Here is a 57,671-nt window from a genome sequence, read left to right as displayed (position 1 = left end):
ATCCGGCGGCCTGTCTTGGCCTGATAGTAGCGCAATGACTCGATTACATCATCAAACGGATAGCGGCGGTTAACCGGCATCAGCTTGGAACGGAGCGTATCATTAGGCGCATGAATCGAGATCGCCAGATTGATCTGCGTATCCTCGTCAGCAAACTTGTAAATATTCGGCACAATCCCGCTGGTCGATACTGTAATATGGCGCTGGCCAATATTCAGACCCTTCTCATGGATCATGAGGCGCAGGAATCTCATGGTTGCGTCGTAGTTCTCGAAAGGTTCGCCGGTGCCCATGATAACAATACTGCTGACGCGTTCGCCGCGGGCATCAAGAATCTGCTGGGAACGCACTACCTGGGCCACAATCTCCCCTGCGGTCAGATCGCGCTTCAGACCTCCAAGCGTCGATGCGCAGAAGGTACAGCCGATCCGGCAGCCCACCTGGGTAGTTACACATACGCTGTTGCCGTAATTGTGCTTCATGATAACTGTCTCAATCGCATGATCATCATGCAGACCAAACAGGAATTTCACAGTACCATCTTTGGATTCCAGCTTCGTAATTTCAGTCAGAGCCGAAATACTGAACTGTTCCACCAGCTTGCCGCGCAGTGCCTTGGAGAGATTGCTCATGGATTCAAAATCATTGACCCGCTTCACATACAGCCAGTCAAAAATCTGTCCGCCGCGAAAAACCGGCTCTCCGTTATCCTTGGCCCACTGCTGCAACTCTTCTAAAGAAAAATCATATATTAAAGGTTTCATTGTTTTTAGCACCTGTTCTTTCGTAAAGTATATGCGTATTATTTCTCATTCTTCCTATTTTAACACAAATTCCAGAGCCGGTAAAAGAAAAGCCCGCCGCGCAAAACCTCTGCGGGGCGGGAAGCTGTAATTCCATGCAGAAATCACTATATTACGAGAGTCGCTCCAGCCGGGCAATATAGAATCCGTCGCTTCCGAAATGATGGGGAAGCAGCTGTATTCCATCGCCTGCGGCAATTGCGGTTCCCTCAAGCCGTTCCCAGACGGCGGTCTTGAAGCTGACCGGAGCGAACCCGGGATTATGCTCCAGGAAATCCCCGATAATCCGGCTGTTCTCCGCCTGCTCGGTAGTACAGGTGCTGTAGACCAGCACACCGCCAGGCTTCAGGAGCCCGGCGACCGACTGCAGCAGTTCATGCTGCAGCGCAGCTACGCTGTCCACATCTCCGGGCTGCTTCCGCCACTTCAGATCCGGCTTGCGCCGGATCACCCCAAGCCCCGAGCAAGGGGCATCCAGCAGAATCCGGTCGAAGGATTCCGGCTGAAGAGCGGCACCCAGCTGCAGTGCGTCGCCGCTTAAGGTAGCGATGCATTCCAGACCCAGACGAGCCGCCTGATCTGCGATAAGCTTCGCCTTATGCTCATGCAGATCATTGGCCAGTATAGATCCTTCGTCCTTCATCAACTCGCCCATATGCGCGCTTTTGCCTCCGGGAGCGGCACAGCAGTCCAGCACCTTCATTCCTGCTTCAGGAGCTACAACTTCAGCCACCAGCATGGAGCTTTCATCCTGCACTGAGAGATATCCGTCCCTGTACCAGGAAGTCAGAGCCATATTGCCGCCGCCCTTAACAATCACCCCGAAGGGGCTAACCTTCGATTCAGAGGCCTCAAGACCCGCTTCGAGCATCTCGGCCAGCAGCGCCTCACGGCTGATCATAGTTATATTCACGCGGACACTGACCGCAGGCGCTTCATTATTCGCGGCACACATGGCCTCCGCCGTGTCTGTGCCATATTCTGCAGACCAGCGCTGCACCATCCACAGCGGATGGGAATGAACAATAGAGATCCGCTCTTCCCGGCTGAGTCCCTCCGGCAACACCGGCAGTTCCCCGGCCCGCAGCACGCTGCGAAGCACGCCGTTAACCATCCCGGAAATCCCCTGATGACCGCGTTTCTTGGCTATATTCACAGCCTCATTAACGGCTGCATGCGAAGGAACCCGGTCCAGATACATAATCTGGTACAGGCTCAGACGCAGCAAATTACGCACCCAAGGCTGAAGCTTAGCTACTCCCTTGCTCACGAAACCCTCCAGAACATAATCCAGAGTAATCATCCGTGAGATCGTGCCATACACCAGCTCAGTAGCCAGTCCGGTATCTTCACGGCTGAGAGCGCCTTTCTGCAGGCTGCTGCCGAGCAGCAGATTGCTGTAGGCCCCCTGCTGCTCTACGCGGACAAGAACATCAAGCGCAACCTCGCGTGCAGAAGCTGCCGCCGGCGGTTTGCCGCCCGGCTTCTTCTTGCCTGCTCCTCTGGCTTGACCACCCGGAGCTGAGCTCCCGGAAGCCGCTGACGTATTGCCGCCAGAGGGATTACGCGGTCCGCCGCCTTTGCCGCCCGCGCTCAACCCAGCACCGTGCCGGGCTTAAGACTTGCGCCGCGGCTGAAATCTGCCGCACTCATCGCTTTTTTGCCGGCAGGCTGTACGGTTGTCAGCAGGAGAATCCCGTCGCCGGTCTTCACTTCAACCCCTCGTTCGCTTACAGACAGCACTGTACCCGGAGCAGCATTGCCGTGCCGCACTCATCGCTTTTTTGCCGGCAGGCTGTACGGTTGTCAGCAGGAGAATCCCGTCGCCGGTCTTCACTTCAACCCCTCGTTCGCTTACAGACAGCACTGTACCCGGAGCAGCATTGCCGCTGGCGGAACTGCCGTTATCCGGCTTCGCCGCCGCCCATACCTTGAAGGTCTCGTCATTCCATAGGGTGAAGGCACCCGAGAATGGTACCAGTCCGCGGATACGGTTATAGGTTGCCAGTGACCCGGCCGTCCAGTCGATCCGTTCATCTTCGCGGCTGAGATTCGGCGCATAAGTTGCTTCGCTGTCATCCTGCACCGTCGCCTCTACACGTCCAGCCGCGAGGCGCGGCATTTCCGCCTTCAGTAAATCACGTCCGGCAATGCTCAGCTTCCCGAACATGGTGCCTGAGGTATCCTCGTCCTCGATCGGCACCTCTACCCGCGAGATCATATCTCCGGTATCCAGTCCTTCCGCCATATACATCAGCGTCACACCCGTTACCTTCTCACCGTTAATGATGCAGCGCTGGATCGGGGCGCCGCCGCGGTATTTCGGCAGCAGTGAGCCATGGACATTCACACATCCGTTCTTCGGCAGCTCCAGCACACTCTTCGGCAGAATCTGCCCGTAAGCCGCTGTAACAATCAGATCCGGCTCATAGGCAGCCAGTTCAGCTACCGCCTCCGGGCGCCGCATCCGTTCCGGCTGAAGAACTGGCAATCCCAGTTCAAGTGCAGCCTCTTTCACAGGTGAAGGGGCAAGCGTCTTCTTGCGTCCTTGCGGACGGTCCGGCTGGGTAACCACAGCGACTACCTCATAGCCCTCCTCCAGCAGCATCCGCAGGGAGGGTACCGCAAAAGCCGGCGTTCCCATGAACACTATCTTCATTTCATTCACTCCTCAGTTTCACTGCGTTCTGCTGTATACTCATATACCTTCTCGGCGATATCCGTGAACAGCACACCGTTCAGGTGATCGATTTCATGCTGAAAAGCCCGTGCAAGCAATCCGCTTCCGGTAATTGTAACTTCGTTGCCTTCACGGTCCAGACCGCGTACGGTTACTGTCTCTGCACGGCGTACATCGCCGTTCAGGCCGGGGATACTCAGGCAGCCTTCAGGTCCGAACTGCTCCCCGTCCATGCTGATAATCTCAGGGTTAATCAGCTTGATCAATCCATGCTCTTCATCGGCATCGATTACGATCAGACGCTTTAGAATTCCAACCTGCGGAGCTGCGAGACCAACACCTTCCGCGTCATACATCGTATCCGCCATATCGTCGAGCAGTTTTTGCACATTCGGGGTTACGGTTGTTACGGTCTTAGCTTTCTTGTGTAATACTTCATCCGGTTCTTTCACGATCAGCCTGATTGCCATTACAAAAACACCATCCTTGTTCTGAACATGTCTATAGTATATAAAATGAAATCATTCTTTCATTTCATAGTAAAACACCTTACCCATTGTAACACGCCGGGAGATTACATCAACATCTGCGGGTCCACATCAATGCTGATCTGCAGTCCTTTGTCACGGACAGAGTCCTCCAGCTCCTCGGCCACCTGACGGGCCAGTCCGATCGCATCAATCGCACCGCGCCATTTAATAATACACTGGAATCTGTAACGGCCTTTGAGCCGCGGCAAGGGTGACGCTACGGGACCCAGCAGATCCAGTGCATCCGAGGAAAGCTTATCCAGACTGCCATACCAGCGCAGCTGCCTTGCTTTGCCCTGGATATTCAGGGCATAATTCTCCGCCAGCTTCAGCAGCAGCGGAAGCTGCTCATGCGACAGCGTAACCAGAATCAGCCGGCAATACGGCGGATAATGCAGCTCCTTGCGGTGCTTCAGCTCATCCCGCACGAACGACCTGTAGTCATGACCGCTGGCATGGATAATCGAATAATGCTCCGGTGTATAAGACTGCACAACCACTTCGCCAGGGAGCTGATGTCTGCCCGCTCTTCCGGCAACCTGTGTGAGCAGCTGGAAGGTCTTCTCGGCCGCCCGGAAATCCGGCAGGTTCAGCGCCGAGTCCGCAGTGATAACACCGACCAGGGTAACATCGGGGAAGTCTAGTCCTTTAGCCACCATCTGCGTTCCCAGCAGTACATCGGCCTTCTTATCCCTGAACTGGTTGAGCAGCTTCTCATGTGAACCCTTCTCTGTGGTTGTATCCACATCCATGCGGATGACGCGGATACCGGGAAACAGCTTGCCAAGCTCCTCTTCAACCCGCTGGGTCCCTGTCCCGAAGAAGCGGATATGCTCGCTGCCGCATTCGGGACACAGCTTAGGTGCCGGCTCGGCATGGCCGCAGTAATGGCAGCGCAGATTGTCGCTGCGGCTATGATAGGTCAGCGAGATATCGCATTCCGGACAACCGGCGACATATCCGCAGCTCCGGCACATGACGAAGGTAGAGAACCCTCTGCGGTTCAAGAGAAGTACCGTCTGCTCCCCGCGTTCCAGCCTGCTCACCAGCGCAGCATGCAGCCTGCGGCTGAACATCGAGCGGTTGCCTTCCTTCAGCTCGTCGCGCATGTCGACCACTGCCACCTTGGGCAGCTCGTTGCCGAGTGCGCGGCTAGGCATCTCCAGCAGGATAGGCGAGAAATGAATATCGCTCTGTGATCTGGCTGCGTGATAGCTCTCCAGCGAAGGCGTAGCCGAGCCCAGAATCACTACTGCCCCGCCCTGTTCAGCCCGGCGGACCGCGACATCACGGGCATGGTATTTCGGATTTTCTTCCTGCTTATAGGAGCCCTCATGCTCTTCATCCATAATAATGAGGCCCAGATTGGCAAACGGAGCAAACACTGCCGAGCGTGCGCCGACAGCAACCATCGCTTTGCCCTCACGGATCTTGCGCCATTCGTCGTAGCGTTCGCCGACAGACAGCCGGCTGTGCATTACCGCCACCCCGCTGCCGAACCGGCCTTTGAACCGTTCAACCATCTGTGGAGTCAGGGCAATTTCCGGCACCAGCACTACAGCCTGACGCCCTTGCTCCACACAGCGCTGAATGCACTGCAGATAAATCTCCGTCTTCCCGCTGCCCGTTACCCCGTGCAATAAGAAGACTTCATGCGTTTGCTGCTCTACAGTTCCCACAATCCGCTTATAGACAACCTCTTGCTCCGCTGTCAGCGGCAAGGGTGTGCTCGGCTTGAAATCGCGTCCCTGATAGGGGTCGCGGTATACTTCAATTTCACTAATCTCAATATACCCTTTGTCCTCCAGAGCCTTCACCGTGCCGGCCGTAACCTGAAGAACCGACAGCACATCCTTGAGCGGCATGGGAAGTGTTGCCTCCATATCGATCAGGAAGGACAGGACTTCCTTCTGGCGCGCCGAACGCGCCGGGAAGCCGGACAGGGATTCGCGTGCTGCGGAGAGGCCTATGGCCAAATCAACCGCCTTTAGCTTCTTCTTGCCCATCTTATCCTTGATCGACTGGCTCTCCGCCAGCACACCGCGCCGCACCATGAACTTTACAGTCTCAGCAGCCTCCGGGAAGGTGCGGGTCAGCAGCTTCATGGATACTTCCCCGTGGCGTCTGACGAAGTCAGTAATCTCCTGCTCTTCGTTGTCAGTCTCCAGGAAAAGCGGAAACAGCTCATCTCCGGGAGTATCGGCTGCTGCCTCTGTATCACCTAGCGAGATCAGCCGCTCGGCTTTGCCCTTCAGGGCAGTCGGAAGCATAGCCTGCAGTGCGGAGATCCGTCTGCAGGCATATCTTTGGCTCATCCAATCCCCCAGCTCAACCAGCTCCGGCGACAGCGGAGGCAGCAGATCGAGCACTTCCACAATCGGCTTCATTCTTGATACGCTGCCGGTCTCTCCCGATTCCAATGATACAACAAAGCCCTGAACCGTACGGGGTCCAAATGGAACCGCCACTCTACTGCCCACTTCAATCCAAAGCTTCAGTGAATCTGGAATCAAATAGTCAAACGGCCGGTCGGTGCTGCGCACAGGAACATCGACAATGACCTTGGCAATATCCATTATAACAAGGCTCCGGCAACACGTTCAGCGGCAAGCTGCAGTACCCGGCGCGCCACCTCATCCTTGGAAGCTAAGGGAAGATCCAGTACCAGGCCGTTTGCATCATAGACCGACACAATGTTGGTATCCGTGCCGAATCCGGCACCTTCTACAGCAACATCATTAGCGACAATCAGATCCAGGTTCTTGCGCACCAGCTTGTCCTTGGCGTAATATTCCGCATTTCCGGTTTCCGCGGCAAACCCGATCAGGAATTGCTTATCCTTTATTTTGCCGAGACTTTCCAGAATATCGGTAGTTTTCACCAGTTCAAGGGTCATGGTGTCACCGCTCTTTTTGATCTTGGACTCCGCGCTGTGTCTCGGGCGGTAATCTGCGACAGCCGCCGCTTTAATGAGAATGTCGCAATCGGCCCAGCGTTCCGTGACCGCTTCATACATATCCTGCGCCGATTCCACGCGGACCAGCCGGATATCGGCATCGCGCGGCGGCGCTTCATCCGTACGCGCGGCGATCAAGGTAACCTCTGCCCCCATGGCGCGTGCTGCCCGCGCCAGCGCGAAGCCCATTTTTCCGGAGGAATCATTGGAAATGTAACGGACAGGATCGATACGTTCAACCGTACCGCCAGCGGTGACAACTACCTTTTTACCCGTTAGCAGTCCGGATTTCCTGTCATTCTGCAGCGCAAAGAAGTTCTCCACAACCTTCACGATGGCTTCCGGCTCTTCCAGCCGCCCTTTGCCCACGTAACCGCAGGCCAGCAGTCCTTCGCCCGGTTCAATAAAGTGTACCCCCCGGTTGTATAGTGTATCGATATTGCTCAATACCGCCGGATGCTGATACATGTGAACATTCATCGCAGGAGCCACCATTACAGGAGCTGTAGCGGCAAGCAGTGTAGTCGACAGCATATCATCTGCCAGCCCATGCGCCATTTTGGCAATAATATTCGCTGTAGCCGGTGCGATCAAGACCAAATCGGCCGAATCCGCCAGATCAATATGCGAGATGGAGGACGGGTCGCGTTCCTGAAAAGTATCGCTGTATACCCGCTGCTTGGACAATGACTGCAGTGTCAGCTCCGTAATGAACTGCTTGGCCGAAGCAGTCATAATAACATGAACCTCGGCGCCTTGCTGGGTAAGCTTGCTGGTTAGGGCCGCCGCCTTATAGGCAGCAATGCCTCCTGTAATTCCGAGTATAATCGACTTTCCTTGTAAACTCTTCAAACTGATCTCCCCCCTGTACCTCAATCTGTGCCCATTGTATATGCCGCTATGAAAAGAAGAAATGAAAATCTTCATATTTACGTCAAAAGGAAGCTCCGCTTCATTATTTCCTTATAAATAGAGAAAAAAATAACAACCTTCCGGTTGTCAGGAACAGCCCGGTGCGGGCTATTATCTATTTCATTGTGCAGCTTAACTGGCTTAACTCAAGAAGAAACGGCTGCGCCATCCCTAAGCGGGATGGTTTCCGTTTCTGCTGTGAGCCTTGAGCCGGAACCTTGAGACTATTCTTCGTCGCCGCGGGTTACGATAATGCGGTCTTCATAGATCTCTTCAAGCGCAACACCAACATACTTGTGCGATCTCGGGTTCTTGATATCAGTCTTTCCGCCTTCACGGAGTGCTCTAGCCCGGCGGGCTGAAGCGACAACCAGGGAATACTTGCTGTCGACCTTGGTCACCAGTTCGTCAATGGATGGATATAGCATGTAAAACACCTCTTCATCTTTTACTATAAATATGAACCAATCCTGTAGAACCTATCATCTCACCTTACAATGTTCGGCGATAATAATGCTTTCTATTCGCTTGCAGGCCAGATCGATCTCGTCATTCACTACTGCGTAATCATAATGCCGGATCAGGCCGATTTCATCCTCTGCAACAGACATGCGGTGATTAATCACATCAGGATGCTCCGTACCGCGTCCGCGGATACGGTCCTTCAACTCGTCCATCGACGGAGGAAGAAGGAAGACAAAGATGCCTTCTGGGAATTTGTCTTTGACTTTGAGAGCTCCCTGAACCTCGATTTCCAGAATAATATCTCTTCCGCTCTCGAGTGTTCTCTCCACAAAGTCACGCGGAGTACCGTAATAATTGCCTACGTACTCCGCATATTCGAGCAGCTGGTCACCTTCAATCATGTCCGCGAACTGCTCTCTGGATTTGAAAAAATAATTGACGCCGTTCTCTTCACCTGCACGCGGTGAACGCGTGGTGGCGGAAACGGAATAGACGAGTTCAGGCATCTTCGGCCGCAGCGCAGTGCATACCGTACCTTTGCCGACGCCGGAAGGGCCGGATAATATGATCAGCAATCCTTTTGACATAGTACACTCCATTTGTTGTTATTCGTCGTTATCGTCATCTTTGCTGGATAGGCGGTGTGCAACGGTCTCCGGCTGAACGGCCGAGAGAATGACGTGGTCGCTGTCTGTAATGATGACGGCCCGCGTCCGTCTTCCGTAGGTGGCGTCGATCAGCATATGCCGGTCTCTGGCCTCCTGAATAATTCGTTTGATCGGTGCAGATTCCGGGCTGACAATGGAAATAATGCGGTTGGCCGACACGATATTCCCAAAGCCGATGTTGATTAATTTGATTGCCATGTTCCGGTTGTTCCCCCCATAAGTTACATCTTTGCTTGTTTCAGGTCCCTGTTATTCTAAATTCGCCGCTTGCTCGCGTATCTTCTCAAGCTCCGCCTTCATGTCAAGCGTGAGATTCACGATGTCCAGATGATTGCACTTGGACCCGATGGTGTTGGTCTCCCTGTTCATCTCCTGAATGAGAAAATCAAGTTTGCGCCCTGCAGGTTCACTGCCAAGCAGCAAAGCCCTGCATTGCCCGAAATGACTGTACAGCCGGGTAAGCTCCTCATCTATACTGCAGCGGTCGGCGAAAATAGCAATGTCCATGCCGAATTTATGCTCATCCCATGGGAAGTTCCCGTCATTCAGTCCGCTGAGCCGCTGCCGCAGCTTCTCGCGGTATTCATGCACAACCAGAGGCGCAAGCCCGGTTATCCCGGCATGCAGCTCTTCCAGCCGGTCAAGCCGGCGTGACAGATCAGCAGCCAGATACCTGCCCTCACGGGCACGCATCTCCAGCAGGGCCTCCAGACTAAGGCGGATCCCCTTCTCGAGGAGCTCTGTAACTTCTTCAGAGGGAGCCGCAGCAGCAGTCTGAATCTCTTCCTTGAATTCCATAACACCAGGCATAGAAAGTATATCACGGAGAGTCAACTCTCCCTGGAATCCATACTCCCGTCTTAAGGCCTCTGCGGCGTCCAGATAGGACTTCACCAGCGTGCGGTTCAGCGCATGCGCGTCAGCCGCACCCTCGGTGAGTTCCCTATTAATGATGACATCTACCCGTCCCCGTTTGATATGGGCTTGAACCAGCCGCCGCACCATATCCTCATAACCCGTCCAATCCCGGGGCATCCGCAGCACAACTTCGCAGTAACGGTTATTCACCGATTTGACTTCGAAACTAATCTTGTGTCCACCGAATTGCAGGGATGACTGACCGTATCCGGTCATACTAAATGACAACGGAATCACATCCATTACACTATTGTAATTGATTCTTACTAGCGAAACAAGGGGGACAATCTGCGTCCCTGCTTCGCCCAGACATACTCCAGCAGCTGTACACTCATATCATAGAACATAAAGGGTGTAATCAGATAGATGCCGTTAAAATGCGCAGTCGCCGCATCCAGCAGCTCCTTGGCAATGAGAACGCCTTCCGCGCGCCCCGCTTCGCCTTCCAGTCCCTGCATGCGGCTGCGGACCTCGGGGGAGAGCTGAATTCCCGGAACCTCATTATGGAGATATTCAGCGTTCCGGCCGCTGGCCAGCGGCATGATTCCGATAAAGATCGGAATATCCAGATGCTCTGTGGCTTTGGCAATCCGGGCAATTAATTCAGGATCATAGACAGGCTGGGTCATAATGTAATCCGCACCGGATGCGATCTTCTTCTCCAGCCGCTCCACCGCCTTGTCCAAGTGCTTGACATTGGGATTAAACGCAGCACCGATCACGAACTTCGCCTTCTGTTTGAGCGGCTTGCCCGAGAAGGCCACACCGTCATTCAGCTGTCTGATCATACGTATAATTTCAAAAGAGGTCAGATCATAAATCGAGCTGGACCCGGGCAGATCACCGAAGCGCGCCGGATCACCGGTTACAGCCAGTACATGGTCAATGCCAAGAGCGTCAAAGCCCATTAAATGCGACTGGGTACCAATCAGATTGCGGTCCCGGCAGGCAATATGCACCAGCGGCCGCAGCCCTGTACGGGCCTGAACCAGATGTCCCAGTGCCATATTGCTCATCCGGGTAACCGCAAGCGAGTTGTCTGCCAGCGTCAGCGCATCCGCGCCGGCTCTGCGCAGCGCTTCCGCTCCCCGCATGAACTTCGCGATGTCAAGATCACGCGGCGGATCAAGCTCTACGATCACTGTATGCCGTTCCTTCACCAGATCCACAAGCGTCGGTTCTGCTCCGCCCTGTCCTTCATCCTCACTAAGATGCTCATGCACAGAAATCCGTTCTGCCATTCTATGTTCATCAGGTTCCGGAAGCGGCGTAACCGCATAATCCTTGAGTGCAGCGGAAATTTCCGCAATATGCCGGGGAGTGGTGCCGCAGCATCCTCCGATGATCCGGCTGCCCATATCCGCGAAGACCGGAGCCATCTGGCCGAAATATTCCGGTGATGCCCCGTAGCGGTACTGGCCGTCCACATAATCTGCTACCCCCGCATTGGGATAGATCGATACCGGAAGCACAAGCCGCCCCTGAAGAGTGCCAAGCGCACGCTTGATGCCGTTCGGCCCGGTGTTGCAGTTGAAGCCGATTACATCCGCCCCGTCCTGTTCCAGAATGCGGAACGCCTCAGGCAGAGTCAGCCCGTCCAGTGTGCGCGCCGAGTCATCTACAGCCAGCTGGCAGATTACAGGAAGCCCGCTGAGCTTGCGGACGGTTCTGAGTGCCAGGTGAAGCTCCTCCACATCATAAAAGGTCTCCAGCATGATACCGTCCGGCTGCTCTTCCAGCAGCGCAGCAATCTGCTGCGAGAAAAACCGCTTAAGTTCAGCCGAGGACAAATTAGCCCGTTTGCCGGCGCGTATAGATCCCACAGCCCCGACTACATAGCCGGTCTCTCCGGCTGCACGGCGGGCAATGCTCACCCCGGCGCGGTTGATCTCCCCAACCTTCGATTCCAGCCCGAATTTGGAGAGCTTATCATAGTTCGCCGAATACGTGTTACTCTCCAGCAGGACTGAACCGGCTTCCATGTAGCTCCGGTGCACATCCTCAATCACCTCCGGAGAGGTCAGATTCAATTCCTCATAGGAGATGCCTACAGGAAAACCCTTTTGATATAAAAAGGTTCCCATCGCCCCGTCTCCGACCAATACGTTATTCTCCCATGCAGAGCGCAAATCCGGCTTCACCGTAAGAACCTCCCCTTTTTTGTCATTAGTTTCATACTAATGTAACATAAAACGGGATGGATGATAAGCTTTGATCAGCGGAAACAGACGCCCTTTGCATGGCATACCGGCAAATGATTCATACTACTCCTATTCTTTTACAGAGGAGCCTGTCCAATGAAAAAAAACACCCGTAAGCTGCTGCTGCGCAAATATGCCGTCATCCTGCTGCTGTCCGTCCTCTCGCTGCTGTATCTGTACCTGGGGGACTGGCTGTTCGGGTACGGGCTGGATAATATCGGCTACATTATCGATTACCTCCTCTACACTGCTTCCGAGAAGCTGACTGCAGCTGTGCTGGTCCTCTGCATGATCGTGCCGGATGCCGTCTACTGGATACGCGGAACTCAGCCCGGACGCGGTGCAGAGAAATGAGCCCGGACTGCTGCCATCACTACCAGCACTGCCGGAACAACCAGCATGAAAAAAGGATACACCAAATATAAAAGACCACCTCCCTCATCCAGATGCTCTATAAAGCTGCGGGCATCCAGCATGGAGGTGAACAGAATAATCAGCGCACAAGGATACAGCATCCGGCGGAAAGGCATATGGAACAGCTCCGAAATACCGACCAGCGCAGCGGCAAAGAACACGGCCATTTTGAAAAACACCCCGATAATCAGCACCATTACTACAAAAATATCCACACGCTGGATAAAATCCGAGATCGAAATCTTGCTGATCGTCGGCATCAGCGGCAGCGGGGAGCGCTCCACAATATCCTCACCCAGGACTGAAATATTCAAGGCCATAGTGAAGCTGAGCAGAATGGCGGAGAAGAGGATACCGGCGGCGATGACCCAGGGTCCTTTTTTGACATTGGACAAATAGGGCATCAGCATGGTGAAGCAAATCATCTCCCCGAACGGAAACATGTAATTCTGATGCGCCACCGAGAACAGCACAGGCTGAAGGCCATTCTCAAGCACGGGCAGCAGTCTGTGCAAATTGATAGACCCCGAGAGCACCAGCATAATTGTGCCGAACAAGCCGATCAGCATCACGACAAGCGCAAAAACCACCGAAGTCCTGCTCAGCACCTCCACGCCTTTATGCAGCACATACGCCCCCGAGAGCACCATCAGCGTGCTGAGAATGAACAGCGGAGTGTTGTGCATGGTTGCCATAGCGAGCATAGTGCTGCCATCGCGCAAATCCCGGGCGGCAAGGTTAATGTAGAGAATGATGTACAGTATGGCCACCGGAGTTCCGATATATTTGCCGAGCAATTGCCGCGTATAGGCGGTAAAAGGCATGTCGGGGTGCTTGCGGTACAGATAGGCATAACCCGTGAACACGATCAGACCGGCCACACAGCCGACCAGAATCGAGAGCCAGGCATCCCTGCCGGACTCCATGCCCAGATTGACAACCAGTGCCGTTCCCAGCTCAAACAAAACGGTCAAGCAGAAGAACTGGCCCAGTCCGATTTTGATCGTCCCCATATGTAGACCTCCCCGGTTTTATTTGTTGATCTGAAAAGAGTTGCTGCGCATATCCGTATGCCGGATGACGGCATCTGCGTCAAATTGGACTTCACAGGCTGCGAAAATATCCTCCCAATGATCCTTGACCTGCTTCCAGCCGCGCGGATGGTTCCGCTGCAGTACCTGGCCGAAGCCGAGATAATCGCTTTTGAACTCCCGTGCTGAAGCAATTGCTGTCTTAATCTGCTTGATCGTTTCCTCCGTCAGCTGTTCAGACAATCCCTCCAGTACCTCCGGTGAAGTAAGGTCCAGGGAATTGGCAGATTCCTTAATCGCAGCCTGTTGTCTGATTTTCACGATAATGACCGGATGCTCCGGATCTGTAACAGCCGTATTCAAGGTTACCTGGGAATGATAGACATTGAAAGACAGATAGCCGCCTTCCTTGTCTCTGATTACAACGGGAAACTCTTTGATTTTGTTATGCAAAAGAACGGTGCCCAGCGCGGCGTCGCCTTCCAACCAGCCTTTCATCTTATCGTCCTTGAACGCTGCCAGTCCTGAAATTCTCAGAATGGTCCGGGGCTCAATGCTTTTCAGGTTATCATTGGTGTCAGCGCCCCCCCTGCTTCCGCTCGTAAACACCCCATTGATAATAGGTCCGCCTCCTGTGAGCTGAACCCCGCGGATCACATCATCCACCTCCATCCGGAAGTTGTAGCCGAACTGCTTCGAAGTCGTCTCCAGCTTCTCCACCAGATCATTTGCGGGGATTTTGCTGAACACGGTCATCGTTGACATCAGCTCATGCGCCGGCTGTCCTTTGGCGATAAAGATCAGACTGGTGAGCCTGGTATCACTCTCCCGCTCCAGCACATCCAGGATATCCTTGATCCCTTCACGGGCAAGCTCCTCGGACACCACCAGCACCCGTACATGCCCCAGGGATAAGAAACGCGCTGTTTGCCGGGAAGCATCGGCCAGTGCCTCGAACATCGTCCGGCCGGTACCTGTGTACATGGCAACCGGGGAAATCCCCCGGGCATTCTCCCCGGATATTTCCTCAGCAACGATGACCTGAAAAGACAGCCGGTATTTCTCGGCCTCGGTCGGACCCCGGTCGATGGCAACCCCTGAGACGATGGCACGGCGGTTAAGCTCCACATTGTCCCAGCAGCCGGTAAGCAGGAGCAGCGGCAGAAGAACCAGCAGCAGTCCAGGGAAGACGGTTATCTTAGTCATCAGTTTCATGTTGTTCACCTTCGCCCTGCTGCCTGGCAGCGGTATTATTCTTGAGAATGAGCGGAGACAGCTGCTCGTCATAGCCCGTCGTTAGCTGCATGTATTCAGGCAGCTCTGCGCGCATCTGCTGCGGTGATTTGCGGGGGCCCATCAGCCAGAGCGGCAGCCTGAGAATCGTATCCTTCTGCCCTTTGACCGAAAGAGGCACGAACGGGGATAAGTAGGGAATGCCGAAGGTACGCAGGCTGTTCATATGTGCCACTAGTACAATCAGTCCCAGCGTAATCCCGTAGAAGCCGAACATGCTTGCCATGATCAGAAAAGCAAACCGGATAAGTCTCCCGGCAATCGCCATGTTATAGGCCGGAATGGCAAAGCTGGCAATCCCGGTCAACGCTACCACGATAACCATGATCGGTGTAATGATCCCCGCTTCCACCACAGCGGTTCCCAGGATAAGCGCACCGACAACGGATACCGTTTGCCCGATGACACGGGGCATCCGCACACCGGCTTCCCGGAGAATCTCAAAAGCCGTTTCCATCAGCAGCACCTCCACAAAAGCCGGGAAAGGCACATTCTCCCGCTGCGAGAGCAGATTGATCAGCAGTGTTGTCGGTATCATCTCATAATGATAGGTAGTCAGTGCAAGATAAACGGAAGGGCCGAGAATCAGGACCAGAAAGCTGACATAACGGATGACCCGCATCAAAATGGCAATATCAAAACGCTGGGAATAATCCTCCGCAGACTGAAAAAACTGCGTGAACACTGCCGGAAGAATCAGGACAAACGGGGTGCCGTCGACAATAATGACCACTCTGCCTTCCAGCAGATTGCCTGCCGCCACATCCGGCCGTTCCGAATTGTATATGGTAGGAAAAGGGGTGAACGTCTTATCCTGAATTAATTCTTCAATGAAACCGGACTCCAGCACTTCATCTAAGGCAATCTTACGCAGGCGTTCCCTGACCTCCCGGATCAGATCTTCCCCAGCTATTCCCTTCATGTACATCAGAGCGACATGGGTCTGTGTTTCCGTACCTATCTTCATGTATTCCAGACGCAGCTTGGGCGATTTGATCCGGCGGCGGATCAGTGAGATGTTCGTGGCTACCGACTCTACAAAACCATCCTTCGGCCCCCGGACCACAAGCTGCGAGGAAGGCTCGCTGACCGAGCGCTGCTCTCCGCCCCGGGTCTCGCAGATAATAGCTGTCCGGTATCCCTCCAGCAATATAACGGTGTCGCCTGAGAGAACGGCCAACATGATATCCTTCCATTCCTCCTGCAGTACCGCGTCGCCGATTTCCAGGGCGCGGTTTAGAATCAGCTGCGGGAGGGGGGAGCGTCCGTCGCCGGGCTCTGCGGTGAATATGGGGGCGGACTTAGCAGCAGACTCAGCTGTGGCGTTAATTGCAGCTTCTGCCGGAGCTGCGGTGCCGGTTGAAGCCGCAGGATCACCATGGCTGGTCTCCGGTGCGGCTTGATCGCTGGCTGTTACCATGTCGTCCGTATCGTCCGGGAACAAGCCCTCCGTATTGCCCAGCAGCGAGCCAATTACAAATTCGTTTACGGCCACCGTATCGGCCAATCCGCTGAGATGAATTGCCGCCGCTTCAATCCGGCGTTCTCCGCCGATCTGGATTCTGCGGACTTTGAGATCCGGACTGCCGCCAAGCTCAGACTGCATATTATCCAGGTTCCGGGCAACGTTATCGGACAGATATGGAGTTCCGCCTTCAGCTGTCTGGTTCGCCGGAGCTGCAGCTGTTGTCTGTTTATGTTTATTGGACCATGACTTCATATCCGCCTCACCCCTCCCTTGCTCATGCAGAGTTCTATTATTCGCGGATCTCCTTGCCATTATTCGGCTGGGTTCCCTCCGGGCTGGAGCTTAGAGGTATCCATGGGCTGAATGGAGATTCTTAAGTTCACGCCACTTAAATTCACGCCACACCGGCAAAATGTTGCACGTATTACAGCTTTGGCTCATAGATACCCGGGCATTCTAGAGGATTGTTGTATGAAATACAGGAATTATCTCGCAAAGTGGCTTGGTGGAGGCGAAATGCTGCTTTTCGTACAACAATTCCGGATATGTACCGGAATAAAGAGGGAAATGTTGTATTTCGGGAAGGATTTTAAAAAATGGCGGACTGTGTGCGGTCAGCGGAATTCATCAGGGAATTCGTGCTCCAGCAGCAGCTAAAAGTCCAAATCCCACCGGGCTGAAGGCCCGGCGGGTGAAGGCCCGGCGGATGCAGAAATCCCCCGCAAGCTCGCAGCTCGCGGGGGATTCCAGATCTATTGCTATTGGTGTTTAATCTGCTATCCGTATCAAATCCGGTTTAAATATCCACCGAACCGGTATACACCACCTGTGCAGGACCTGTCATATACACATGATTATCTTCCTCATTCCACTCGATGAACAGGTCGCCGCCCTTCAGGCTGATCCAGGCTGAACGGTCTGTTACCCCGTTCAGTACGGAGGAGACCAGAGTGGCACAGGCTCCGGTTCCGCAGGCCAGTGTAGGTCCGGCTCCGCGCTCCCAGACACGCATATCCACATGTCCGCGGTCCACAACGGTAGCGAACTCCACATTTACTTTGCGCGGGAAGAGCGGATGAACTTCCAGCTTCGGTCCCCACGTGCCGAGGTCGAAGGATACAGCATCATCTACATAAATAACCGCATGCGGATTGCCCATGGAAACAGCGGTGAATTTGAATTCCTTTCCGTCCGCCTCAATCGGCTGATCCAGCACAGGCTCTGCATCGATCGCTACAGGAATCTGCAGTCCGGACAGAACCGGCTCGCCCATATCCACGGTAACAGTCTCCACCACACCATCTTTTACCTTCAGGGACACTTTCTGTTCACCGGCACCAATCGTTTCGATCACAATCTGCTCCGATTCCACCAGTCCGTGCTCATACACATATTTGGAGACACAGCGGATGGCATTGCCGCATTGCTCGGCTTCCGAGCCGTCAGAGTTCATAATACGCATCATATAATCACCGCGCTCTGAAGGCAGAATGTATACCAGACCGTCAGCGCCGATGCCGAAGAACCGGTTGCACAGCGTAACTGCCAGCTCCGAAGCATTGCCCGGCAGCTCATCCTCGCCGAATACAACTATAAAGTCATTGCCTAGTCCGTGCATCTTAGTAAATTCCATTATATCGTCCACTCCTAAAAGTTTTGTCAGCCTAATTCAGAAGCATTAGCTGAGTTTTGTTTGAAATATGCCAGCCGGTTCATCGTAAACCAAGCTTCCCAGTGTAACCAGCATACCTTAAAGGAGTGGAGTGATGCTATTGATTTTATGCCGAAAACTTTGTACTTTTTATCATTTGCCGTCCGCCGCTGCGGCTGCGGTTCTTCTTGCCGCCCCAGACGCTGCCCGCACCCATCAGGAAAGTCGGGACACCGGCCATCACCAGCACCAGGCACCATTCGCGGAAGCTGAGCGGAACGGTCTTGAATACCGGCTGCAGGAACGGCAGGTACATTACGGCCAGCATCAGGATCACAGACGACAGAACGGCGAGCACCAGCGCTTTGTTCTGGAACGGATTCCGGTGGAATACCGACCGGGAGCTGCGGCAGTCGAAGACATGGATGAGCTGGGCCATAACCAGTGTGGCAAAAGCAACCGACTGCGCCCGCACCAGCTGCTGTGCATTATCCGGAGCAATGCGCAGCGTCAGCCAGAATGCGGCCAGGGTGCAGAGGCCGATCAGCAGCCCGCGGCTGACGATCTTCCAGCCCAGACGGCGGGCAAAGATATTTTCCTTGGCTCCGCGGGGCTTGTGCTCCATTAAATCCTTCTCAGGCTGATCTACCCCCAGCGCCATCGCCGGCAGTCCATCCGTGACCAGGTTGACCCAGAGAATCTGGATCGGCACCAGCGGCAGCGGCAGCCCCAGCATCATCGCGAAGAACATCGTCAGAATCTCGCCGACATTCGAAGCCAGCAGATAGCGGATAAACTTGCGGATGTTCTCATAGATATTCCGGCCTTCTTCAATGGCCGCAACAATCGTCGAGAAATTGTCATCCCCTAAGATAAGTGATGATGCTTCTTTGGTTACATCCGTGCCGGTGATACCCATGGAGATTCCGATATCCGCCGCCTTGATAGCCGGAGCATCGTTCACACCATCCCCGGTCATCGCTACCACATGGCCCTGGCGCTGCAGCGACTTGATAATCCGCAGCTTATGCTCAGGAGATACCCGGGCGTATACATAGACGTTATCGGACACTTTGTCGAGTGCATCATCGTCCATCCGGGTAAGCTGGCTGCCGGTCAGGACAGTTCCCCCACGCTGCAGAATGCCGAGCTGATGGGCAATTGCTTCCGCAGTCGTTCCATGGTCCCCGGTAATCATCACTGTTTTGATTCCGGCCCGGCGGGTAACTTGAATCGCATCGCGCACTTCACGGCGCGGCGGGTCAATCATTCCGGCAAGCCCTACGAAGACAAGCTGGCATTCCGCTTCTTTCTCGCTGCCGGCCACTTCTCCTGTACGCATCTCGCGGTATGCCATCCCGAGTACGCGCAGAGCACCTCCGGCCATTTCCTCATTGGCCTCCAGCACCTTCTGGCGCAAGGTTGGCGTACAAGGAACTACTCCGCCTTCCCACAGCATATAGGAGCAGCAATTCAGCAGCACATCAGGCGCGCCCTTGGTGCAGATCATCCGTCCGCCGGGATGGCTGACGATCACAGACATCAGCTTGCGTTCAGAATCAAACGGAAACTCCGTTTCCCGGGTATAGGTAACAGCAAGCGTTTGTGCGGTTAACCCCATTTTGGCAGACAAGGTCACCAGCGCGCCTTCTGTCGGATCCCCCTTAAGCTCCCACACAGACTGGGTGTCCGCAACCTTATCGGCTTCTGCGCCTTTGCCCTTCTTCTTGCCGCGTGTATCGGCGATAGTCTCAAAAATCTCCGCATTGCTGCATAAAGCCCCCACCTGCAGCATCCGCCGCAGACTCTGGTCATTCTTCAGATCTACAGGCTTGCCTTTATGGAGTACATGTCCTGCAGGCGAATAACCCTCCCCGGTCACTTCCAGACTCCGTCCGCCGTTCCACACCCGCGTTACCGTCATTTTATTCTGAGTGAGCGTCCCCGTCTTATCCGAGCAGATGACCGAGGCACAGCCCAGGGTCTCTACGGACGGCAGCTTCCGGACGATGGCCTTGCGCTTGATCATCCGCTGGACGCCCAGGGCAAGAGCAATGGTTACAATCGCCGGAAGACCTTCCGGAATGGCTGCTACGGCCAGACTGACACCTGCCAGGAACATCGCCGGCGCAGGCTGTCCATGCAGAATCCCTGCAAGGACAACGACAATCGTGAGGCCCAGGGAGACATAGATCAGAATCTTGCCAAGCTGCTCCAGACGGTGCTGCAGCGGCGTTTCCTGGGTTTCCGTATTCTGGATCAGGTCCGCAATCTTGCCCATCTCGGTATTCATGCCGGTGCGGACGACGACTGCCCGGCCTGTTCCCCGGGTCACCATCGTGCCCATGAAGCCGATATTCTTCTGGTCGCCAAGCGGGATCTCTTCGGCATGGATCGCCTCCGCATGCTTGGAGACCGGTAAGGATTCCCCCGTCAGTGCCGATTCCTCGGCGTATAGGGCGCTGCACTGCAGCCAGCGGACATCCGCAGGGATACGGTCTCCGCTCTCCAGCAGGACGATATCACCGGGCACCAGCATTTTGGCTGCAATCACTTCCTGCTTCCCGCTGCGCAATACCTTGGCAGACGGGGCAGACAGCTGTTTCAGTGCCCGGAGCGAACGCTCTGCGCGGAACTCCTGTACGAAACCGAGTACCCCGTTAAGCAGAATAATGGCAACAATCGTAATCGCATCGAGATATTCGCCAAGCAGGCCGGATACCAGTGTCGCACCCATCAGCACCAGCACCATGAAATCCTTGAACTGATTGAGCATGAGCGTAACAGGCGATACCTTTTTGCCCTCCGACAGCTCATTGTACCCGCTCTCTTTACGTCTCTCTGCAGCATCCTCAGCGCTCAGACCCGCTCCCGGATGAACGCTGAACATCTCCTGCAGCTCCTCTGCACCGAGGTGGTGCCAACTTTTTTGTTCCATGACTTATCTTTCCCCTCCCGGTCGTTTCTTGACTTCCGGCGGCACACAGCTTTTCCACCTGTTCATGTCCAAGTGTATTCATGGTCGTCCCAAATTATCACCGCATCCGGTTTCTCCTTTTGCGCGAACGAGTGAAAGTATGGCATCATAGAGAGAGTACATTATTTTTAGGCGACAGGAGAACTTTATCATGGCATTAGACGGCATCGTTACCAAAGCGATCGTGCATGAGCTTCAGCCCTTCATCGGTGCACGCGTCGGCAAAATATATCAACCCAGCACACATGACCTGATCTTCACCCTGCGCGGTGCGGGCGGCGGCGGCAAGCTGCTGCTGTCAGCGAATCCGACCTACCCCCGGCTGCATCTGACCGAGAGAAGCACTATCAATCCGGCGGAAGCGCCAATGTTCTGCATGCTGATGCGCAAGCATTGCGAAGGCGGCACCATCGAGAGCATCACGCAGGTGGGCATGGAGCGGATCATTCATATGACGATCAGAACCCGGGATGAGCTGGGAGATGTCTCCGCCAAAAAAATCATCATTGAGCTGATGGGACGGCATAGCAACATCATTCTGACCGAGCTGTCCACCGGCACGATTATCGACGGGATTCATCATGTCACCCCGTCGATCAGCAGCTACCGGGTCGTTATGCCGGGAGCGGCCTATACCGAACCGCCGCAGCAGCATAAGCTGAATCCGCTCGGCATAAGCCAGGCCGCTTTCATCTCGTTGATGGCTTCGGCTGAAGAAGCAGCCCTCTACGCTGCAGAGCATCCGGAGGAGCCTGAGGAGGATATGATCGAAGGCGAGATTGCGGGGCTTCTGGCCTCGCTGGAAGAACCGAAAGCCGACGGCTCCGGCGGCCCTTCCCCTTCAGCCGATCCGGCGGGCTGGCTGGTGCATGCTTTTAACGGCCTCAGTCCGCTCATTGCCGGTGAGATCGTCCACCGCTACAAGGCACTCGGGGGCGATGCCCAGGAGTTCAGCAGCGGGGTAAACCACCCGGAGCAGCTGTGGGAAGCCTTCAATTCCGTAATGGAGCCGGTAAGGGAGCTCCGGTTCTCGCCGGTCTCCGGCTTGAATGCTAAAGGCAAGCCCATCTTCTCCGCCATACCGTTGAAGCTGATGGGCGGGAATGTGAAGCAGTACAGCTCAATCAGCACGTGTCTGGAGGATTATTACGGGGATAAAGCGGAGAAGGATACCGTGAAGCAGCGGGTAAGCGACCTAATCCGTTTCCTCGGCAATGAGCGCGGCAAAAACATCAAGAAGCTTGCCAATCTGCAGAAGGATCTGGATGAAGCCCAGGACGCCGACCAGTTCCGGATCTGGGGCGAGCTGCTGTTCGCTTCCCTGCACACTTTGAACAAAGGGGATAAGACGGCAAAGCTAGTAAACTATTACGATGAGAATCAGGCAGAAATCACTGTTCCGCTAGATCCGCTCTTAAGCCCTACGGACAATGCGCAGCGCTATTTCAAGAAATACAACAAATATAAGAACAGCCTGCGGGTCATCGGCGAACAGCTGCTCAAGACCCATGAGGAAATTGCCTACATGGAGACGCTGCAGCAGCAGCTCGCCCACGCCTCACTGAATGATATCGAGGAAATCCGCGAGGAGCTGGTGACCCAGGGTTATCTGCGGGACCGCAGCAAAAAGGGCAAAAAGAAGAAGAAGGCGACCCGCCCTACCCTGCAGGTATTCACCTCTTCCGAAGGCATAGATATTTACGTCGGCAAAAACAATCTTCAGAACGAATATGTCACCAACCGGCTGGCTTCGGCGAACGATACCTGGCTGCACACCAAAGACATTCCGGGTTCGCATGTGGTCATCCGCAGCGAGGAATTCGGCGATGCCACCCTGGAAGAAGCTGCACAGCTCGCCGCCTACTTCAGCCAGGCCAAGCAGTCGAGCAGCGTTCCGGTAGACTGCACCCTGATCCGGCATGTCCGCAAGCCCAGCGGAGCGAAACCGGGCTTCGTCATATACGATCATCAGCGGACGCTATTCGTGACACCGGATGAAGAGCGTATCAAGGGTCTGGCCAGCGTTCTGCGAAGCTAGTCCCGGGAAGCCAAACAACCTCCAGCCACAGGCATCATCGCCAATGGAATGGAGGTTGTTTTTGGTATTGCCGCCCTCTAATTTCATAGGGCAGGTATTTTCACAGGCTGCCGGCCCTTCCTTAAGCGGATCGCTTTCCATTCAGGTTCAGGCTCAGCTTCGGGCCGCCTTCAACTGCTCCAGCACAGCTGTGGATACATGGACACTGCCGATATCCCCGTGAAAAATCACGCCATGCCGCGCCCCATGGAAATCCGAGCCGCCGGTGACCAGCAGGCCGAATTCCTCAGCCAGCGCAAGATAACGTTCATGCTCCGCCGGACCATGATCGGAATGGTAGACCTCGATTCCGCGCAGAGCACCGGTCTCCAGGATCTTCCGCACCAGTTCATCATCCCCGTAAATGCCGGGATGGGCCAGCACCGCTGCGCCGCCCGCTTCCTGTATCCAGCGGCAGGCGGTTTCCGGCGTGATGCGCGGAGGCGATACATACGCCGCTGCACCTTCAGCCAGATATTTATCAAACGCATCCCGCATGTCCGCTGCTGCTCCAAGGCGCACCAGCTCATCGGCAATATGCGGCCGGCCGACACTCTCATCCGGCTTCAGCTCCCTGCCCATGCCCGATAACACCTGCTCCATGCTGATCTCAATCCCCAGCCCGCGAAGCTTGTCTATTATTGCCTCATTTCGCCCCAGGCGGGTATTCCGCTGCTGTTCCAGCCGGGACAGGAACAGCTCCTGCTCCGTATCGATATAATAGCCGAGCACGTGAATCTCTTTCCCTCCGGCCCGCGTGCTGATCTCTACACCGGGAACCACCGTAATTCCCAGCCGCTTACCGGCTTCCAGCGCTTCTGCAATACCGCTTACGGTATCATGGTCGGTAATGGCTACCGCCGCCAGCCCTTTCTCATAAGCCAGACGCACATTCTCAGCCGGAGGCTGCATACCGTCAGAAGCCTGTGTGTGGCTATGCAGATCACATCTTCCCGACGCGATCCCCTCTTCGATTCCCTGCGTATATTCACTGATATTATTCTTCTCTTCCATATGAATCCCCCTCTATTTCTCCAAGTGTATCTTGTCTGCGGCGTTCTTATTCAGCTATTGCCCGTCCGCATGCTGGCGCAGGAAGGTTAGAAACGTTACAGCCGAAATCGGCAGCAGCGTCGACTTCAGATGAATCGCGTAGAACTGCCGTTTGAATGAGGCATCTGTGAGATTGACAATCTTCAGCAGTCCGAGCGCCACCTCATGCTTAACCGATGATGTTGAAATAATCGTAATTCCAAGCCCGGCCTCCACAGCCGACTTCACTGCGCCTGTACTGCCCAGCTCCATCACAATCCGCATGGCACCGGGATCAAGTCCCTTCGCTACCAGCTGCTCCTCCATCACCCTCCGTGTCCCTGAGCCCTGCTCACGCAGCACGAACGGATAACCGAGCGCATCGCTCAGGGTAACTTCAGCCTGGTCCGCCAGCGGGTGGCCCTGCGGAACGATCAGCTTGAGCTCATCGCCCATGACGGGCTCGATGACCATATCCGGATGGGATACCGGCGCTTCGATTAGCCCGAAGTTCAGCTGGTGTTTGTTAATCTCCTCCATAATCTGCGTGGTATTCATCACCTTCATCATGATTGAGATGTTCGGGTATTCCCTGCCGAAGGGACCGAGCAGGCGCGGAAGCACATATTCACCGATCGTCAGGCTCGCGCCCAGCTGCAGCCGGCCCTCCAGCATATGGGTGAAGGCTGACATCGCCTGATCCGTCTCCCGCATCAGCTGCATACTCCGCAGCGCGAATGGCATCAGCGTGCGGCCGGCTTCGGAGAGCATTATTTTTTTAGTCGACCGGTCAAACAGCTTGGCTCCGAAATAATCCTCCAGCGCCTGAATCTGCATCGTCACTGCAGGCTGTGTCATATGCAGCGTCAGTGCCGCCGCCGAGAAGCTGCCCCGTTCGGATACGGTATAAAAAATATGTAGCTGGTGAAAGTTCATGCTTTTCTGACTCCTTTTCAAAATAACCACACAAAGTGGCGATTTGCTTCGGGTGAATGCCTATTCTTCAAAAAAAGGGCACGCAGCCTTAAGCCGCATGCCTTCGTTGACTTACATCCCTTCTACTTGCGTCTGCGGCGCTTCTTCATCAGCTTCATGCGGCGGGAGTGGCGCAGCCACGAATAGTACTTCTTGAGATCCCGCAGCTGGGGAGTCGCCGAAATCCGGCCGAGAAACGACACTACCACCATGACGTACAGCGGCTCACCGGAGAGCGAAGTCACGCCCTCAAGCTGCCTGAAATCGACCACAATCACCGTATCGCCGTCGATCAGATAGGCATTATACTCACTGTGCGAATAGGGTTTCACCCTGTTCTGCTTCAAGCATTGCCAGATCCATGCCGTCACTTCGCCGTTCCCGTCATCCTCCTCTGCGACCCGGTCCGCATAGCGGCTCTTCGCATGCTGGGTAAGCACGATATCGGCAATCCCGTAGTCATTCAGCACGATATGGAAGGGCTCATACGCCTCCCACCATTCCATCCCCTTGCCATGCATTGTCATCACACTCCACGTAAAAGGGTCTTGGCATGCTCTTATTGTTGTCAATCTTACCGCATTGATGTCTGTTGTTCAAGCATACCGCCCTCCCCGTGAAGCATACAGGCGTGAGTCTTAGTGTCCGATCTTGTGCAGGCTGATATCGCTGTCATCAACATAGCTGCTGCCTTTGATCATTTTGCAGCTTTTTTTGAAGCGGGCCGCCTCTTCGGACAGGTCCTCGACCGAAGCGAATCTGCGGCAGCGGTTGGTTACAACGGCGATGGAGATCGAGACCAGCGGAATTTCCTCCATCCGTCCTGAACGGCTCTCGGTCAGCACAAACTGCCGGGCCAGATGCTCGGCATGATAGAAATCTTTTACCACCATATCGAACGCCCTGATGATGCTCCTGCAGCACTCCTCATATTGATAATGGCTGATGAAGATAATAAAGTCATCCCCGCCGATATGTCCCAAAAAACCGTCCAGATGCAGCGCCTCATGCTTCAAAAGCTCCGCCGTAGCCTGAATCATCCGGTCGCCTTCCTTAAACCCGTATGTATCGTTGTAGGCCTTAAAATGATCCAGATCAATGTAAAGAACACTGAACTGCTCCTGCAGCAGCGATTTAACCATCCACTCTGTAATACTGACATTGCCCGGCAGTCCCGTTAACGGGTTCAGAAAGCTGGCCGCCACCGCCTGAATTTCCGCAAAATTAAGCAGCAGATCCCGCACGCTCACCGCTCCGAACAATGCGTTCCCGTGGGTGACGATCACATAGTCGTACAGATTCTCTTCGTTCCTGGCCATAGCCAGCCTGCTCACATCAATAATCGGCGTCTTATAATCCACCACAAGCGGATTTCTATCCATCACCAGCTCCACGGATCTGCCCATATACAGCGTATAACCATACAGTGTACCGATTTGCTGATAAAAACGGATTCTCATGATGAGCGCTACCGTACAGCCATTCTCAGTTACTGCGACGCCTTGGAGCTGTGGATTCTTTTTGAAAATCTGATCTACAAACTCGCATTTGTGATGGATCGTAATTTCCGGAATCTGCTCGGCGATTTCACCAATTTGAAGAAACATGCCTGTATCCTCCTCTTCCTGGAAACGGCTGTGCCGAAGACGGGAATCCTCCATGTTCAGGCAGATGGGCCGGTCTTCCAAGCGCATAACCTTGACCAAACTCCACTCCCGCCATCTGCAAAAAGAGCAGCTCCTGCGCCGTCTCGATGCCTTCGGCAATCACCCGGGTAGACGAGCGGTCCGCGTATTCCCTGACCAGCTCCAGCAGCTCCTGCTGTTCCCTGCTGCTGTGAATTCCGCGGATCAGCGACTTGTCCAGCTTAATGAACTCCGGTTTCAGGTAGACCAGCGTCTTGAGGCTATTGTAACCGGAACCGGCATCGTCAACGGCAATGCGGAAGCCCTGTTCACGATAATGGGACAACACTTTCTCGAATCCGATATAATCCTGCACCGCCTGACGTTCCGTCAGCTCAAACACCACACGCTCCGGCGCAAGTCCCAGCTCCTTCAGGAGGGTAAGAGTTTCACCGCTTTTGTGGCGGGAATCATTCAGCACCCCCGGATGCACATTAACAAATACCAGTTTATCACCCGCAGCATCCGCCTCCGGCAGCCGCTCCATATAACGGGACAAGGACATTCTCCGGCAGTACTGCTCGAATCTGAACATCTGCTCTGTCCTTCCGGCAAAATCATAGAAATGCTCGGTGCTCGGGAACTGCGGGGAACTGGGCGGGCGGTTCAGCACTTCATGTCCGATCGTTGTCCCGCTCCGCAGATGCAGAATCGGCTGAAAGTATGTATCCAGCATTTCCTTATCCATAATATCAAGCAGCATAGATAATCTGCCCAGCTCCCTGGCTTCTTCCCTGAATCTTCCGCTCAGATGCTGAAAGTATTGCGGCAGCGCCGCCAGCTTGCGGGACAGTGTCCCTGATTTATTCATTTTATCACCTGTATGTTTTCTTCGTGAATTTTGTCACTCTCTCTCCAGCATAGTCCGGAAGTATTAAGCAGGTATAAACTATGGGCGGCAGTCAACGGTTTATGGCAGTAATTTAGGACAGGCCCGGACTGGTATAGCGTCAGATATACACTAGTGAAAATCACTTAGGCAAATCGCCTGCTGAGGGTCTGCAATGACCCGGACATGATATGTGCCTAGGAGTATCCGGTATGCTTAATTGCACTTTGTACAACTAAATCCTCTGACTTTGAACCCCCTCAACGTTTAGTTGTATTTCGTGCAATTAAAGTGACTGTAGCAGAAGGTTTCCACCCATTTTGGCAGATTTAGTTGTACAGGATACAGTTAAACGATGCAAGCACATCTTTTCGCTGTTTTTAACTGCACAAACTACAACTATCACTGAATACCCAATTGAAACTGAATACACAAATTGCTGCATTAAATGAACTGTTGTACTAACCGGAACATATTCAAGGTATTTCCGGGTACAGCAAATAACCTCAGGCCCGCATTGGCGGAATGAGGTTAGGTTAGAAACACAAAGGAGCATGAGACTTATAGGATGCGTTAGAATTAAAGCTCAGTTACAGCTCCAGGCCGACCCCGCTCATTCTGAGCTCCAGCATCCTGGCGATCAGACTACCCAGATGGGCGCCGGCCTCTACCGGAGGAGTACCTCCCTGATGAATGTTGGATAGAACCATCCGCTGGGAATCTGTCATTCCGGAACGCGGCCTGTAGCCAAGATAAGCACTCATGGACCGGGAGGTGATGAGCCCCGGACGTTCTCCGATCAGCATTACAATCACTTCGGGCTCCAGAATATCGCCAATAGCATTCATACAGCCGACCCTGGCCTTCCGCACAAAAAACGGCGTCCCCGCAGCCAGCCCGTGAACCGCCAGAGAGTCCAGCAGCGCCGGATAGATATCCCGCAGGTTGCTGTCAATGGCATCGGCACTTAGTCCGTCCGACACCACAATCTGCACCTGCGGAGCCTGGATACAGCGCTCCCGCAGAAGCCGGATACTGCTCTCCGGCAGCTGCCGGCCCAGATCCGGCCGTTTCAGGTACAGCTCCTTGTCCGTCACCTCTGAGTCAACCGCAAACAGCTCCAGCTCATCCAGCAATGCGCTGCTGACGCTGCCGTATACTGAATCGACTGCAGCCGCATGATCCAGGCGCAGCTGCAGCTGCTCACGGGTCGTCGGCCGTGTTCCTGCCCGGCCTGTGCCGATCCGCGCCGGTGTAGCCTTACGCAATCTTTCCATTCCCTCCGGATCGTGGAATGCCATGCTTGCCCCTCCTTCGCTGTTTAAATGAATAACGTGGGATCACCGGCAAGTGCAGTCAGTCGGCCATTCTTCAGGATGCCCATTTTGTCCGCCCAAGCCGAGAACTCTGCCCCCGGCTGCAGACGCAGCAGCTCCCGTACAGTAGCAATATCATGAAAGCTGGTCGACTGGTAATTCAGCATGCAGTCATCCGCCATCGGTACCCCGATGAAGAAGTTTACTCCGGCGGCCGCCAGGAGGACAGCTAAGTTATCCATGTCATTCTGGTCTGCCTTCATGTGGTTCGTATAACAGACATCCACACCCATCGGGAGTCCCTGGATCTTGCCCATGAAATGATCCTCAAGCCCGGCCCGGATTACCTGCTTGCTGTCATACAGGTACTCGGGTCCGATAAAACCGACGACGGTGTTCACCAGAAACGGCTTGAATGCTTTGGCCAGACCATAGCAGCGGGATTCCAGTGTAAGCTGATCCACACCGTGATGACCGCCCGCTGACAGCTCTGACCCTTGCCCCGTCTCAAAATACCAGCGGTTCTCCCCGCTGGCCGTGCCGGACTCCCGGATCAGCTGATCCGCCTCCTGCAGAAGCCGCAGATCAATCCCGAAGGATTGGTTGCCGCTCTCTGTACCGGCAAGACTCTGGAAGATCAGATCCGCCGGAGCCCCCTTGGATATGGCTCTCATCTGGGTGGTCACATGGGCAAGCACACTGTTCTGCGTCGGTATGCCCCATCTGTGAATGACCCTTTGGTTTCGTGGAGGAGGCGGATAATATTGTCTGTTGTATCAATGACAGGATTGATACCGATTACCGCATCCCCGATGCCGTAGCTCAATGCTTCATAGATGGAAGCCTTCATCCCCAGCGGATCATCCGTAGGATGATTGGGCTGGGCCCGGCTCCCGAGCCGCCCGCGTTCTCCCAGCGTAGTATTGCAGCGGGTAATCACTTCACACTTGGCCGCGGCCTGGATCAGATCCAGATTGGACATCAGCTTGGCAGCCGCAGCGGCCATCTCACTATTCAGGCCTCTGCCGATCCGGCGCACCTCAGTCTCAGATGCAGCGAGCAGCTGTTCCCTCAGCTCTCCAACCGTCCAGCTGCGGATCGTTTCGTAGACCGCTTCATCCACTCCCTCTTCGATCACTCTTGACACCTCGTCAGTCTCTGGAGGCAGCAGCGGGTGGCTGCGGATATCCGCCAACGTCAAGCCGGCCAGCACAAGCTTGGCTGCCATCCGTTCGCGGTCGTCCGCTGCAGCGATTCCGGCAAGCTGGTCCCCGGACTTTTCTTCATTCGCCTTGGCAAACAGCTCCTTCAGATCATGAAACCGGTAGCTTTCACCAAGCAGAGAGACGGTCAGTTTCATCGCACTTCATTCCTTTCCGCCTAATTCGTTGAACTAAAGACCAGGGTCTTGACGGCAACCGGTATATAATCCCCGTCCGCCGGGATTCCAATGTCAATATAATCGCCATGTGCCACAGTAATCTGGTCCAGACAGACGCAGGCTTGCCGGCCTTGGGATAGCAGATAGATACAATTGCCCAAAGCTTTGGCAATGTCATTCTCACAGATCAGGATGCAAAGCTTCAGCTTATACTTCCGGGAACACCCGGTCACTGCTTCAGCAATCCGGCGTAACACAGAATAGGAGCAGGGGGTGATTTCCGGGATGGCGATTGCAAACTGCATTTCTTCCGGTTCAATTGAACCGTGCCTTATGGCTCCCGCAGCAAAAGCAGCTTCTATAGAGGCTAAAATCTCATCCGGCTGCTCAACGTCCTGGACCTGTACGGGCCCGACCAGCTCTACAACGGGAATATTCCGCAGCGGCAGCAGGTTGGGGTCTGCATAAACCGTTGAACCGCTGAGCTGCAGGGTATGAACACCTGCACCAATCACTGTAGCCCGCTGCGCGCTTGGAGCGGCCTGCAGCTTCACCGGGTAGTGTTCGGCGGCCTTTTTAATGGCATGAGCCAGCAGCGGCCCGATATCCCCATACCTTGCAGTCTCCGCGATATTGCGGGGAGCGGCCTGCTCCATTAATGCACCCACACCCCCCGAGATCCAAAGCTCCGTAACTGTAGCCTCTCTTGCAAATGCAGCCGGAAGGTCCGGGTGACCATAGATTAATGGACAGGCTTGCGGATCACTGCCCTTAAGCAGGACCTCCAGCAGCAGTTCACTCCATCTCCGGGTGATCTCCTGCAGCACAGGCCAATCCGCCTGCTCCCCCTCTTGCAGCCACAGCCCTTCCCGGTTCAGCCATTGCCGGGCCGCGGGATATATTTTCGCTACGGTTCCAGCCTTATCCAGCATAATCAGCCGGCCGCCGATATGAAAGTTCAAGGTTCCTATGCAACTTCCGCTGTTGAAATATGCCGCGTTTGCCGTACCGCCTCCGATATCCACATTGACTATCGTCCCCGCCGCTCTTCGCGAATGAGCTTCCGCTCCAGCGCCTTTGCCCGCAAGGACAGCCTCCAGATCCCCGCCTGCCTGGGCAACCACGAACTCTCCCGACTCCCCCGCCAACTGATGGAGGATGGAATCCGCGTTCGATCTTACCGCCGTTTCTCCAGTAATAATGACAGCCCCCGTATCTACCTCCTCAGGCTTCAGTGCCGCGCTGTGGTACTCTGCCGACAGAATCTGCTGTAATGCCGGAAGATCGATTTGCGATTCGCCTATCAGCGGTGTTAGATGCATTGGGCTCTCATATATAATATTCCGCTCCGTGATATGATATTGCGGCAGCATGGACACACCATATCTCCGTCCGACCGTAAGTCTGCTGAAGACTATTTTAGTCGTACTTGTTCCAATATCAATTCCGACACTGGTTATTTCACGCTTCGGTTCTATGCCGTTCCCTCCCGCCTGCAGCAGTGCCAAAATAAATGCCAAAGTATAAAAAAAGACGCCTTATCAGCCTTGCATCGCTCTGCCATGCGTGCCTATTACGTCTGTGCCCTCTGTTGTACTCGTTGCGTTGTATTTATTGTGTTGTATTTATTGTATAGATCTATTGCAGATAATCCCAGTAGGATCAGCTTGCTTTCCTTGAGGATATAGTAAGTCACCGGCGATTAGATGTCAATTTAGTTAACATTCCCCCTGCAAAATATCATCCATCCCGCTTTCGGCGGATTCAAAGGTATTCATACCCCACATTGTATTCGGTTTTTCGCATACATCCGGCTCGTCTACCCTATCATTGGAGCATTGTATTCGGTTTTTCGCATACATCCGGCTCGTCTTCCCCATCATTGGCACATTGTATTCGGTTTTTCGCATACATTTGGCTCATCTACCCTATCATTGGAGCATTGTATTCGGTTTTTCGCATACATTTGGCTCGTCTACCCTATCATTGGAGCATTGTATTCGGTTTTTCACATACATTTGGCTCGTCTTCCCTATCGCTAGAGCATTATTTACGTGATCATAAAATATATTAAATTCAAAAAAACAGACGCCAGCGGCGCCTGTCCAATATGGCTATATTTGAATTTACAAACCGTAATAACGGGACTTGTCCGGGCCATTGCTGGTGTATTCAGTCTTGAGTTCATTGCGGTAGGAACGCTCAATCTTACGCACGTAGGAAAGTCTGCGGACATTCTTCATAACTTCCTCGGCGCGTTCCGCGTTCACATACATTACCGCATAGTGCATTTTTCGGGAAACATAGTGCAGTGTTCCGTATTTCTCCAGGTTACGCGCTGCCTTGACGTCGCTAACCCAAACGATATAACCTGTCCGTTCCGCAAACATAAGCTCATCCGCCTTTCTTTCTCTATTCTCAATACGGCCAGCTTATCCGCAAGAGCATTTGCCTCCGCTGCCGCATCCGCCTTTGGGGGACGGGTCATTGCTCGGAACCTTGATGCTGTCCGATACCGAGAAGGCGATTGCTTCAGACATGGAGTGAAGAATATCATCCAGCGTCTTCTCCGCATTCTTGAAGCGGACAACCTCTTCGAACTGTTCCAGCTCCCGCTCTACTAACTCAACCTCATCCTTGGCCGAATGATAGTTCGGGTGAAAATGTCCAAACCGCTGTGTCTCCTCAAACAGCTCCTTCTTGCTCTGCAGCCGTTTGACCATGGCCTGGATTTCGGGGCTCTGATCGACCCGCCCTTTCCAGTATAAGTAATCCGACACTTCGGCGGATTGGTTAATCATATCGCCTAATTCATAGGCGTATGTCAGCACTTCGGCCATATCGACCGTATTTAATTCCGCTACGCTCATGAACTTCAACTCTTTTCTGCATTAATGTTCTACCGCAAACGGTAGACTACCTTATCATAACATATCCGGCTGCTACAGAAGAAGAGGAATTTCTCTGTTTGACCGGATGCAGCAGCTTCATTTCCTGCCAGTCTTCGGCGGCAAGCTGAATCTGCTCTACAGTCCCTGAACCTGAACGCAGCAGATTCCCCCGTACTCTCCACGGGCGGCCGCTTATTTGCTCCGGAATGAAGTCTGCTGTTTGGCCCTGCACGGAAATTCTAACCTTGATCCCCCAGCCCAGCGCCTGCTCCATTACCTTCTGCGCCGTAGTCACATGGTACTGCCTCCACTGGTTGAACCACATTTGCGGAACGGCATCTTCACCCGGAAGCAGCTCCGGAAGCAGCTCCTGATCCTGCGCTGTCCCCGCCAGTGGCAGGAGCTTCGGATACGCTGCAGCACCAAGCAGTCCCCGTTCCCCGGCAGGAGAAGGAAGCTCATAACGGAATGCTGCTGCGGGCCGTTCAAAAGGTCCAAACGGGTTGTACGGCTGCAAGGCCTCCTCCCGGCCGCCGATGATTCTTGGCGGAGCCAGCCCGGCTGCAGCCAGCTCCTTGCGCAGCTGGCCGACAGATTCCGGGCGAACGATGAAGTGGAGCGGGCCAATCCGGGTCAGAATATCCTGCAGCCGGGGATGCGCAGCAATATCTCCGCTCTCCTGTTCACCTGCACAGGACAGCAGAATAACCTCGGACAATGATGTCCGCCCGATTCCCTTAGCCCACTGCCGCAGCGACAGCTCCACCTGCTCCGGCAGGCCCCCCTGAGCATGCGCGGTAAGCCAAGCAATGGCATTCCCGGGAGGACAGCCCAGCTCCGCTGCGGACTCCAGCATTTCCCGGGTCAGCCGGAAGCTCCAGAGGTCCTGATTATGCAGCAGCTCGGCGTATCCTGCCAGGGTCCAGCGGATGGTATACGGAACTTCAGGCGGGACCAGCACCTCGAAATCCGGCTGGACAACGAACCTGCCGGCCGCAGGTACAGCAGATTCTGCAGGCAAGCCCCAGTCCGCGCCAGTCTCCCCTGACTTCAATGAGCTGCCGGAGAGTACCTCCTTCTGCACCTGCTCCTGCTCCTCCTGCTCATGGTCGCCTTCTGGTACAGCAGATCCGCCGCAGGCTTCATCTGGTTGCGATTTCTCCGCTTTCACAATACCTGTATCTTCTCCGCTTACCTCCGGTTCTATTGTACCTGCCGAAGCTCCGTCCAGTTGCGGCTTCACTGCCTTCCACCGGAAGCAGGGCTCTCCCTTGGCTGAATAACCCAGGTCACACCAGCCGAAGCCTGCCAGGCAGCGGAGCCAGGCAATGGCGGACGCATGAAGCTCCGAACCGTCCGGCCCGGCATCAGACTGTACCTTGGCAAGGCCGCTCTGTATCATCCAATCCAGAAGAGGCGGCACGGCAAACCATTCTCCCGGGGGAAATTCCGCCGTGGAGATCAGATGTCTGAAATGCTGCCCGGCAGGCTCCGGAGAGCCATAACGGCTGATTACAATGCGGTATAGCGTATCGGTCATCTCCTGCTCGGTCAGCGCCAGCCAGCACTGCAGCTTCGTTATGTCTATTAAATATCCGCTGCTGCTGCGGCTGATCAGACCCAGAACAGCCATCAAATCTACGATAACCGTTACCGGAAGCGGGTAAGGCTCAGAACTGGCCTGGTTGAGCTTAAGTCCAGCAAGATGCTCCTCCTGCATCGACAGCTGGCCTGCCAGCAGACCGAGCTGCTTCTTGTGTATGAGTCCCTTGGCCGTCAGCGGCAAGCCCTCACGCGCTGTAAATAACAGCCCCCGGAACAGCTCGGCAGCCAGACCCGTGCAGGCAGCAAGCTGGGCCTGTATATCTGTTTCTCCAAGACTCTGCGGACGGGCAGGCCAGAAGCTCCGCCCGATCCGGGGGAACCTGTGCTGCGGAATCTGATACAGCTTCTCTCCCCACATTTTCTGGCGCAGCTCCAGCATTCCTGCCATGAGCAGCTCATTCAGCGCCAGCTCCTGCTCAGCACGGCACAGGAATGCCGGCCGCAGCCGTTCAATGGTATCCGCCGCCCAAGGGCTAGCTGCATGTTCCGCACAAATCGCCTGGAGTACTGCCTGCGCTTCCGGCGTCAGCTTCTGCACATCTGGATCAGGCTCCTGCCTCCTCATAGAATAGCCTCCTCCGCGGATTCCAGCATTCTGACTGCGTAATCGTAGCCTTGCTCGGTTAAGAACATCCTGCGCCGCAAGGCAAATTCCTGCTCCCTGCTGTCCCCCGAGACCAGCGTATAGAAATACGCCTTGTTGTCGCCCGGCTTTGGCCGCAAAATACGCCCCAGCCGCTGAGCCTCCTCCTGCCGCGAGCCAAAGGCTCCGGATACCTCAATCGCCACCGAGGCATCCGGCAGATTGACGGCAAAATTAGCCACCTTCGAGACAACCAGCAGCGGCAGCCGCCCTTCGTTGAAGGCGGCATACAATGCGCTCCGTTCCTTCTGTGTAGTTTTGCCGGTAATAAGCGGCGCGCCCAGAGTCTCCGCCAGCTGCTCCAGCTGGTCCAGATACTGGCCGATTACCAAAATCGCCGCCCCGGCATGTGCCGCAGCAATCGATGCCGCGGCCGCAGCCTTAGCCTGATTGCCGGCCGCCAGGCGGAACTGTTCTTTCACCCCGGCATAGATATATTGCTGCCGCAGCCGCTCATCCATCGGGACTATCACTTCTGTACAATCCACTGTCGCAATCCATCCCTGCCTCTCCAGCACCTTCCAGGGCAGATCGTAACATTTGGGCCCGATCAGGGAGAACACATCACCTTCCCGGCCATCCTCCCGGACCAGCGTTGCTGTAAGACCCAGCCGGCGCGTAGCCTGAATGTCTGCCGTAGCCCTGAAGACAGGAGCCGGGAGCAGATGGACCTCGTCATAAATTATGAGCCCCCAGTTCCGCTCATTGAACAGATTCATGTGGACAAACGGCCCTCCCTTGGCTGTACGGTGGGTCAGAATCTGATAGGTGGCGACCGTGACAGGCCGTACCTCCCGCTTCTCACCGGAATATTCCCCGACTTCATCCGCGCTCAGGGTCGTCCGCTGCAGCAGCTCACTCCGCCACTGCTCGACCGAGGTGGTGCTGGAGGTAAGAATCAGCGTTTCACACTGCAGATGCTCCAGGACTGCAATCCCTACTACCGTTTTGCCCGCACCGCAAGGCAGAACAACAACACCGCTGCCGCCGATGCCCCCAATCCCCTGGAACTGCCGGACAGCATCCCTCTGATAATCCCGGAGCCCGAAAGCCTCCCCGCTAATTCCGGCCCCCATCCCCGCTTCCTCTGTCCAGGCAAGCTTCAGCTCCTGCCCGTCCCGGAAACCGGCATAATCAAGCACCGGATAACCAAGTCCTGTTAATTCCTGCTTGAGCAGCCCCCTGTTGCTCTTCGGACAATAGCTCTGCAAAGGGCCTGCCCTGTGCCAGCCCAGCTCTTTCAGAATCAGGCTGTCCTCCAGTTCATCCAGCAGTCCGGCCTGATCAGCTGAGAGCGTGATGAGCAGCGGATCAGTTTCATGCGTGCGCAGCTGCAATCTTCCGTACCGGGACATCAGCTGCCTGATTTCACCCTCAAGGCCGGAGGGAATTCCCCAGCGTGACAGCCTGCGGAGCTTAGCAATAACCGCTTCTGCCTCCTGGCCTCCAGCCGCTGCATTCCACAGGGACAACGGCGTTATCCGGTAGGTGTGATAGACCGGAGGGCTTTTGACAAGCTCGGCAAAATCAGCCAGGACCGCCCTGGCTTCCTCATATCCGGGATGGCCGCATTCCAGCAGAATGGTCCGGTCGTTTCTGGTAATGCACGCACCCTTTCCATCAGCATTCATAGTATTCCCTCCTTGTGATCTACAGTGTTTAAGCTTTAATACAGCAGGAAATGGATTCTCCCCCTAAACAGGTAGCACAAAATAACCCCACAACGTGGGGCTTTCTGCTTATTAATTTCAATTTTGAAAAAGCCCACCTCCGTGTAACGGACATGAGCTTTCCATAACCCTATTTAATGCAGCTGCCGCTGGGAGATTCCGCTTAACGCCTCTGCTGCCTCATCCGCATAAATCCTTTTCACCGCCAAGTCGCCAAGCGACACAATTCCGATCAGCTTCTTGTCACGGATCACCGGAATACGGCGGATTTGTCCTGAAGCCATCAGTTCCGCAGCCTCATCAACAGAAGCCGTCTCCGAAATGGAGATAACCTCCCGGCTCATGACGGTTTCAACGGCTGTGGAGCCGGGATGCTTGTCCGCATACCCTCGGAGTACAAGATCACGGTCCGTGATTACACCCAGCAGCGTTGCACCGTCAGCCGAATCTACTACAGGAATGAAGCCCGTCCCGTAATCTCTCATTTTGACGGCAACCTCATAGATATTATCGAGCAGCGTGACCGAAGCCGGATTGGCGGTCATTACTTCCTTGACTGTCTTCAAGAATGAACCCTCCTGTCTGCCATGTCACCATGCCATTTGAGAGTAGTTTTTCCTCAAGCGTCAAATATTATACAAATACATTATTGTTCATTCAGACAGGAATCGGCCATAGCCACCAGAAGCTTTGCCCCATAGAGCATGGCATCCTCGTCAAAGTCAAATTTGCTGTGATGATGCGGATAGACGGCATCCTTGGCAGGATTGCCAGCGCCCACAAAGATGAAGCAGCCGGGGATTTCCTTAACATAATAGGAGAAGTCCTCCGCAGGCATAATTTTCTCCATCAGCATAACAGTTGCGCCTTCTCCCAGTGCTTCCGGGGCGACACGGTAAAAGCGGTTAAATTCCGCTTCATCATTCACCAGCGGCGGATACCCCATCAGATAATCGACAGTCGCCTCTGCACCATACGCTGCTGCGATGGAAGCCGTCATCTCCTCGATTCTGCGGCGGATCAGATAGCGCGTCTCTTCATCGAACGCGCGCACAGTCCCCGTAATCCGGCAGCGCTCGGCAATAATATTCTGGGCAGATCCGCCTTGAATCGTCCCTACGCTGACCACTGCAGGACGCAGCGGATCTACAGTCCGGCTGACAATGCTCTGCAGCTGGGTAACAAGAGCCGCCCCTGCCACAATGCTGTCCACCGTACGGTGCGGCATGCCGCCGTGGCCGCCCTTGCCGATAATATCGATGAAAAATTCATCGGCGGAGGCCATCAGCGGGCCTGGCGCGCTGCCCACGGTACCTAGTGGAAACGGCGTCCACAGATGCAGTCCATAGACGGCATCAGCACCATCCAGCACACCTTCTGCAATCATCCCCATTGCACCGCCCGGACAGACCTCTTCCGCCGGCTGGAACAGGAAACGGATCTCGCCGCGGATATCTTCACGGCGTGCACTGTAATACGCAGCCGCAGCCAGCAGCATTGCCGTATGCCCGTCATGTCCGCAGGCATGCATAACCCCGGGATTCTGCGAAGCATATTCCCGTCCATTTTCTTCAGTAATCGCCAGGGCATCCATATCTGCACGCAGAACAACCGTTCTGCCGGGCAGTGCCCCTGTAAGTATACCTGTCAGTCCGTAGCCGGACCCGCTTCTTCTAACTTCAATCCCCAGTTCGGACAGTCTTGCTCCGACATAGGCGGATGTCTCCTTCTCCTGGTAAGACAGCTCCGGATGGCGGTGTAAATGGCGGCGCCATTTCACCATCTCCGGCAGCAGCTCCTCTACCGCTAACCTCTCCATAATTCTCCATTCCCTTCTCCGGCAGCATACTTCGGACAAGCCTGCAGTCTGACTCTTCTGTGTAAAGACCGGCCGCAGCATGCCATATATCTTTTATTGTAGCAGAAACACAAAAAAGTGGGTATCAATAGGCCCGCTCTACCTTGCACAACCCCGTGAAACATACTATCATGAGGAGGAACATCGCAAATTTTAATTACAAATGTACCATTATACTTCATACAGGGGAGTTGTGCGCTATGATATTTGAGAACACGGGCCTCGAAGGATTGAAGAGTGACCTTCTTTATCTGGACGAGAGCGCAACCAAAGCCGGGTTTATCCGCTGGCAGTGGGAATACTACCGCGCTACATACGACTGCAAGATAGAAGACCGCCAGAACGGCGGCGAGTACTTCCTGCGGATCAACACCCGCGCTGTGGAAGGGAAGCTGGAAAAGGCGGATGCCATACTGGCCATTGAAGCCGTCTACTTGGGCAAAGCCACTTTCCCCCACGGTCTGGATTATGAATCCACGGTGCCTCAGGCGGTACTGGATACCGCAACGGAGCATATTCATCAATTGAAAGAGCTGCTGGAAGCTTGAGTACCGCAAAGGGAAAGACAGCCTCCAAAGCCAGCCTGCCCAAAAGAGGAACGCCCGATTTCCAGTTGCTTATTCTTACCCTGCTGCTCGTCGGCTTCGGTCTGGTCATGGTCTTCAGCGCGAGCTCCAGCTTAACCCTGGCCAGTGAGAAATTCAGCTATGACGCTTTTTATTTCGTGAAACGCCAGTTGGTCTGGGCCGTGTTGGGAAGCTTCGTCATGTTCACTGTGATGAATATCCATTACAGCAAGTTCAAGAAATGGTACGCTCCGATCTTCGTCATCACGCTGGTCCTCCTGCTCTTCGTGGCTACCACCGAGAGAATTAACGGAGCCAAGAGCTGGATGAACATCGGAGGCCTTGGCATCCAGCCTACCGAGCTGGCCAAGATCTCTATCATTCTGTACCTGTCAGCACTCATCACCAAAAAAGGTGAACGTTTGCGGGATCTTCGCACCGGATACATTCCTGTGATGATCATCGTCGGTATTGTGGCCGGACTGATCATGATGCAGCCGGATCTGGGCTCTTGTCTGATTCTCGTGGCTACCAGCGGTCTTGTTATCTATGCCGGCGGTGCGAGCATGAAGCATATTCTCGGCTCAATCGGCTTGCTGGTCCTGGGTGTCGCACTTGTCATGGGAGCCAAGACAGCCATTGACTCCCTGTCGCCGCCGACCGAGAAGGCAACAGCCAATCAGGATTACAGACAAGGCCGGATCGAAGCCTTCCTGGACCCCGAGAATAACTCGGAAGGCAGCGGCTATAACATTATGCAGTCACTGATCGCTTTAGGCGAAGGCGGGACACAAGGCTCCGGTTTCGGTCAAAGCATCCAGAAGCTGCACTATCTGCCGTACCCTTATACGGATTTTATTTTTGCCATTATCGGTGAAGAGCTCGGATTTGTAGGAACCTCTATCTTCCTGTTGCTCTATCTGTATTTCATCTGGAGAGGCATTCTGATCGCGCTGCGGTGTACAGACCCCTTCGGCACACTGGTCGGCATAGGTGTGATGGGGCTGATTGCGATTCAGGCCTTTATCAATATAGGCGGTGTGACCAACACTATTCCGCTTACGGGAGTTACGTTACCCTTCATCAGCTACGGCGGCTCTTCCCTGCTGGTCACCATGCTCTGTATGGGGATTATGCTCAGCATCTCCAGGGAAACCAACCGTCCCTCCAAAGAGGAAGTCGTCAAGTCCGTCACTACCGTCAGACAGGTGCGTGCGAATAGCCGTGCCAGCACGCGTGCCCGTTAAGTGGCTGCATCCTGACCGGTTGAATAGGGTATAACAAAAGGCAGTCCGAATGAACTCCCCGGACTGCCTTTTGTGTACCCGCTATGCTCCTTAAGCAGTTAGCGCTTACGAGATCTCATCGTTCTTGAAGGCCACGCCTTCAACCTTAACATTTACCTCTACGATATGAAGCCCTGTCATGCTCTCCACAGCCTCGCGGACATTCTGCTGCAGCATCCGGCACACTTCGTGAATCGGCGTTTCATAGAGAACAATAATGCGCAAATCCACTGCCGCTTCCAGCTGGCCCACTTCAACAGTAACGCCCTTCTGCACATTCTTACCGCTCAGGCGTTTCGCCCATCCCTCAGACAAACCGCCAGACATGGCTGCAATTCCGGGAGTCTCCAAAGCTGCCAATCCGGCAATTTTCGAGACAACATCATTCGATATCCGTATATTTCCCATTTCAAGTTGAAGTTGTTCTGCCATGCCATATCCCCCCTACACTCATTATCAATTATTGTAATTCGAAAACAGGCTAAAAAGCAAATGACTTTCTCGCATTCCCGTTTACAGTCAGGAACAATTTGGGTATATTGATTATGAATTCAACCTACATACAGAGACTGGAGTGTGCTTTACCTTGAAAAAATGGATCTCGCCGGCGCTGCTGGTCATCACCTTCCTCCTCAGCGCCATCGGACATTATGCGGACTGGGACCATACCCTGCAGTTCGTATTGTCCGCTATCTCGGTTATCTTCGTGGCCGGTTTCCTCGGCCGGGCGACAGAGAGCGTAGCCCACTATGCCGGTCAGCGGCTGGGAGGGTTCCTTAACGCCACATTCGGCAACGCTGCCGAACTGATCATCGCCTTCTTCCTGGTCAAAGAAGGACTTTTCGACATGGTCAAAGCCAGTCTCACCGGCTCGATCATCGGTAACCTTCTGCTGGTGCTGGGACTCAGTATTTTTGCCGGCGGTATGAAGTTCAAGGTTCAGAACTTCAATGTCACGCTCGCCGGGCTGAACGGATCGCTGATGATTGTTGCCGTCATCGCCTTGTTCGTTCCCGCCATGTTCTTCAACACCCACTCTATCACAGAGAAGGATACAGATGTACTCAGCCTTGTCGTCGCCGGCCTCCTGATTGCCGCTTACATAGCCTGGCTCGTCTTCTCTATGATTACGCACAAGAAATATCTCGCTGATGTAACGGATGCCAGTGCAGAAGAGCTGCCTAATGAGCATGCTCCGGTCTGGTCCAGAAACCGTTCGATCCTCTATCTGGTGATTGCTACGGTTATGGTCGCTTTCGTCAGCGAATGGCTGGTCGGCACCCTGGAGACCCTGACAGAACGCTTCGGCTTCAGTGAGCTGTTCGTCGGTGCATTCCTGGTGGCAATCATCGGTAATGCCGCCGAGCACAGTGCAGCCATTATGCTGGCCATGAAGAACAAAATCGGCGCTGCGGTAGAGATTGCCGTAGGAAGCAGTCTGCAGATTGCCCTGTTCGTTGCACCGGTGCTGATCTTTGCCAGCTATTTCATGGGCAACACCATGTCCATCGTATTCACCACCATCGAGATTGTAGCTATTGCTGTATCGGTATTTATCGCCAAGTCAATTATTCAGGACGGCTCAACCAACTGGTACGAAGGTCTGCTGCTGCTCGCGGTATATCTGATTCTCGGTGTATCGTTCTATCTGGTATAACAACTCTGCACAAAAAAAACGCACATGAGCGGACTCCCGGGTCCCCGTGTGCGTTTTTATGAATGACCGGAATTACATCTCCCGCTCCTCAGCCTTCTTATTGAGTGCTTCGTACAGTACAGCCAAGTTGCGTTCCAGCTTGCTCAGGACCTGCTTGCCCGTGAATTCAGGCACCAGCCCGGCTCTGACCGCAAAATCAACCTCTCTGGAGAAACCATACATCTGGGTATCCAGCACTTCCTCATAGAGAGGGCAGTAACGAGTCGCCAAATTCTCCATCTGCACTTCAATAAGCTTCTCAATTTTATTGGCATCTTCTTGTAGAAGATTGATTGCTTTGATATTAAGCTGTTCCTGCAAATCCGATGAAGTCATGCATTATCCCCCCTATGTCCAAAAGTTACAGCTTCTACTGCTTATTATACTTAATATTAGTCGAAATCAGGACCTAATACAAGAATTCAGTTTACGATTCGTGAAGAACGGACAAATATTACGGGTTACACAGCAAAAACGCCCTGCCGCAAGGCCGGACGTCTTCGGAAATAATGGATTACTCCGCTACAACTGTAAAGTTCAAATTGTGCTTAGCAAATACTTCGCTCATTGCTTTCTTGGCTTCCTCGGCATCTGCGCCGTGTACATGAAGCTCGTAGCTTTGGCTGGATACCAGAGTAGTGAACAGACCAAGGATACTCTTAACATCAATGTACTTGTTGTCCGCTTGTAGAACGATAGATGAATTAAACTGGCTGGCTGTTTGTGCAATATCCACGATTGCCGCATTGTTACTGGACATAGGAATCCCTCCGCAACTTGATTATAAACTTAAGTTCATTTGTAACCAATTCCATGATACATTGAATCCGCTTACTCACGCAAGGTGTTTCTTGAAAACAAGCTTGCAGGCTTGCATTTCAGAGCTTTGTATTACATTTTATTTCAGATTCTCGGGATTCAGACCTTCAAGCTCCGGCAGCACAAAAATCCCGTCCTTGCGGATCAGCACATCGTCAAAGTAAATCTCTCCGCCGCCGTACTCCGGACGCTGAATGAGCACGAGATCCCAGTGAATGGACGAACGATTGCCGTTGTCAGTCACATCATAAGCCTGGCCCGGTGTAAAGTGCAGGCTGCCTGCGATCTTCTCATCGAACAGAATGTCCTTCATCGGATGCAGAATATACGGGTTGAAGCCAATGGCGAATTCGCCGATATAGCGCGCGCCGTCATCGGAATCGAGTATCTCGTTCAACCGCACCGTGTCATTACTGGAGGCTTCGATGATTTTGCCGTTCTCAAACGTAAACTTCACATTCTCAAAAGTCACGCCGTTATAGAGAGTCGCAGCATTGTAGCTGATCGTCCCGTTCACAGAGTCACGCACCGGTGCGCTGTAGACTTCACCGTCAGGAATGTTCTTCTGGCCGGAGCATTTCTCTGCGCCGATGCCTTTGATGGAGAAGGTAAGCTCCGTTCCGGGACCGGCAATCCGCACCTTGTCCGTTCTGCGCATAAGCTCAGCCAGCGAATCCTGGGCTTTGTCCATTTTGGCATAATCCAGATTGCAGACCGCAAAGTAAAAGTCTTCAAAAGCTTCGGTTGTCGTATTGGCAAGCTGCGCCATACTGGCATTAGGGTAACGCAATACTACCCATTTGGTATGCTTGACGCGTTGTTCGCTATGTACCGGGTGGGAATAGAGTGAATTGTAGAGCTTCATGTTCTCTTCCGGCACATCAGCCAGATCATTGACATTCTCACCGGCACGGATGCCGATATAGCAGTCCATCTGCTTCATCCGGTTCAGGTCGATCTCTGCCCAGGTCTGAATGCCTTCAGGTGTAGCATATTTAAGCATGCTGCGCAGAACTGTACGATCCGTCAGCTGTACAAATGCACGGCCTCCGGCTTTGCCCACTTCTTCTACAACTGCTTTAATTAAATCTCTTTCACTGCCGATCATTTCGACGAGCACATTCTCGCCGGGTTGTACGTTTACGGAATACCCTACCAGGTTCGCCGCAAGCTTCTGAATTCGTGGATCATTCATGTTTCTCTCTCTTCCTTCCTCATGCTGAAAATAAATATACCGTTATATTGTAGCACGCCCGTTAAAGAGCGCAAGCTCTTACGGCATGTGAGCTTTCATTGATAGCCATAGAAATCAACCTGTGTGATGTAAGTTTCTTCAGTAACCACTCCCGCACTGCCGGGGGAGGTTGTCGTCCGGTTACAGGTCAGCCGCGCGGGCAGATTGCGCTTCGCATCTACCTTGAGATAATAAACCGTTCTGATACTGGCTTGCTTCAGTCTCTGCTGCAGTTCAGCCTGCTTCTGCTCCCACAATGCTGCGCGTGCCTCCAGCTCCTTAGCGGGCTCCCCAGCAGCCGTTCCAGCGGCAACTAGGCTAGCGGGCCGTATCGCCTGCATCTCCCGGTCCAGCTCCGCCGACAGCTGGCTGCGCGCTTCCTCCGGCGTCAGTTCAATGCGCAGCACGCGGGTTCCCCTGGCACTCCCCGCCTCCTCGGTTACCGTCTTCTCCCGCCCCTCCAGCTCTTCCAGCTGCCGGAGCGGGTTCAGCGCCTCCAGCGGATTGCTCTCCTGCAGAGCCGCTGCCTGCTGCGTCTTCCATTCACCGTCTTCTTTCACCAGTCTGGTGTAGTAGACCGGAACATCCCTTGAGCCCCGCTCAAGAGGATGAGGAGCTGATTCGCCGGCGGTACCCGGCTGGCTCCCGTCCGGCAGCAGGGAATATAAGCTGACCTTGTTATGGTCCGCCACCTTACCTCCATAATAGAGTGAGGATTCCGGAACCGCCTTGCCGCCGACCAGCAGCGCTGCCGCCCCTTCGAAGGAAACGCCGTCACTGCCGTCCATCCCGGCCAGCACGAGACTCAGATCCTCCGCAGCCGGTCTGTCATTCATGACGCCGCAGCCGCTTACAGGAATCAAGCAGATCAGCAGGACAAGGGAGAGGATTCCTGCACGGGACAGCAATAATTTCACCATGGCATTCAAGACCTCCGGTCGGATTAACATTCATTCTTCCTAGGGTCTCCCTGATTGCAAGGCTTATACGCAAATTAACCCCACAAAGTGGAGCTTAGGCTTCGATGATAGCTCAAGTACTTTGCGGGGACCCCAAAATAAATAAAAGAACCCTTGAGGCTTAGGCCCAAGGATTCTTTGCGGTATTCTCAACGATTTTGTTATCAATCACTACCTGGTTCCGGCCGTTGTTCTTGGCTTCATACAGCGCCATATCCGCCCGGTAGAACAGCGATTCTACACTCACGCGCTCATCTGTCCAGCTCCACTCTGCAATACCGCAGGACACGGTTACAAGCGGTTCCGTCTCCCCCATCACCCGCTTGCGGATGCGCTCGGCCACAAATACTGCCTGCTGCACCCCAAGCTGGGGCAGATACACGGCAAGCTCCTCTCCGCCCCACCTGGCGGCGATATCCCCCTGGCGGATCGAGGACTTCACAATTTCACTTACCTGCTTCAGTATCTTGTCACCCTTCTGGTGGCCGTAAGTGTCATTGACCGCCTTGAACTGATCGATGTCAACAACAATCAGCGTTCCGCAGAAATCCGTAGACTGCCGCTGTTTGATCTCCTCATCCAGATAATGCCGGGCAAAGAGCCCGGTCAGACTGTCGCGGTTCGCCAGGCGCCGCACTTCAGCATGCAGCCGCGCGTTGCCGACCGCAAGCCCTATATGTCCGGCCATAGCCTGCAGCAGCCTGTAGCTGTCATAGGAGAAGAAGTGGGCGTCCTTATGGGCAAGCATAATAGCCCCCCGGACTTCTCCCCCTACATTTAGCGGAGTGGCGATCAGCGACTGCGAGCCGGTAGCATCCAAAAGCTTAGACGTCACTCCGGCGGCGTACTTATAGTCGGATAGAAGAAGCGGCTCGCCTGAAGTATAGACCTTCCCGCCCAGTCCTTGCCCGGCCTCCACCAATTCCCCCAGCAGCGGGATATGATTGCAGGCAATGACTTCGAGTCCGCCTCTTTCTTCATTCATATGGAGGATGCAGCAATAATCGGCCTCGAACATCCCCAGCAGCTCCTCAAAGGCAAATTGAAAAATATCCCCAAGACGCAGGCTCTGATTGAGACGATGCGTAAGCTCATTACTCATGCGCAGCTCCCGGATAAGCTGGTTGGAGCGTTCATACAGCTTGGCGTTCTCGAATGCCGTGCCGGCCGTATCCGCAACCATGGTCAGAAAGCGCAGATCCACTTCACGGAAGGAGGGCTTGTCCATTACCATATGAAAGACACCATAGACACCCTGCTTGCCTCCGAGCGGAAGACCTACCTCGACTGTACAGCTGTCCTCACGACCGGCATGAAGCGCAACCCGGCCATCCTTGAAGGCTCTGGCACAGACGTCATTAATGGCCCAGTGGAGCGGCAGCGGTTTGACCTGGGGATGCGTACTGCGGTGGTCCTGCGACATGTACAGGTCCAGCCGCGCCCCGGGATACATCGCCGCAATACTGTCAATCACCTCGGTAAGCACGGCATCCACATCAATGTTGTCATGCATCCGCTGGACAATCTGAAAGAGCAGCGAACGGCGGCTGCTCTCCCGCTCAGCATGCAGGTGCACACCTGCAAGATCCGAAACAAATACATGCTCAAATTTATGATAAAAGCAGGTCTGGAAGTGCATCGACATCGCTTCTGCCGTATGTCTTCCCCCCTCGGCATACTGCTCTGACGGCATCTCACAGCCGAGGACCGCGAATATTTCCCCGTGCCCGCGTGTGAAAATCGGCATAGCTAATAATGACCGCGCCTGTCCAGCCTCCTGAACCTCAATGGCATGCATCCCGCCAGAGCGCAGGCAGGCTCCCGCAGCCTCTTCCCATTCTGACTTCCAGCGCCCCTGCCGGAATTCATATATGGGATCAATCCATTCTGCTTCAAAGTTCAGTACACACCAGTTCCAAGACTTGGCGAAGGACGGTACGGCCTGTCCCAGCCATTCATTGAAACTCTCGGCAATCAGGTTGGCTGCATAAGGAAAATCATGGGACACTATGTCCGTCTCCCTCAGCCAAGCAGCGGGATCTTCATAATCTCCGCCTGATTGCTTGGTGTCCTGTAACAGCATACGACTGCCCTTGCGGTCGTATGCTTCCTGCTCCGACATAAAGAGGATCCCCTTTGCTATTTGATATCAAATTTTCCCGATAACATCTAATTAGCTATATTTTACTCCCTTTTCTTAGGTATTGCATCATATTTTCCTCAAAACCGGGATTTTTTTTAGGACCAAAGAACTAACGACAAAGATAGACAAAAACTCTTTTAAGTTGCGCTTGACTTTGACTGTCATTTTCATATAATATTTATTGTTGAACAAGACTGTAACAAGTCTTAATTGGGCGTAACGTTGTGTCACCCTCTACGCATTTCGTTACTGCCAGGGCAGCGGCTGAACTTCCCTCGGCAGTGTGAAACCATCTAACGCTTTCACGGATACGATTTGCGGCGCAAATAGGCCCTACAATACATTTTCAAATTAAAAGGAGTCTACTATAATGGCACGTTACACCGGACCTAAATTCAAACTCAGCCGCCGTCTGGGCATTTCCCTAAGCGGTACAGGCAAAGACTTGAAACGCCCTTTCCCACCAGGACAGCACGGCGCTAACCAACGCAGAAAAGTAAGTAACTACGGAATGCAGCTTTTGGAAAAACAAAAACTGCGTCACATGTACGGCTTGGGCGAAAAGCAGTTTAAAACTCTTTTCACCAAAGCACAAAAGCTCCAGGGTATCGCGGGCGAAAACTTCATGTTCCTGCTCGAAAGCCGCTTGGACAACCTGGTTTACCGTCTTGGATTTGCTAACTCCCGTGCAGGCGCACGTCAGCTGGTATCCCACGGCCACGTAACCGTTAACGGCAAAAAAGTCGACATCGCTTCTTACCGCGTAAGCGTGGGCGACGTTATCGGACTTCGCGAAAGAAGCCGCGCTATGGGTTCTATCAAAGAAGCTCTTGACAACCGCTCCCACCTTCCAGGCTACTTGGAATATGCTGATGGTTCATTCGAAGGCAAATACATTCGTTTGCCGGAACGTGCCGAGCTGTCCCAAGATATCGATGAGAAACAAATCGTTGAATTCTACAACCGTTAAGATTCTGCTTCCAGCGAATCTGATCAAAGCTCCCGGATACTTTATCCGGGAGCTTTTTTTGTTCTATCCCCCCTTTTGCGTACCGGTACTCCTATAGTTTGCTCCCGGAAACAACACTTGGGACTATTCCGTTCTCAGAATCTTTGGCAAAAGCAACGTCAGAGTAAATCCCCTGCGGCAGAAGCGCATTCAAAATCGCCAAATTGTGCTATAATAGTTCCGTTAAAAGGAGGATAATCGTCGATGGTTGAGGAGAATAAGAAGAAGACCGCAAAACAGCGTCCACCGCGCAGATCCTGGCTCCGCAGGTTCGGTTCAGTCGTGAAGTGGATGTTTATACTCGGTATACTCGGCATTCTGTTTGCCGGTGGCGCTGTGGCAGGCTACGTGACTTCGATAGTGAAAGATGACCCTGTCCGCACCGAAGAATTAATTCAACAGGAAGTCAGCCAGAACGCCATTACCGGCTTTGCCTATTTCAGTGACGGGCAGCCGATCGGCCAGCTCCGGACGGAAGAAGACCGCAGACTCATTGAATTCAACGATATTCCACAGCTTGTGATTGATGCCGTTCTCGCTATAGAGGACAATAATTTCTACAATCATAAAGGGGTGGATTTCAACGGCACCCTGCGTGCAGTCAAGCAGAGGCTGCTGAACGAATCCGTTCAGACCGGGGGCAGTACGCTGACCCAGCAGCTGGCACGCCGCGTGTTCCTGAATCTGGACCGCACAGAAGACCGCAAGGTGAAGGAGATCCTGCTGTCGCTGCGGCTGGAACGTTTTCTGTCCAAGCAGGAAATTTTAACGGCATACTTAAATAAGGTTCCTTTCGGGAACGGTTCGAACGGTTATAATGTATTCGGCATCAAGGCTGCCGCCAAAGGCATCTTCGGTCTTGATGATCTGGAAAAGCTGAATGTGGCACAAGCGGCTTATCTGGCCGGCCTGCCCCAGCTCCCATCCAAATACTCCGCCTTTAGCGGCGTAGGCGAATTCAATGAGACTGCCTTTGGCCGGGCCATGGACCGCCAGCGCCTGGTGCTGCGGCGGATGCTGGAAGAGAACAAGATTACTACATCGCAGTATGATGAAGCCCTGCTCTTTGATATCAAGGGCTCGCTTGCTCCGCATACGAAGAAGGCTTATGCTACCTTCCCTTATCTGATGCTGGAGACAGAGCGCAAAGCGGCTGAAATTATGCTGACGCTGAACGAAGACAACACAAGTGCTGCTTCGGGTTCTGCCGCCACTGCCACTACCACCACCACCGACAACACGCAGCTTCTCGAGGAAGCCCGCCAGCAGCTGATGACCGGGGGCTACCGGGTATACACTACCATTGATAAGAAAGTGTACAGCGCGATGCACAGCATCTCGGAAGACAGTGATAACTTCACGAAGGACAGCAAGGCCAGAGGCAAGGAACAGACGGCCGGCATCATGATTAACAACAAGACCGGAGCGATTCTCGGGATGATTGAAGGACGTGACTTCAACATCGAGCAAATGAATTATGCTACCCAGATGGTCCGTCAGCCCGGTTCCACCATGAAGCCGATTGCCGCGTATCTGCCTGCGCTGGATGCCGGATTAATCCAGCCTGCCGGCATCCTGGACGATGCCCCGATTATTATGAAGGACGGCGGCAAGGGCTTCCACATTCCGAAGAATGCCAATAACCGCTATCAGGGGCTGGTTACCGCCCGTTATGCCCTGAATAAATCCCTCAACCTGCCGGCCTTGAAGCTGTTCAATGACAAGGTTGGCATTGAGAACGCATGGACTTTTTCCAAAAAGCTCGGGATTACTACGATTCAGGACGATGATTATAACGCACAGACCGGAGTAATCGGGGGGCTGCGTTACGGGGTTTCCGTTGAAGAATTAACGAATGCCTATTCCTCAATCGGCAATCAGGGCGCATTCAATGATGCTTATATGATTGAGAAGATTGTAGACTCCCAAGGCAAGATCATCTATCAGCATAAAGTAAATCCGGAGCAGGTCTTCTCCAAGCAGACCGCTTATCTGATGACGGATATGCTGCGCACAGTAATAACAGACGGTACGGCAAGTACAGTCAAAAGCAAATATGAGCACTTCAAAGAAGTTCCGATTGTCGGCAAAACCGGTTCTACGCAGAACTACGGGGATGTCTGGTTCATGGGCTATACCCCGGATGTTACCCTGGGCATGTGGGTTGGATACAAAGAACAGATTAACACCCTGCAGGGAGATACGCAGAAACGGCAGGCGCAGACTTTGTGGACCAAGGTTATGAATACCGTGATCGACAAACGTCCGGAGCTGTTCGTGACGAAGGAATTTCCGAAGCCGGAGGGCATCGTCAAAGCGACGGTCTCCGCTTACAGCGGCAAGAAGCCGTCGGATCTGACGGATAGATTCACCACGGACCTGTTCAACGCCAAGTTCGTACCTTCAGAAAGTGATGACGGAATCTCCAAAGCCAAATATATCACCTACAACGGGGTGAATTACCTTCCGCTGGAAGGAACGCCGGAGGATTTCCTGAAAGAGAAGATTGTCGTCAAACGCGAGAAGCCGATTCAGAGCTTGGTCAAAGAACTGCTTGCGGCCTTCCCGGCCATGAAAGAACATGAATCTCTGTCGTACTACATGCCGGAAGATGCCAAGACAGACTTCCCGACTGAGGTGGACCCCCGGGTGGATGACGGCAACGCGCCTAGTGCTCCGGGGGAAGTGATGGTCTCCTACAGTACCGGCAAAGCTGTAGTTACCTTCACTCCTAGCGGATCATCCGATGTTGCGGGTTACCGGTTATACCGTTCACTGAACGGCGGCTCCTTCCAAAAGCAGGCTGTGCTCTCAGCCGGTGAGAGTACCGTCTTCAAGCCCGGCACACCTGCCAGCGCCAATGCCACCTTCTATGTGGCTGCTGTAGACGTTGCAGGGCATGAGACAGCCTCCGGCAGTGTAGCCGGTACTCAGCCTACACCAGAGCCGACGCTGCCTCCGGAGGAAGTGCCGGGCTCTGACGGCACGGAGCCAACGCCGGAGCCGGGAATCATCCCGGAAAGCAGCGATGATCCGGGAATGATCATTGTCCAGCCGCCAGGCGGCAATGAAGCAACGCCGTCTGGCAGCAGCAACGGAGCTGGCGGCAATACCGGTGCAACCACGCCATAAGCAATAGTCTGGGGATAGCGCCCATTGAATGAACTGCAAAAGACCGTTCCCTGCATCTGAGGGAACGGTCTTTTCTATAGGCTGATATAGGCTTCAATCCTCAATCGTAGATAAATCGCCTGCCGGAAGATGAAAGACCGTTCCCTGCATCTGAGGGAACGGTCTTTTCTATAGGCTGATATAGGCTTCAATCCTCAATCGTAGATAAATCGCCTGCCGGAAGATGCAGCTCCCAGGCCTTCAGGACACGGCGCATAATTTTGCCGGAGCGGGTCTTCGGAAGCTTCTCCTTGAATTCAATCTCGCGCGGCGCAGCATGGGCAGACAGGCCCGCTTTGACAAAAGCAGCAATCTCGTCCTTCAGCTCTGCAGTCGGGGCGTAGCCATCCCGCAGCGAGATGAACGCTTTGATAATCTCTCCACGCATCACATCCGGCTTGCCGATCACTCCAGCCTCGGCTACCGCCGGGTGTTCAACCAGTTTGCTCTCTACCTCGAACGGACCGATCCGCTCTCCAGAAGAATTAATTACATCATCAATCCTGCCCTGGAACCAGAAGTAACCGTCCTCGTCCATATAAGCCGAATCCCCGGAAATATACCATCCGGCAATCCGGAAGTATTCATCATATTTGGCCTGATTGTTCCAAACCTTACCCATCATCGACGGCCAGGGTGTCCGGATCGCCAGATTGCCCATGGAATACGGCGGCAGGATGTTGCCGTGATCATCCAGGATCGCAGCTTCAATTCCAGGCAGCGGCCGTCCCATGGAGCCGGGCTTGATATCCATCCCCGGATAATTGCAGATCAGCTGCGCACCTGTCTCCGTCATCCACCAGGTGTCATGAATCCGCTGATGGTAGAATTTATCTCCCCAGCGCACGACTTCCGGGTTCAGCGGTTCCCCTACAGACAGAACATGGCGCAGACTGCTCAGATCAATATCCTGAAGGCTTCCTTCCCCTGCGCCCATCAGCATACGGAATGCCGTAGGCGCGCTGTACCACACCGTTACCCCATAGCGTTCAATGGTCTTATACCAGTCCTGCGGACTGAAGCGGCCTCCCCGGATCACGTTGGCTACTCCGTTTAGCCAGGGAGCGAAGATCCCGTAAGAGGTTCCGGTCACCCAGCCGGGATCTGCCGTACACCAGTACACATCATCCGGACGCAAATCCAGTACAACCTTGCCTGTATAATAATGCTGAATCATTGCCCGCTGCACATGATAGATGCCCTTAGGCTTACCGGTGGACCCGGAGGTATAATGCATGATCAAACCATCCTCAAGACTCAACCATTCCGGTTCCAGCTCTGCCGAAGCTGCAGCCATCTCTGCTTCATAACTCAGCAGCCCCGGATCTTCAGCTGCGGAACCTCCGACCAGAATAATGTGGCGCAGCCCCGGAAGCTGGTCGCGCTTCACCCGCTGCAGCAGCTCCGGCGTAGTCACCAGCGCCACCGCTCCGCTATCCTCCAGGCGGTCCTTCACTGCCGTTTCCATGAACGCCTCGAACAGCGGTCCTGCTACGGCTCCCACCTTCAGAATGCCCAGCAGGCTGAAGTACAGCTCCGGTGTGCGCGGCATGAAGATGAATACCCGGTCCCCTTTGCCAATCCCATATTTATGGAGCACATTACCGAACTTGTTCGACCGTTCACGCAAGTCGGCAAAGGTGTACCTCTCCTCGCGCACAGTATCACTATAGATCAAAGCAGTAGCTGCTCCCCGCCCTCCCTGCACATGACGGTCTACGGCTTCATGAGCCATATTCACCTTACCTGTCCCATGCCAGGAGAAGCTTCTCTCGACATCCTCCCACCGGAATTCGTCAACGGCCCGGGAATAATCCTTCATATTCGCGTGTTGCACACGGCCCGGCAAAATTTCGCTGTGGACTTGCCCCATTACTCTTGCCTCCCCTACTGGTTTGATTTAAGCTTTAAGGGTATGAATCTCTTAACTGCCATGTTGTCAACGCGCCAAATGTGAATTTTCCGTGTCGAAACCAGTATATCACAGGAAGCGGTTACATTCCATAATATAGTGAACCGGAGGGAGACCAATCATGGAGCACTGCAAAATCCCCGTGTCCCATACCTTAGAGCATAAAGACAGGCTTATATCCGTTGAAGGACCTTTATCTCCGGATACTCTCAAGCTCCTGGATATGCACCGCGATCTGGATGCCTTCCGGAAGCCGCAGGAGCAGCTGGAAGCATTGATCGAGATATCAGGACTGCCGGAAGGCCGCGTCGTCGCTGCAGTGGTCTCAGGCGTTATAGTAGGGTATGTCACCTTTCATTATCCGGATGAGCTGGAGCTGTGGTCTCAGGGAGGGATGGAAGATCTCGTAGAGCTGGGGGCCATCGAAGTCGCGGATGAATACCGGGGATGCGGGCTTGGGAAGCTGCTGGTCTCCAGTGCTTTTGAAGAAGGGCAATTGGAGAACTGCATCGTATTCACTACGGAATATTATTGGCATTGGGATCTGAAGGGCAGCGGCCTCACGGTCTGGGAATACCGGCAGATGATGGAGAAGCTGATGAAGACCGTAGATATGGTGTGGTATGCCACGGATGACCCGGAAATCTGCTCCCATCCGGCCAATTGCCTAATGGTCCGCATGGGCCAGGCTGTTCCGCTGTCCTCCCGCGAGACCTTCGACCGGGTCCGCTTCAGACAGCGGTTCATGTATTGATAGGGCCGGGATTGCATTGGTCGGAGCTTACATTGCCTTCAGCATATACTCCAGTATGGCGTGTGAACGTTCCGCAGCAGTCACCGTGAACTCACGGTAATTCACATGGGCCGAACCATCCGCTTTGTCAGACATGGAACGGATGATCACAAACGGCGTCCCGTTCATATTGCAGACCTGGGCGACAGCTGCCCCCTCCATCTCGGCACAAGCTCCGTCCAGCTGCTCACGCAGCACGGTAACGGTATCCTTACTTGCAATAAACTGATCTCCGGACAGTACAATACCTGTCACAGACTTCTGCTTCAGCTCCCGGCACGCCTGCTCCGCCAGCTTCACCAGCTGCGGATCTGCAGGAAATGAAGAGGTCTCCTGGTAGGGAATCACCCCTCTGGCGTAACCAAGCGCTGTCACATCCATATCGTGCTGGATGCACTGCGATGAAATGACAATGTCCCCGATATTCAAATCGGGATGCACTGCACCTGCCACACCAGTGAACAATACCCGCGAAACTCCGAAGCTGTCCAGCAGAATCTGCGTTGTTACTGCAGCATTCACCTTGCCGACCCCCGATTTGCAGAGCACCGCTGTTTTGCCGAATACAGTTCCCGAATGGAAGGTTATCCCCGCCTTCACGGTTGTCTGTCTATTCTCCATTCCCTCAAGCAGCAGCATAATCTCTTCATCCATTGCGCCAATCAGACCCAGAACTTCACTCATCCTTAACCCTCCCATTTATAACTTCCCTGAAACATAAAAAGCTCCCGAAGGAGCTTTCTACGTACCTTATATTCACTTGTGAAACGGACAAATCTTATTTGTTCACATGGTTGACAGACAGGCGAAGAATGGTTTCATGCGGCAGAATAACCCGCGGGTTCTCCACCGTTTCCTTCTTCATCAGTTTTGTCAGCAGTCTCATCGCTACTGCTCCCAGATCGTACATCGGCTGTGCCACAGTAGTGAGCAAAGGACGAACCATAGATGCCATCCGGATATTATCGACACTGATGATCGAGAAATCGTCTGGAACCTTCAATCCTTCATCCTGAATACTGTGAATTGCCCCAATGGCCATCTCATCGGTTGCTGCAAAAATAGCGGTCGGTTTCTTCTTAAGGCCGAGGAAATACTTCATCGCTTCGACACCGGATTCGTAACGATAGTTACCGATGCGGACCAGATCCTCCTGGTACTCAATGCCTGCCGCTTCCAGTGCTTTCTTGTAGCCGTGGAACCGGGCATAGCCGTTCGCGGGATCCTGCAGTGTTCCGCTGATCATTGCAATCTCACGGTGGCCGTGACGGATGAGCGTGTTCACTGCATCAAACGCAGCCGTCTCATGATCGATATCGACGGAAGGGTAGGTGCCCTTCTCATCACGAGTGGCGCAGAGCACAATTGGAACAGCTGAGGTCTGGAAGGCCTGAATATGCTCCTCCGTAACGGTTCCGCCCATGAAGAGCAGCCCGTCCACTTGTTTCTCAAGCAGCGTGTTAATAACACGAATTTCCTTCTCCTTGCGCTTGTCCGCATTACACAAAATGATATTGTAGTGATACATATTGGCAATATCTTCAATCCCGCGTGCAATTTCCGCAAAAATCGAGTTGGAGATATCAGGGATAACAACCCCAACGGTTGTCGTTTTCTTGCTGGCGAGACCTCTCGCCACGGCATTTGGACGATAGCCCAAACGCTCAATCGCTTCAAAAACCTTCTTCCGGGTCTGCGGTTTCACGTTCGGGTTATTATTCACAACCCGTGATACCGTAGCCATAGATACGCCTGCTTCTCGAGCTACATCGTAAATGGTTACCGTCAAATTACTCTCTCCATTGCGATAAATTTTATCGTTCGACTAATTAAAATTATGATACGACACTTTGTACAATTGTGCAATGATAACGCTTCATTTTCCTTTCAAAATTTCTTTCAAAGGTTGAAACGCCAGTCCTGGCGTGGCTTTAACGCCTGCCGCCAATTCCTGATACTCCAATAACTCCCAGCCGTAAACCGCTTTAAATTTCAGAAATGCAGGGGCGGATAAAAGCGGATACTGCGCTCCATCCACCGGACAGCTGCAGCAATCCTGTAATCTCTTTCTATCGTATCAAAAAGTGCGTGAAAAATCCAACATTCGTTGAAAGATTTTCATTGATTTTGCAGAAAAATTTTTCAAAAAGCCAAAAAGCGCCATTTATTTGGCACTTTCTGCCGATTGAGCCGTTAATTGGAACAGTCTAACTCCAGTTTCTCCCATCCATGACCTGTCGGACATATCCACAGCCACGCGGTAAACGTCCAATAGCAGATCAATCCGCCCCTGAATCGCACTCCGGATTGACTCCTCCAGTTCAGGCAAGCCGCCGGCAAATAAACCGGAAGCAAACGTTTCCTTCAGTACACTGGCCCACTCATTGCGCTCTGCAAACGAGAGCTGCTTCCGGCCAGGCGGATTAGCAGCAAGCTCACCGATGAGCTTCCCCAGATCCCGTTTGATCACGGGCAAAGGTTCATAGCGAGCACACTGCCTGCAGGTATATACTGGTACATGAGTAATTTTGATCTTTGCACTATAAATCAGCGTATGCATATGTATGGTCATGATCCCGCCGCAGCCGCATGACTTCTTCATTAAATTATCTTTATACATCTCCCACACCTCAGAATGATCTTTTAATAATCCAAGCAGAAACAGCTACGCCGTCCTGGAACAATTATTGCGTGAAGCCTATCCATTATCTTTCAAAAAACACGTAAGGTTACCTGTTCAGATGCTATATTCGACCTTACTCCTGCGAATCCCTGCCGTTTTGCATATAATGATTTAATTGGCAAAATACTTAAACTTTACCATATGAAAAGTGACTTCAACTTTTTCTTTTGATAGAATGGCTTAGAACCGAGATGTTATTAACCGGAAGGAGCTGCATGGAATGAGACTAGCTGGCAAAAAGGTTATAGCGCTTGTAGATGATGAGTTTGAAGATTTGGAGCTCTGGTATCCTGTGTACCGCGTGCGGGAAGAAGGCGCCGAGGTTCATTTGGCCGGACTGGAGAAAAACAAGACCTATGTGGGCAAATACGGCGTACCCGCCACCGCTGAATATTCATGGGATGAACTGAATGCAGCCGATTATGACGGCATCCTGGTACCCGGAGGCTGGGCTCCCGACAAAATCCGCCG

49 protein-coding genes and 2 pseudogenes (2 of these 51 only partly in view) are annotated in these 57,671 nt (G+C 53.7%); 9 read left to right on the top strand and 42 right to left on the bottom strand.

Features of this window, described 5'->3' with window-relative positions:
- From rlmN to QW71_RS12290, 12 genes and pseudogenes are all read right to left on the bottom strand, one after another.
- Positions 1-764, bottom strand: partial view of a 23S rRNA (adenine(2503)-C(2))-methyltransferase RlmN gene (gene rlmN / locus QW71_RS12340; protein WP_039298016.1) — the 5' portion only. It extends 277 nt beyond the left edge of the window; only the first 764 of its 1,041 coding nucleotides appear in the window; it begins with the start codon at positions 762-764; its stop codon lies off the left edge, out of view.
- Positions 765-915: 151 nt separating this feature from the next.
- A complete protein-coding gene (rsmB, locus tag QW71_RS12335) occupies positions 916-2,400 on the bottom strand; it encodes a 16S rRNA (cytosine(967)-C(5))-methyltransferase RsmB (RefSeq protein WP_083442528.1) in 1,485 nt (494 codons plus the stop codon).
- Positions 2,397-2,558 (bottom strand): annotated as a pseudogene (locus QW71_RS41820) (methionyl-tRNA formyltransferase); the annotation flags it as partial. The pseudogene QW71_RS41820 and the gene rsmB, both read right to left, overlap by 4 nt.
- Positions 2,518-3,462 carry a methionyl-tRNA formyltransferase gene (gene fmt, locus QW71_RS12330; RefSeq protein ID WP_047013760.1) on the bottom strand — a complete coding sequence of 315 codons (945 nt, stop codon included), beginning with the start codon at positions 3,460-3,462 and terminating at the stop codon, positions 2,518-2,520. The pseudogene QW71_RS41820 and the gene fmt, both read right to left, overlap by 41 nt.
- A gap of 5 nt (positions 3,463-3,467) precedes the next feature.
- A complete protein-coding gene (gene def, locus QW71_RS12325) occupies positions 3,468-3,953 on the bottom strand; it encodes a peptide deformylase (protein WP_039298014.1) in 486 nt (161 codons plus the stop codon).
- A gap of 104 nt (positions 3,954-4,057) precedes the next feature.
- Entirely contained in the window at positions 4,058-6,589 is a 2,532-nt protein-coding gene (gene priA, locus QW71_RS12320) for a primosomal protein N' (RefSeq protein WP_039298012.1), read from the bottom strand.
- Complete coding sequence (gene coaBC / locus QW71_RS12315) at positions 6,589-7,821, bottom strand: bifunctional phosphopantothenoylcysteine decarboxylase/phosphopantothenate--cysteine ligase CoaBC (RefSeq protein ID WP_039298011.1); 1,233 nt, start codon at positions 7,819-7,821, stop codon at positions 6,589-6,591. Before coaBC ends, priA begins: the two co-directional genes overlap by 1 nt.
- A 284-nt stretch (positions 7,822-8,105) precedes the next feature.
- Entirely contained in the window at positions 8,106-8,309 is a 204-nt protein-coding gene (gene rpoZ / locus QW71_RS12310; protein ID WP_039298009.1) for a DNA-directed RNA polymerase subunit omega, read from the bottom strand.
- 54 nt (positions 8,310-8,363) lie between these two features.
- Entirely contained in the window at positions 8,364-8,933 is a 570-nt protein-coding gene (gmk, locus tag QW71_RS12305) for a guanylate kinase (RefSeq protein WP_039298007.1), read from the bottom strand.
- 18 nt (positions 8,934-8,951) lie between these two features.
- A complete protein-coding gene (gene remA / locus QW71_RS12300; RefSeq protein WP_006209218.1) occupies positions 8,952-9,212 on the bottom strand; it encodes an extracellular matrix/biofilm regulator RemA in 261 nt (86 codons plus the stop codon).
- A 51-nt stretch (positions 9,213-9,263) separates the two neighbouring features.
- Positions 9,264-10,160, bottom strand: coding sequence for a YicC/YloC family endoribonuclease (locus QW71_RS12295; RefSeq protein WP_039297994.1), 897 nt, complete (start codon positions 10,158-10,160; stop codon positions 9,264-9,266).
- A gap of 38 nt (positions 10,161-10,198) precedes the next feature.
- The gene (locus QW71_RS12290) at positions 10,199-12,073 is read right to left on the bottom strand and encodes a bifunctional homocysteine S-methyltransferase/methylenetetrahydrofolate reductase (RefSeq protein WP_039297992.1); all 1,875 of its coding nucleotides are present in this window, start codon (positions 12,071-12,073) and stop codon (positions 10,199-10,201) included.
- 156 nt (positions 12,074-12,229) lie between these two features.
- Here QW71_RS12290 and QW71_RS12285 point away from each other — a divergent pair, with 156 nt between their 5' ends.
- A complete protein-coding gene (locus tag QW71_RS12285) occupies positions 12,230-12,487 on the top strand; it encodes a hypothetical protein (RefSeq protein WP_039297990.1) in 258 nt (85 codons plus the stop codon).
- Here QW71_RS12285 and QW71_RS12280 read toward each other — a convergent pair.
- The 5 genes from QW71_RS12280 to QW71_RS12260 all read right to left on the bottom strand — a co-directional run bounded on the left by QW71_RS12280 (position 12,460) and on the right by QW71_RS12260 (position 20,928).
- On the bottom strand, positions 12,460-13,560 hold the full coding sequence (locus QW71_RS12280) for a GerAB/ArcD/ProY family transporter (RefSeq protein ID WP_039297988.1): 1,101 nt from the start codon (positions 13,558-13,560) through the stop codon (positions 12,460-12,462). The two genes, QW71_RS12285 and QW71_RS12280, sit on opposite strands and share 28 nt — an antisense overlap.
- A gap of 18 nt (positions 13,561-13,578) precedes the next feature.
- The gene (locus tag QW71_RS12275) at positions 13,579-14,793 is read right to left on the bottom strand and encodes a Ger(x)C family spore germination protein (protein ID WP_052769997.1); all 1,215 of its coding nucleotides are present in this window, start codon (positions 14,791-14,793) and stop codon (positions 13,579-13,581) included.
- Positions 14,777-16,591, bottom strand: coding sequence for a spore germination protein (locus QW71_RS12270; RefSeq protein WP_235441452.1), 1,815 nt, complete (start codon positions 16,589-16,591; stop codon positions 14,777-14,779). The genes QW71_RS12275 and QW71_RS12270 overlap by 17 nt, the downstream gene beginning before the upstream one ends.
- Before the next feature lie 544 nt (positions 16,592-17,135).
- Positions 17,136-17,972: a diaminopimelate epimerase gene (gene dapF / locus QW71_RS12265; RefSeq protein ID WP_039297986.1), complete on the bottom strand. Its 837-nt coding sequence runs from the start codon at positions 17,970-17,972 to the stop codon at positions 17,136-17,138.
- A gap of 145 nt (positions 17,973-18,117) precedes the next feature.
- Positions 18,118-20,928 (bottom strand): calcium-translocating P-type ATPase, SERCA-type, encoded by a 2,811-nt coding sequence (locus QW71_RS12260; protein WP_039297984.1) that lies wholly within the window; start codon positions 20,926-20,928, stop codon positions 18,118-18,120.
- Positions 20,929-21,118: 190 nt separating this feature from the next.
- Here QW71_RS12260 and QW71_RS12255 point away from each other — a divergent pair, with 190 nt between their 5' ends.
- Positions 21,119-23,005, top strand: coding sequence for an NFACT family protein (locus tag QW71_RS12255; protein WP_039297982.1), 1,887 nt, complete (start codon positions 21,119-21,121; stop codon positions 23,003-23,005).
- Between the two features lie 153 nt (positions 23,006-23,158).
- Here the strand turns inward: QW71_RS12255 and QW71_RS12250 are convergent, their stop codons facing one another.
- From QW71_RS12250 to QW71_RS12180, 14 genes and pseudogenes are all read right to left on the bottom strand, one after another.
- The gene (locus tag QW71_RS12250) at positions 23,159-24,019 is read right to left on the bottom strand and encodes a PHP domain-containing protein (RefSeq protein WP_039298179.1); all 861 of its coding nucleotides are present in this window, start codon (positions 24,017-24,019) and stop codon (positions 23,159-23,161) included.
- A gap of 93 nt (positions 24,020-24,112) precedes the next feature.
- Positions 24,113-25,012 (bottom strand): selenium metabolism-associated LysR family transcriptional regulator, encoded by a 900-nt coding sequence (locus tag QW71_RS12245; protein WP_039297980.1) that lies wholly within the window; start codon positions 25,010-25,012, stop codon positions 24,113-24,115.
- Between the two features lie 122 nt (positions 25,013-25,134).
- Complete coding sequence (locus QW71_RS12240; protein WP_039297979.1) at positions 25,135-25,572, bottom strand: hypothetical protein; 438 nt, start codon at positions 25,570-25,572, stop codon at positions 25,135-25,137.
- Between the two features lie 117 nt (positions 25,573-25,689).
- Positions 25,690-26,658, bottom strand: coding sequence for a GGDEF domain-containing protein (locus QW71_RS12235; protein WP_039297976.1), 969 nt, complete (start codon positions 26,656-26,658; stop codon positions 25,690-25,692).
- Complete coding sequence (locus tag QW71_RS12230; protein ID WP_039297974.1) at positions 26,639-27,547, bottom strand: EAL domain-containing protein; 909 nt, start codon at positions 27,545-27,547, stop codon at positions 26,639-26,641. The genes QW71_RS12235 and QW71_RS12230 overlap by 20 nt, the downstream gene beginning before the upstream one ends.
- A 608-nt stretch (positions 27,548-28,155) precedes the next feature.
- Positions 28,156-28,866, bottom strand: coding sequence for an ethanolamine ammonia-lyase subunit EutC (gene eutC / locus QW71_RS12225; protein ID WP_047013758.1), 711 nt, complete (start codon positions 28,864-28,866; stop codon positions 28,156-28,158).
- Between the two features lie 20 nt (positions 28,867-28,886).
- Positions 28,887-30,241 (bottom strand): annotated as a pseudogene (locus tag QW71_RS37070) (ethanolamine ammonia-lyase subunit EutB).
- Positions 30,242-30,261: 20 nt separating this feature from the next.
- Positions 30,262-31,782 (bottom strand): ethanolamine ammonia-lyase reactivating factor EutA, encoded by a 1,521-nt coding sequence (locus QW71_RS12215; protein ID WP_052769996.1) that lies wholly within the window; start codon positions 31,780-31,782, stop codon positions 30,262-30,264.
- 606 nt (positions 31,783-32,388) lie between these two features.
- A complete protein-coding gene (locus tag QW71_RS12205; protein WP_020432997.1) occupies positions 32,389-32,652 on the bottom strand; it encodes a YlbG family protein in 264 nt (87 codons plus the stop codon).
- A 42-nt stretch (positions 32,653-32,694) separates the two neighbouring features.
- Entirely contained in the window at positions 32,695-33,132 is a 438-nt protein-coding gene (locus tag QW71_RS12200) for a YlbF family regulator (protein ID WP_039297969.1), read from the bottom strand.
- A gap of 46 nt (positions 33,133-33,178) precedes the next feature.
- Positions 33,179-35,323, bottom strand: coding sequence for a helicase-associated domain-containing protein (locus tag QW71_RS12195; protein WP_039297967.1), 2,145 nt, complete (start codon positions 35,321-35,323; stop codon positions 33,179-33,181).
- Positions 35,320-37,032 (bottom strand): DNA repair helicase XPB, encoded by a 1,713-nt coding sequence (locus QW71_RS12190; RefSeq protein WP_039297965.1) that lies wholly within the window; start codon positions 37,030-37,032, stop codon positions 35,320-35,322. The genes QW71_RS12195 and QW71_RS12190 overlap by 4 nt, the downstream gene beginning before the upstream one ends.
- A 173-nt stretch (positions 37,033-37,205) precedes the next feature.
- Complete coding sequence (locus tag QW71_RS12185) at positions 37,206-37,637, bottom strand: CBS domain-containing protein (RefSeq protein WP_200905917.1); 432 nt, start codon at positions 37,635-37,637, stop codon at positions 37,206-37,208.
- A gap of 80 nt (positions 37,638-37,717) precedes the next feature.
- Positions 37,718-38,890: an amidohydrolase gene (locus tag QW71_RS12180; RefSeq protein ID WP_039298172.1), complete on the bottom strand. Its 1,173-nt coding sequence runs from the start codon at positions 38,888-38,890 to the stop codon at positions 37,718-37,720.
- Between the two features lie 239 nt (positions 38,891-39,129).
- On the opposite strand from QW71_RS12180, the gene QW71_RS12175 reads away from it, so the two are divergent.
- Both QW71_RS12175 and ftsW read left to right on the top strand, forming a co-directional pair.
- Entirely contained in the window at positions 39,130-39,477 is a 348-nt protein-coding gene (locus tag QW71_RS12175) for a YugN family protein (RefSeq protein WP_039297963.1), read from the top strand.
- Positions 39,474-40,742, top strand: coding sequence for a putative lipid II flippase FtsW (gene ftsW, locus QW71_RS12170; RefSeq protein WP_083442524.1), 1,269 nt, complete (start codon positions 39,474-39,476; stop codon positions 40,740-40,742). The genes QW71_RS12175 and ftsW overlap by 4 nt, the downstream gene beginning before the upstream one ends.
- A gap of 105 nt (positions 40,743-40,847) precedes the next feature.
- Here the strand turns inward: ftsW and QW71_RS12165 are convergent, their stop codons facing one another.
- Positions 40,848-41,213: an Asp23/Gls24 family envelope stress response protein gene (locus QW71_RS12165; RefSeq protein WP_019911482.1), complete on the bottom strand. Its 366-nt coding sequence runs from the start codon at positions 41,211-41,213 to the stop codon at positions 40,848-40,850.
- 154 nt (positions 41,214-41,367) lie between these two features.
- Between QW71_RS12165 and cax the strand changes: the two genes are divergently transcribed.
- Positions 41,368-42,438 (top strand): calcium/proton exchanger, encoded by a 1,071-nt coding sequence (gene cax / locus QW71_RS12160; RefSeq protein ID WP_039297958.1) that lies wholly within the window; start codon positions 41,368-41,370, stop codon positions 42,436-42,438.
- 72 nt (positions 42,439-42,510) lie between these two features.
- On the opposite strand, the gene QW71_RS12155 is transcribed toward cax, so the two are convergent.
- The 5 genes from QW71_RS12155 to QW71_RS12135 form a co-directional block, all read right to left on the bottom strand.
- Positions 42,511-42,813, bottom strand: a complete 303-nt coding sequence (locus QW71_RS12155) for a YlaN family protein (protein ID WP_039297956.1) — start codon at positions 42,811-42,813, stop codon at positions 42,511-42,513.
- A 178-nt stretch (positions 42,814-42,991) separates the two neighbouring features.
- Entirely contained in the window at positions 42,992-43,237 is a 246-nt protein-coding gene (locus tag QW71_RS12150) for an HPr family phosphocarrier protein (protein WP_039297954.1), read from the bottom strand.
- Positions 43,238-43,375: 138 nt separating this feature from the next.
- Positions 43,376-44,491 carry an aminopeptidase gene (locus QW71_RS12145; RefSeq protein ID WP_039297952.1) on the bottom strand — a complete coding sequence of 372 codons (1,116 nt, stop codon included), beginning with the start codon at positions 44,489-44,491 and terminating at the stop codon, positions 43,376-43,378.
- A 95-nt stretch (positions 44,492-44,586) separates the two neighbouring features.
- Positions 44,587-45,450, bottom strand: coding sequence for a hypothetical protein (locus QW71_RS40455; protein ID WP_047013757.1), 864 nt, complete (start codon positions 45,448-45,450; stop codon positions 44,587-44,589).
- A gap of 160 nt (positions 45,451-45,610) precedes the next feature.
- Positions 45,611-47,611 (bottom strand): diguanylate cyclase domain-containing protein, encoded by a 2,001-nt coding sequence (locus QW71_RS12135; RefSeq protein ID WP_039297948.1) that lies wholly within the window; start codon positions 47,609-47,611, stop codon positions 45,611-45,613.
- A 391-nt stretch (positions 47,612-48,002) separates the two neighbouring features.
- Here QW71_RS12135 and rpsD point away from each other — a divergent pair, with 391 nt between their 5' ends.
- Both rpsD and QW71_RS12125 read left to right on the top strand, forming a co-directional pair.
- The gene (gene rpsD / locus QW71_RS12130; RefSeq protein WP_039297946.1) at positions 48,003-48,602 is read left to right on the top strand and encodes a 30S ribosomal protein S4; all 600 of its coding nucleotides are present in this window, start codon (positions 48,003-48,005) and stop codon (positions 48,600-48,602) included.
- Positions 48,603-48,845: 243 nt separating this feature from the next.
- Positions 48,846-51,773, top strand: a complete 2,928-nt coding sequence (locus tag QW71_RS12125) for a transglycosylase domain-containing protein (protein ID WP_083442523.1) — start codon at positions 48,846-48,848, stop codon at positions 51,771-51,773.
- Positions 51,774-51,960: 187 nt separating this feature from the next.
- Here the strand turns inward: QW71_RS12125 and acsA are convergent, their stop codons facing one another.
- A complete protein-coding gene (gene acsA, locus QW71_RS12120; protein WP_039297943.1) occupies positions 51,961-53,685 on the bottom strand; it encodes an acetate--CoA ligase in 1,725 nt (574 codons plus the stop codon).
- Between the two features lie 160 nt (positions 53,686-53,845).
- On the opposite strand from acsA, the gene QW71_RS12115 reads away from it, so the two are divergent.
- A complete protein-coding gene (locus QW71_RS12115) occupies positions 53,846-54,478 on the top strand; it encodes a GNAT family N-acetyltransferase (protein ID WP_039297942.1) in 633 nt (210 codons plus the stop codon).
- A gap of 27 nt (positions 54,479-54,505) precedes the next feature.
- Here the strand turns inward: QW71_RS12115 and QW71_RS12110 are convergent, their stop codons facing one another.
- From QW71_RS12110 to QW71_RS12100, 4 genes are all read right to left on the bottom strand, one after another.
- Positions 54,506-55,201: a 5'-methylthioadenosine/adenosylhomocysteine nucleosidase gene (locus QW71_RS12110; RefSeq protein WP_039297940.1), complete on the bottom strand. Its 696-nt coding sequence runs from the start codon at positions 55,199-55,201 to the stop codon at positions 54,506-54,508.
- Positions 55,202-55,295: 94 nt separating this feature from the next.
- Positions 55,296-56,306 (bottom strand): catabolite control protein A, encoded by a 1,011-nt coding sequence (gene ccpA / locus QW71_RS12105; protein ID WP_036695017.1) that lies wholly within the window; start codon positions 56,304-56,306, stop codon positions 55,296-55,298.
- A gap of 87 nt (positions 56,307-56,393) precedes the next feature.
- Positions 56,394-56,555: a hypothetical protein gene (locus QW71_RS40450; protein WP_160311797.1), complete on the bottom strand. Its 162-nt coding sequence runs from the start codon at positions 56,553-56,555 to the stop codon at positions 56,394-56,396.
- A gap of 126 nt (positions 56,556-56,681) precedes the next feature.
- Positions 56,682-57,137, bottom strand: a complete 456-nt coding sequence (locus QW71_RS12100) for a hypothetical protein (protein WP_039297935.1) — start codon at positions 57,135-57,137, stop codon at positions 56,682-56,684.
- Positions 57,138-57,420: 283 nt separating this feature from the next.
- Here QW71_RS12100 and QW71_RS12095 point away from each other — a divergent pair, with 283 nt between their 5' ends.
- Positions 57,421-57,671: the start of a type 1 glutamine amidotransferase domain-containing protein gene (locus tag QW71_RS12095; RefSeq protein WP_039297933.1), read on the top strand. 274 nt of this gene lie beyond the right edge of the window; only the first 251 of its 525 coding nucleotides appear in the window; its start codon is at positions 57,421-57,423; its stop codon lies beyond the right edge, outside the window.

This window comes from Paenibacillus sp. IHB B 3415 (assembly GCF_000802655.2).
GTDB classification, from domain to species: Bacteria; Bacillota; Bacilli; order Paenibacillales; family Paenibacillaceae; genus Paenibacillus_AQ; species Paenibacillus_AQ phytohabitans.
This window is presented reverse-complemented; position numbering and strand designations above follow the sequence as displayed.

Excerpts from the sequence above, each read along its gene's own strand:
- QW71_RS12275 (WP_052769997.1), bottom strand. The coding sequence starts at position 14,793 with ATGAAACTGATGACTAAGATAACCGTCTTCCCTGGACTGCTGCTGGTT.
- gmk (WP_039298007.1), bottom strand. The coding sequence starts at position 8,933 with ATGTCAAAAGGATTGCTGATCATATTATCCGGCCCTTCCGGCGTCGGC.
- QW71_RS12180 (WP_039298172.1), bottom strand. The coding sequence starts at position 38,890 with ATGGAGAGGTTAGCGGTAGAGGAGCTGCTGCCGGAGATGGTGAAATGG.
- def (WP_039298014.1), bottom strand. The coding sequence starts at position 3,953 with ATGGCAATCAGGCTGATCGTGAAAGAACCGGATGAAGTATTACACAAG.
- fmt (WP_047013760.1), bottom strand. The coding sequence starts at position 3,462 with ATGAAGATAGTGTTCATGGGAACGCCGGCTTTTGCGGTACCCTCCCTG.
- priA (WP_039298012.1), bottom strand. The coding sequence starts at position 6,589 with ATGGATATTGCCAAGGTCATTGTCGATGTTCCTGTGCGCAGCACCGAC.
- acsA (WP_039297943.1), bottom strand. The coding sequence starts at position 53,685 with ATGGGGCAAGTCCACAGCGAAATTTTGCCGGGCCGTGTGCAACACGCG.
- QW71_RS12190 (WP_039297965.1), bottom strand. The coding sequence starts at position 37,032 with ATGAATGCTGATGGAAAGGGTGCGTGCATTACCAGAAACGACCGGACC.
- QW71_RS12135 (WP_039297948.1), bottom strand. The coding sequence starts at position 47,611 with ATGTCGGAGCAGGAAGCATACGACCGCAAGGGCAGTCGTATGCTGTTA.
- QW71_RS12165 (WP_019911482.1), bottom strand. The coding sequence starts at position 41,213 with ATGGCAGAACAACTTCAACTTGAAATGGGAAATATACGGATATCGAAT.
- remA (WP_006209218.1), bottom strand. The coding sequence starts at position 9,212 with ATGGCAATCAAATTAATCAACATCGGCTTTGGGAATATCGTGTCGGCC.
- QW71_RS12100 (WP_039297935.1), bottom strand. The coding sequence starts at position 57,137 with ATGTATAAAGATAATTTAATGAAGAAGTCATGCGGCTGCGGCGGGATC.
- QW71_RS12125 (WP_083442523.1), top strand. The coding sequence starts at position 48,846 with ATGGTTGAGGAGAATAAGAAGAAGACCGCAAAACAGCGTCCACCGCGC.
- QW71_RS12145 (WP_039297952.1), bottom strand. The coding sequence starts at position 44,491 with ATGAATGATCCACGAATTCAGAAGCTTGCGGCGAACCTGGTAGGGTAT.
- eutC (WP_047013758.1), bottom strand. The coding sequence starts at position 28,866 with ATGGCATTCCACGATCCGGAGGGAATGGAAAGATTGCGTAAGGCTACA.
- QW71_RS12235 (WP_039297976.1), bottom strand. The coding sequence starts at position 26,658 with ATGTTTCTTCAAATTGGTGAAATCGCCGAGCAGATTCCGGAAATTACG.
- QW71_RS12200 (WP_039297969.1), bottom strand. The coding sequence starts at position 33,132 with ATGAGCGTAGCGGAATTAAATACGGTCGATATGGCCGAAGTGCTGACA.
- QW71_RS12245 (WP_039297980.1), bottom strand. The coding sequence starts at position 25,012 with ATGAACTTTCACCAGCTACATATTTTTTATACCGTATCCGAACGGGGC.
- rpsD (WP_039297946.1), top strand. The coding sequence starts at position 48,003 with ATGGCACGTTACACCGGACCTAAATTCAAACTCAGCCGCCGTCTGGGC.
- QW71_RS12280 (WP_039297988.1), bottom strand. The coding sequence starts at position 13,560 with ATGGGGACGATCAAAATCGGACTGGGCCAGTTCTTCTGCTTGACCGTT.
- QW71_RS12150 (WP_039297954.1), bottom strand. The coding sequence starts at position 43,237 with ATGTCCAGTAACAATGCGGCAATCGTGGATATTGCACAAACAGCCAGC.
- QW71_RS12205 (WP_020432997.1), bottom strand. The coding sequence starts at position 32,652 with ATGTTTGCGGAACGGACAGGTTATATCGTTTGGGTTAGCGACGTCAAG.
- dapF (WP_039297986.1), bottom strand. The coding sequence starts at position 17,972 with ATGGAATTTACTAAGATGCACGGACTAGGCAATGACTTTATAGTTGTA.
- QW71_RS12195 (WP_039297967.1), bottom strand. The coding sequence starts at position 35,323 with ATGAGGAGGCAGGAGCCTGATCCAGATGTGCAGAAGCTGACGCCGGAA.
- QW71_RS12230 (WP_039297974.1), bottom strand. The coding sequence starts at position 27,547 with ATGAATAAATCAGGGACACTGTCCCGCAAGCTGGCGGCGCTGCCGCAA.
- QW71_RS12240 (WP_039297979.1), bottom strand. The coding sequence starts at position 25,572 with ATGCATGGCAAGGGGATGGAATGGTGGGAGGCGTATGAGCCCTTCCAT.
- QW71_RS12260 (WP_039297984.1), bottom strand. The coding sequence starts at position 20,928 with ATGGAACAAAAAAGTTGGCACCACCTCGGTGCAGAGGAGCTGCAGGAG.
- QW71_RS12115 (WP_039297942.1), top strand. The coding sequence starts at position 53,846 with ATGGAGCACTGCAAAATCCCCGTGTCCCATACCTTAGAGCATAAAGAC.
- QW71_RS12255 (WP_039297982.1), top strand. The coding sequence starts at position 21,119 with ATGGCATTAGACGGCATCGTTACCAAAGCGATCGTGCATGAGCTTCAG.
- rpoZ (WP_039298009.1), bottom strand. The coding sequence starts at position 8,309 with ATGCTATATCCATCCATTGACGAACTGGTGACCAAGGTCGACAGCAAG.
- QW71_RS40455 (WP_047013757.1), bottom strand. The coding sequence starts at position 45,450 with ATGGTGAAATTATTGCTGTCCCGTGCAGGAATCCTCTCCCTTGTCCTG.
- QW71_RS12175 (WP_039297963.1), top strand. The coding sequence starts at position 39,130 with ATGATATTTGAGAACACGGGCCTCGAAGGATTGAAGAGTGACCTTCTT.
- QW71_RS12110 (WP_039297940.1), bottom strand. The coding sequence starts at position 55,201 with ATGAGTGAAGTTCTGGGTCTGATTGGCGCAATGGATGAAGAGATTATG.
- QW71_RS12285 (WP_039297990.1), top strand. The coding sequence starts at position 12,230 with ATGAAAAAAAACACCCGTAAGCTGCTGCTGCGCAAATATGCCGTCATC.
- QW71_RS12155 (WP_039297956.1), bottom strand. The coding sequence starts at position 42,813 with ATGACTTCATCGGATTTGCAGGAACAGCTTAATATCAAAGCAATCAAT.
- QW71_RS12270 (WP_235441452.1), bottom strand. The coding sequence starts at position 16,591 with ATGAAGTCATGGTCCAATAAACATAAACAGACAACAGCTGCAGCTCCG.